The sequence below is a fragment of the Nonomuraea maritima genome, assembly GCF_900100395.1.
Taxonomy (GTDB): domain Bacteria; phylum Actinomycetota; class Actinomycetes; order Streptosporangiales; family Streptosporangiaceae; genus Nonomuraea; species Nonomuraea maritima.
This window is the reverse complement of the sequence record NZ_FNFB01000035.1, coordinates 1-57,671: the sequence shown is the minus strand read 5'-3', so window position 1 is coordinate 57,671 and position 57,671 is coordinate 1. Positions and strand designations below refer to the sequence as shown.

The following is a 57,671-nucleotide window of genomic DNA, read 5'->3' as shown; positions in this document are numbered from 1 at the left end:
AGGCCGTCCGCGCCGGAGCCGTCGCCGTGCTGGCCACCCGGCAGGTCGACGCCCCCTCGGTGATCGTGCCCGACGCCGCCGCCGCGCTCGCCGCGCTCGCCACCGCCCAGCTGCGGACGATGCCCCAGGCCACCGTGATCGGCGTGACCGGCTCGGCCGGCAAGACCAGTACCAAAGACCTCCTGGCCCGGCTCACCGCCCGCATCGGCGCCACCGTCGCGCCCGCCGGCAGCTTCAACAACGAGCTCGGCCATCCGCTGACCGTGCTGCGGTCCGACGCCGACACCCGGTTCCTGGTGCTGGAGCTCGCCGCCCGCACCATCGGCCACATCAGAGACCTCACCCACATCGCGCCGCCGCAGATCGGCGTGGTCCTCAACGTCGGCACGGCCCACCTCGGCGTGTTCGGCGGCAAGGAGGCCATCGCCCAGGCCAAGGGCGAGCTGGTCGAGGCACTGCCGGCCACCGGTGTGGCGGTGCTCAACGCCGACGATCCGCTGGTGGCGGCCATGGCCGACCGTACCGAAGCGCGGGTCACGTGGTACGGGCGCGGCGAGTCCGCCGTCATCCGGGCGGACGACGTCGTGATGGACGAGCGCGGGCGCGCCTCCTTCACGCTGCGCACGCCGTCCGGCGACGCCCCGGTCTCGCTGCAGCTGTACGGCGCCCACGCGGTCGAGAACGCCCTGGCGGCCGCCGCGGCGGGCTACGAGCTCGGCCTGCCGGTGACCATCATCGCCGAGGAGCTGTCGCAGGCCACGCCGCGCAGCCGGTGGCGGATGGAGGTCACCGACCGGCCCGACCAGGTGACGATCGTCAATGACGCGTACAACGCCAACCCCGACTCCATGCGGGCCGCGTTCGAGATGTTCGGCGTGCTCGGCGAGGGGCGGCGGCGCTTCGCGGTCATCGCGGCGCTGCGGGAACTCGGCGACGACGGTCCGGCGCTCAACACCGAGCTCGGCCGGATGGCCGGCGCGGCCGGGCTCGCGGGCCTGATCGTGGCAGGGCCGGACGCCGAACCCGTCCTGCGCGGCGCCCACGCCACCGCCCAGGCCTCCACCCATGTCCCGTTCCCGGCGTCCCACCCCTGGACACCGGCCGCGTACGACGCCGGGCGTGAGATGGCCGCGGTGGGCGGAGCGCCACCAGGACCCGGCGCGGGTCCCGGCGGCACAGCGCCGAGCGCGGCCCCCGCCGAGCCGGTGACGGGCCCCGTGGGCGCGGTGCCGCCGCAGGCCCAGGGGACGTGGATCGTGCACGTGCCCGACGCCGAGGCGGCCGCGGCCCAGCTGGCCGGCCGGCTGCGTCCCGGTGACGCGGTGCTGATCAAGGGACCGAGGGCCATGGGCCTGGAGCGGACGGCCGAGCTGCTGCTCGGAGGTGCCGCACAGTGACCAACATCATCATCGCCGGCGCGGTGGGCCTGATCCTCTCCATGCTGGGCACCCCGCTGGCGATCCGGCTGTTCTCGCGGCGCGGCTACGGCCAGGAGATCCGCGAAGAAGGTCCCTCCGGCCACCAGGGCAAGCGGGGCACCCCCACCATGGGCGGTACGGTCATCGTGCTGGCCGCCCTGTTCGCCTACGGCGCCTCCCACCTGGCGCTGCTCGACCCGCCGACGGTCTCGGGCCTGCTCGTGCTGTTCCTCATGACGGGGCTCGGCGCGGTCGGCTTCCTCGACGACTTCATCAAGATCTACAAGCAGCGCAGCCTCGGCCTGCGCAGCGGTGCCAAGGCCCTCGGCCAGCTCGTCGTCGGCGCGGTCTTCGCCTTCATGGTGGTGCGCGAGCCCAACGTGTACGGCATCACCCCCGCCGAGACCCGCGTGTCGTTCCTGCGCGACATCGGCCCGTCGATCGGCATCGTCGGCTTCACCATCTGGGTCCTCATCATGATCGTCGGGTTCTCCAACGCGGTGAACCTCACCGACGGCCTCGACGGCCTGGCCAGCGGCGCCACCGGCGCGGTGCTCGCCGCGTACGTGCTGATCGGCAACTGGCAGCTGCGCAACAACTGCATCGACCAGCTCGGCCCCAACTGCTACTGGGTACGAGATCCGCTCGACCTCGCCGTGGTCGCCGCCGCGGTGCTGGGGGCGCTCATCGGCTTCCTGTGGTGGAACGCCCCGCCGGCGCGCATCTTCATGGGCGACACCGGCTCCCTCGCCCTCGGCGGCGTGCTGGCCGGCCTGGCCATCGCCACCCGCACCCAGCTCCTGCTGATCATCCTCGCCGGCCTGTGCGTGATCATCACCCTGTCGGTCATCATCCAGGTCGGGTTCTTCAAGATGACCGGGAAACGCGTGTTCCGGATGGCGCCGCTGCAGCACCACTTCGAGCTGAAGGGCTGGGCGGAGACCACGATCGTGGTCCGCTTCTGGCTGATCGCGATGTTGTGCGCGGCGCTCGGGCTCGGGCTGTTCTACGTCGAATGGATGCCGAGGGCATGAGTCTCACCTGCGTCGCCGGACTCGGGGTGTCGGGTGTCGCCGTGGCCAGGGTGCTGGCCGCGCGCGGCGAGCGCGTCGTGGTCGTGGAGTCGGTGGAGGGCGAGCGCCAGCTCGCCGCCGCCGCCGAGCTGGCGCGGGCCGGCGTGCAGACCCGGTTCGGGGAGCTGACGCTGCCCGAGGGCACGACGCGGCTCGTCACCACCGGATGGGCGCCGCACCACCCGCTCGTCGCCGCCGCGCTGCGGGCCGGCGTCGAGGTCGTGGGGGAGGTGGAGCTGGCCTGGCGGCTGCGTCCCGCGCAGGCCGCCCCGTGGCTGGCGCTGACCGGCACCAACGGCAAGACCACCGCCGTACGCATGCTCACCTCGATCCTGCTGGCCGCCGGGCGCAAGGCCCTGGCCGTGGGCAACGTGGGCGTGCCGGTGGTGCAGGCCGTCGGCGAGCCGTACGACGCGCTGGCCGTCGAGCTGTCCAGCTTCCAGCTGCACTGGTCGGGCACACTGGCCCCGCACGCCGCCGCCGTACTCAACGTGGCCCCCGACCACCTCGACTGGCACGGCTCCCTGGAGGAGTACGCCGCCGCCAAGGGCCGCATCTTCGAGCGCGCCGGCACCGTGATCTACAACGCCGACGACCCCGAGTGCACCCGGCTGGCCGCGTCCTACCCGGGCGCGGTGGGGTTCACCCTGCGGGCGCCGCGCAGCGGTCAGCTCGGCCTGGTGGAGGACCTTCTGGTCGACCGCGCGTTCGTGGCCGACCCGGTCGAGGCGGCCGAGGAGCTCGCCACGTTCGACGACATCCGCCCGTTCGCGCCGCACAACGTGGCCAACGCGCTGGCCGCCGCCGCCCTGGCCCGCTCGCTCGGCGTGCCGGCGGAGGCAGTGCGGCAGGGGCTGCGCGACTTCGTGCCCGACCCTCACCGCCTGTCGCACGTCGACCGGGTCGACGAGGTCGACTACGTCGACGACTCCAAGGCGACCAACCCGCACGCGGCGGCCGCGGCCCTCGCGTCGTACCGGTCGGTGGTGTGGGTGGCGGGCGGACTGCTCAAGGGCGCCGACGTCGACGACCTCGTCCGCGGGGCCGCCCCGAGGCTGCGCGGCGCGGTGCTGCTGGGCGCCGACCGCGCGCGGATCGCCGAAGCCATCGCGCGACACGCGCCGAATGTCCCCGTCGTGGACATTGCGGATCGCGAGACTGGTGCGATGGAAAGAGTCGTCACCGAAGCCGCCCGGCTGGCCTCGCCCGGGGACACCGTGCTGCTCTCCCCGGCGGGGGCCTCCCTGGACATGTTCGCCAACTACCCGGCCAGGGGGGAGGCCTTCGCGCGTGCCGTACGCGGGCTGAGGGCGCGGCGTGAGCACGAGCGCTGAGGAGCGGACGCGGCCGGCCCCGCGCGCGCAGGAAGGGCCGGGCAGCTGGGCCCGCGAGCAGCTGGGCGCGCTGAAGGAGCTGCTCGACAAGCCGCTGACCACGTACTACCTGATCATCATGTGCAGCGCGCTGCTGCTCGCGCTCGGGCTGATGATGGTGCTGTCGGCCTCCAGCATCGAGGCGCTGCAGCTGACCGGCAGCCCGTTCTCGTGGTTCATCAAGCAGTCGCTGTCTGCCGCGCTCGGCGTGCCCCTGATGTACGTCTGCTCGCGCCTGCCGGTCAAGTTCTTCCGCTGGGCCGGCTACCCGCTGATGGCGCTGTCGTTCCTCGCCCTGATCATGGTGCTGTTCATCGGCTCGTCCGAGCTGGGCGCGCAGCGGTGGATCTACATCGGCGATTTCACCATCCAGCCGTCCGAGCCGGCCAAGCTCGGGCTCGTGCTGTGGGGGGCCGACCTGCTGGCCAGGCGGGCGAGGCAGGGGCGCATCGAGTGGCGGCAGCTGCTGATCCCGCTGATGCCCGGCACCGCGATCCTGGCCGTCATGGTGATGCTCGGCCGTGACCTCGGCACCACGCTCGTGCTCTTCATGATCTTCCTGGCGCTGCTGTGGGTGGTGGGGGCGCCGGTCAAGCTGTTCGGCGGCATCCTGGCGCTGGCGGTGCTGGCCGCGGTCATCATGATCAGAGTGGAGCCGTACCGGATGGACCGGATCGGCGCCTTCCTCGACCCGTGGGCCGACGCGCAGGGCGCGGGCTACCAGGCCGTCCAGGGACAGATCGCGATGGGCTCCGGCGGCTGGTTCGGGCTCGGGCTGGGCAGCAGCCGGCAGAAGTGGAGCTGGCTGCCGCACGGCGAGAGCGACTTCATCTTCGCCATCCTCGGCGAGGAGCTCGGGCTCGCGGGCACCCTGATGGTGGTGGCGCTGTTCGGGCTGCTCGGCTACGCGGGCCTGCGCGTGGCCGTACGCGTCAACGACCCCTTCATCCGGCTCTCGGCAGCCGCCATGGTCGCCTGGATCGTCGGGCAGGCCACCGTCAACATGGGTGCCGTTCTGGGTGTCCTGCCGATCACCGGCATCCCGCTGCCCCTGGTCTCCTACGGCGGGTCGGCGCTTCTCCCCACATTGGCGGCGCTCGGCATGCTGCTGTCGTTCGCCAAACGAGAACCAGGAGCGCGCGAGGCCCTGGCCGCTCGTGGCCCCGGGGCGGTCGCCCGGGGCCTAAGCTGGCTGGGCCTGGGGGGTATGACCAGAGGTCGAATGACACGTTAGGGAGTGACCTGGATGAGGGTGGTCCTCGCCGGTGGTGGGACGGCCGGGCACATCGAGCCCGCGCTCGCCCTTGCGGACGCGCTGCGCCGCCTTGACCCCAGCATCGGCATCACGTGCGTCGGCACCGAGCGCGGCCTCGAGACGCGCCTGGTGCCCGCCAGGGGCTACGAACTTGAGCTGGTGCCCGCGGTGCCGCTGCCGCGGGCGATGACCCCCAGCCTGCTGACCATGCCCGGGAGGCTGGCCGGAGCGATCAACGCCGTGTCGGCCGTTCTCGACCGGACCAAGGCCGACATCCTGGTCGGCTTCGGGGGCTACGTCGCCACGCCCGCCTACCTGGCGGCCCGGCGGCGCGGCATGCCGATCATCGTCCACGAGGCCAACCCGCGTCCTGGGCTGGCCAACCGGCTGGGCGCGCGGCTGACCGACCACGTGTTCACCGGGTTCCCCGACGGCGCGCTGCCGAAGGCCGAGTACATCGGCACCCCGCTGCGCCAGGACATCGTCACGCTCGACCGGCTGTCCACGGGCGACAAGGCGCGCTCGTGGTTCGGGCTGGAGAACGACCGGCCGACGCTGCTGGTGTTCGGCGGCTCGCTGGGCGCCCAGTCGATCAACCAGGCCGCGCTGGCCGCTGCGCCGGCGCTGCGCGCGGCCGGCATGCAGGTGCTCCACGTGCTCGGGCCGAAGAACACCGTAGAGGCCGAGCCCCCGCCGGGCGACCCGCAGTACGTGCTGCTGCCGTACGTCGACCGCATGGACCTCGCCTACGCCGCCGCCGACCTCGCGCTGTGCCGCAGCGGGGCGCTGACCTGCGCCGAGCTGACGGCGGTCGGGCTGCCCGCGGCGTACGTCCCGCTGCCCCACGGCAACGGGGAGCAGCGTCTCAACGCCGAGCGCGTCGTGCAGGGAGGCGGCGGCCTGATGGTCGACGACGCCGAGCTGTCACCTGATTGGATCATCCAGAACGTCCTGCCCATCCTCCGTGACCCCGAGCGGGTCGCCGTCATGTCGGAGGCGGCGTCCCGGCTGGGGCGCAAGGACGCCGATATCAGTCTTGCCAGGAAAGTGTTGGAGATAGCCCGATGAGTCTCGTCAAGCTGGTCGATCCCGTCACCGTAGAAGAACTGGGACGTGTGCACTTCATCGGCATAGGCGGCGCCGGCATGTCGGGCATCGCCCGCATCCTTCTCAAGCGGGGCGTCCGGGTGACGGGCAGTGACGCGCGCAGCTCCGAAATGATCACCGAGCTGCGCGAGCTGGGCGCGACCGTCCACATCGGGCATGCCGCCTCCCACATCCGCGACGTCGACACCGTGGTCGTCTCGACCGCCATCCGCGACTCCAACCCCGAGCTCGGCGAGGCGCTCAAGCAGGGCCTGCGGATCATTCCGCGGGCCGCCGCCCTGGCCTCGGTCATGGCCGGTCGCACCGCGGTCGCCATCGCCGGCACCCACGGCAAGACCACCACCACCTCGATGCTCACCGTGGCGCTGCAGAAGTGCGGCGCCGACCCGTCCTACTGCGTGGGCGGGCAGCTCGTCACCACCGGCCTCGGCGCCGACGACGGCCAGGGCCGCACGTTCGTGGCCGAGGCCGACGAGAGCGACGGCTCGTTCCTCATGCTCGCCCCCGACATCGCCGTGATCACCAACGTCGAGGCCGACCACCTCGACAACTACGGCGACCCGCGGGCGGTGCACGACAGCTTCGCCAGGTTCGCCGACCGGGTCGGCTCGCTGCTCGTCGTGTGCGCCGACGACCCGGGGGCGGCCGAGCTGGTCCGGCGGGCCGCCGAGCGTGGCCTGCGGGTCAAGACGTACGGCGTCCAGGGCGAGGACTACCGCCTCAGCGACGTCCGTCCCGACGGGTTCGGCACGGTGTTCCGCATCGAGGGCAGGGGCGAGGTACGTCTGGCCGTTCCCGGGGCGCACAACGCCCTCAACGCCGCCGCGGCCATCGCCGTGGCTGACGAGCTCGGGCTGCCCTTCGAGGAGATCAGGGACGGCCTGGGCGCCTTCACGGGGGCCAAGCGCCGCTTCGAGGCCAAGGGCGAGGCCGGCGGCATCGCGGTCTTCGACAGCTACGCCCACCACCCGACCGAGCTCACCGCCGACCTGCGGGCCGCCCGCGACGTGGTGGCCTCCTACTCCGGGTCGGGCCGGGTGATCGCCGTCTTCCAGCCGCACCTCTACTCGCGTACGCGCTTCTTCGCCGACGAGTTCGGCCAGGCGCTCGGCCTGGCCGACGAGGCCATCGTGCTCGACGTCTACGGCGCCCGCGAGGACCCTGAGCCGGGCGTCTCCGGCGCGATGGTGGCCGAGCGCATCCCCCTGCCGCCCGAACGGGTGGCGTACGCGCCCGACCGGGCCACGGTGCCCGCGCTGATCGCCGCGCGGGCGCGGCCGGGCGACATCGTGCTCACCATGGGCGCGGGCGACGTGACGGAGCTCGGCCCCCAGATCGTCGCGCGCCTGTCCTGAGCCCTCCCTGCCGGGCGTGGCGCGGGAAGCCCGTGCCACGCCGCCACGTAGGGTCGGTGCGTCCCGTTCAGAGCCGATCTTCACAAGGGAGGGCGATGAAGGCGCGCAAGGCGTTCCTGGTGCTGCTGACAGCCGGGGTGGTGGGCACGGCCGCGTGGCTCGTGTTCCTTTCGCCCGTGTTGGGGGTGCGTTCGGTGGAGATCGTGGGAAATCTCACAGTGCCGAGCGACCGCATCAAGCAGCAGGCCGGCGTGCCCGACCTGCATCCCCTGGCCACCGTCGACCTCGCCGAGGTCGAGAGCCGGGTCCTCGCCATCAGGCAGATCGCCGCGGCCAAGGTCGACCGGGTCTGGCCCGGCACCGTGCGCATCGAGGTGACCGAGCGCGAGCCGGTGGCCGCGGTCCAGGCGGGCGACAAGTTCGCGATCGTCGACAGGCACGGTGTGGTGATCGAGGTCGCGACGGCCCGGCCGCCCGTGCTGCCGCTGCTCAAGGTCGACGAGCCGGCCGAGGGCGACCCCGCGACGATGGCCGCGCTGCAGGTCGTCGCCTCGGTCCCGGCCGAGGTGGCGGGCAAGATCCGTCAGGTGCGCGCCGGCACGGCGGAGGGAGTCACCCTGGAGCTGTCCGACGGTCGTACCGTCGTCTGGGGCGGCACCGACCGGCCGAAGGAAAAGGGCCGCATCCTGACCTCGCTGCTCCGGCGCGAGCGCTCGGCCACCCTGTACGACGTCAGCTCGCCCGACGTGGTGACCCTGAAGTGATCGTGATCGTCAGGGTCTGGCAACCCGGGGGCAAGAGGATCGCCGAGCCTGTACGGGACGCGGCCCGAGGCGTGAGAGCCTGTAGGCCGGGCTTTCGGCAGTGGAGGGCCACGATCAGGTGTTCGCGCGGAGCGAATAGGACAGCCCGCGACACGCCGGACGTGCTTGCGGCGCGGTTAGTTGACCCGCCTGGAGCGTAACTCCTACTGTCCGTATCAATCCTCAGGTTGACATAAATCTAAATCTCAACTTGAGGTTGAGAGTTACCGGAACTGATGAAAGCGGAGACGATCCGCACCGAAATGGCAAGTCAACGAGCGGAAAGGCCCCTCGTCGTGGCAGCACCGCAGAACTACCTCGCGGTCATCAAGGTCGTCGGCATCGGCGGCGGCGGAGTGAACGCCGTCAACCGGATGATCGAAGAGGGACTCAAGGGCGTCGAGTTCATCGCCATAAACACCGACGCCCAGGCGCTGCTGATGAGTGACGCCGACGTGAAACTCGACGTGGGCAGAGAGCTCACGCGCGGACTGGGCGCGGGAGCCAATCCCGACGTGGGCCGCAAGGCCGCGGAAGACCACCGTGAGGAGATCGAGGAGGTCCTCAAGGGGGCCGACATGGTCTTCGTCACGGCGGGCGAGGGCGGCGGCACGGGCACGGGCGGCGCTCCCGTCGTGGCCAACATCGCCCGGTCGCTCGGCGCGCTGACGATAGGAGTCGTGACCCGCCCCTTCAGCTTCGAGGGAAGGCGCCGCGCGATGCAGGCCGAGGCCGGCATCGAGACGCTGCGCGACGAGGTCGACACGCTGATCGTGATTCCCAACGACCGGCTGCTGTCGATCTCCGACCGGCAGGTGAGCGTGCTCGACGCGTTCAAGGCGGCCGACCAGGTGCTGCTGTCGGGTGTGCAGGGCATCACCGACCTGATCACCACGCCCGGCCTGATCAACCTCGACTTCGCCGACGTCAAGTCGGTCATGTCGGGTGCGGGCTCGGCCCTCATGGGCATCGGCCACGCCCGCGGCGACGACCGTTCGGTCGCCGCCGCCGAGATGGCGGTCTCCAGCCCGCTGCTCGAGGCCAGCATCGACGGCGCCCACGGCGTGCTGCTGTCGATCGCGGGCGGCTCCGACCTCGGTCTCTTCGAGATCAACGAGGCGGCCCAGCTCGTGTCGATGGCCGCGGCGCCCGACGCCAACATCATCTTCGGTACGGTCATCGACGACGCCCTCGGCGACGAGGTGCGCGTGACCGTGATCGCCGCGGGCTTCGACGACGTGCCGGGCCCGGCCGAGAAGCAGGTGCCCCGGCCCGCCGCGCGCCCCGCGGCCGCCCCGGCCGCGCCGCCCGTACGGCCCAGCCTGGCCTCGCCCAGCGTGAAGTCGGAGCCGTCCCCGCTGCGCCCTGAGCCGCGCGCTGAGGTGCGTCCTGAGCCCAGGCCGGACTTCCGGTCCGACCCGCGTCCCGAGGCCCGTCCTGAGCCGCGTCCTGAGCCCAGGCCCGAGGTACGCCAGGAGCCCCGGCCCGAGCCGCGTCCTGAGCCGGTGCGTCCGGTGGAGCCCGTGCAGATCGTCGAGCAGGACACCGGCGAGAGCGACGAGCCCTCCGGCCCCGTCTCGATCCCCCGGCCCGCTCCCGAGCCCGCCAACCCGCCCACGCCCATCACCTCCCGCATGTCGGAGCCCGCCAAACGTCCCCGCGTGGTCTTCGAGGAGCAGGAAGAGGAACTCGACGTCCCCGACTTCCTCAAGTAGTCGTCCGCTTTGACGCCGCTCCCCGCAGGATCCGGGAGCGGCGCCGTCGCGCGTATGAGGGAGAACATGTGAGAAGGGACGAGATCGCGGCCGGGCTCGCCGAGGTCGACGAGCGCATCGCGGCGGCCTGTCGCGCGGTGGGGCGCGGCCGCGACGAGGTCACGCTGATCGCCGTCACCAAGACGCGGCCGGCCGAGGACGTCCGCATCCTGGCGGAGCTCGGCGTGCGCGACGTCGGCGAGAACCGCGACCAGGAGGCCGCCCCCAAGGCGCGTGAGCTGGCCGGACTGCCGCTGACCTGGCATTTCGTCGGCCAGTTGCAGACCAACAAGGTGCGCTCCGTCGTCGAGTACGCCGACGTGATCCACTCCGTCGACCGGATCCGGCTGGTCGAGGCGATCAGCAAGGAGGCGGTCCGCCAGGGCCGCACCGTAGGCTGCCTGTTGCAGGTGGCCCTCGACGACGACCCTGGACGGGGCGGCTGCCTGCCTGCCGACCTGCTCCCGCTCGCCGACGAGGTGGCCCTCGCCGAGGGCGTGTGGCTCGGCGGGGTCATGGCCGTCGCGCCGCTGGGTGAAGAGCCGGCCAAGGCCTTCGCAAGGCTTCGTGAGCTGGCCACGCGCCTGCAGGAGCAGCACCCCAGGGCCACGATGGTCTCGGCGGGCATGAGCGGCGATCTGGCCGAGGCCATCGCCTACGGCGCGACACACGTACGCGTCGGTACGGCGTTGCTCGGTCGACGCAAGCCCTTCGTCAGGTAATGTCCCCTCAAGTGGGTCTTCAGGCCCACGATCAAGTAGAGGTCGATCAGCGGTGAGCTTCAGGGGGTACGCCCAACCGCCTCGGACGCGGCGACGGGCCCGAGCCAGTGCGACCATGAGCAGGAGGACGACGTAGCGATGGCCGGCGCGATGCGCAAGATGGCGGTCTACCTCGGTCTCGTGGAGGACGACCGCTACGAGAGGTACGAGACGTACCCGGACGACTACGCCTATGACGACGACGGGCCACGGCCCGGCGACGAGCGGCCCGTCGCCGTCCAGGACCGCGACGACGAGGCGGAGGCCGGGGGAGCGGCGCCCAGGCCGACGACGACCATCCTGGAGCGCCGTACGACCGATCTGGCGCGCATCACGACGCTGCACCCGCGCACGTACAACGAGGCGCGCACCATCGGCGAGCACTTCCGCGACGGCACCCCGGTCATCATGAATCTGACCGAGATGGTTGACAGCGACGCCAAGCGGCTGGTCGATTTCGCGGCAGGTCTGGTTTTTGGCCTACACGGCAGCATTGAACGTGTTACCAACAAGGTGTTCCTGTTGTCCCCTGCCAATGTCGAGGTGACCGCTGAGGACAAGGCGCGAATCGCGGAGCGCGGGTTCTTCAACCAGAGTTAGAGTCTCTGTATGCCAACCGAACCCAACCAGGTCTCGCCGAGGCCGGGAGGGCACACCAGAACTGGAGGCGCGGCCGGGCCGTGGAGATCGTGAGTCAGATCTTGGTCGTTGTCCTGTCCCTCTACCTGGTGCTGCTCATCGGCAGGATGATCTTCGAGACGGTGCAGGCTTTTGCTCGTCAGTGGCGTCCCACAGGCGTCGTCCTGGTGGTCGCAGAGGCCACATACACCGCTACCGACCCACCCCTCAAGTTCCTCCGCCGTTTCATTCCCCCGCTCCGGTTGGGTACGGTGGCCTTTGACCTAAGCTTCACTGTCCTGTTCATCGTGGTCCTGATCTTGATCCAGATCGCCGGACTGCTGCGATGAGCCGGCCGGTGCCGTGCCGGTCAAGTTCCAACTCGTGTCCGCGCTGAAGTGATTCGGTTACCGTCCTCCGGACAGACTCCAAGCGCGCCAAGGAGACCAAAAGATGCCGCTGACGCCCGCTGATGTGCGGAACAAGCAGTTCAGTACCACCCGGTTGCGACCGGGCTACGACGAGGAAGAGGTCGACGCCTTCCTCGACGAGGTGGAAGCTGAGCTCGACCGCCTGATCCAAGAGAACGAGGAGCTCCGCGCCAAGCTGGCCGAGTGCCTGCGTGGGAAGGTGCCGGGCGGCATGAACATGCCCATGGCCTCCGCCCCGGTCCAGGAGCAGCCCAAGCCCGAGATGATGGCCCCGCCGCAGCCGGAGCCGATGCGCGCCCCCGAGCCGGTGCAGCAGCCTGCCCCCGTGGCGATGAGCATGCCGCCGGCCGAGGACAACATGGACACCGCGGCCCGCGTCCTCGCGCTCGCCCAGCAGACCGCCGACCAGGCGATCGCCGACGCCCGCCGGGAGGCGGACGAGACGGTGACGCGGGCCCGGCGCGAGGCCGACGAGATCCTCACCAAGGCGCGCCGCCAGGCCGAGCAGGTCATCGGCGACGCCCGCGCCCGCGCCGAGACGCTCGAGCGCGACGCGCAGGAGCGCCACCGCCAGGCGATGGGCTCGCTCGTGCAGACCCGCGACGAGCTCGAGCGCAAGGTCGAGGAGCTGCGCAGCTTCGAACGCGAGTACCGCAGCAGGCTGAAGCTCTACCTGGAGAACCAGCTCGCCGAGCTCAACGTCGCGGCCGAGGGCAGCGGCGCGTTCCCGGTGATGCCGAGCGGTCCGCAGGGCCAGCCCGCTATGTCGCACGCTGTGCCGCAGGGTGGTCAGCCGCCTCTCCCCGGCCCCAACCCGTTCGTCGGTGAGGCTCCGCAGGGTGCTTTCCCCGGTGGTGACGGTCCCCACAACGACCGCCGGTAAAGTAGCGGGTCGCTAGGACCTGTCACTCGAAAGAGCCCCCCTGTGATCCTTATCAGTGCTGGTTTGGTGCTCGCGGCAGTGGTGCTGCTGATCGCGGGTTTCGTACTGGCGTTGCCGTTCCTGATCATGTGGTCCATCGTGGTGAGCGTGCTCTCCGCGCTGTTCCTGGTGATCGGGGCATTCCTGCGGCGGAACGAGCTTTTTCCCGGAGGTGGGCAGGCCGCTGCGCCGGCCACCCCCTCGAAAGGGCTCATGCCACCGGCTCAGCCGTACAACCAGACCGGCCTCGTGGTCCAGCAGCAGCCACGTCCACCGGCGCCGCAGCGGACGGCGGCCCCCCAGACGCAGGCCCCGCGCCGTCCGGTGGCGAGCGGCATCGCGCCGGACGCGATCGTGCTGGTCATTCCGGGGCGCAAGCGTTACCACGTCCCCGGTTGCAGGCAGCTGATCGGCCGGGATCACGAGGAGCTCACCCACGAGGAGGCACGCGAAGAGGGCTTCACGCCCTGCACGACGTGCCTTCCCGACGCAGTGCTCGGCGGGCGGCAGTCGTCTGCCGCCGACCCCGAGTCCGCCGTCTCTCCCGGTTTCACCGCAGCGAACCGGGCCGAGACCTCCGCGGAGACCCGCGGCCCACGGCCGTCGGTCACCCCGCCGAAGCCCGGTACGAAGGCTTCCACCCCCGACCCGGAGTCCGCCTCTCCTGAGGAAGGCGCCACCGGATGGTTCGGCCGCTCCCCGGCCGCCTCCGCGAGCAAGGCTCCCGGGTCCCCGTCCGCCGATACGTCCGAGCCTTCGGACGACGAGCAGGACGAAACCGAGACTTCCTATTTCCGGCCGCCGCACGAGTCGCCGCGCACGACCTCCCCGTCGTCCGCGTCCGGCGAGCGGCCGTCCTCCGGGTCAGCTTCTGGTGAGCGCCCGTCCTCCGCCGGATCCGAGTCAGGCAAGGGCACCGCGGGCGGATCGAGCGCGGGCAAGGCAGGTACGCCCGGCAAGCCCGGCCGCCCGACTGCGGCCTCCGGCGCCACGTCCGCTTCCGCGGGCAAGCCCAAGCCTGCTACGACCGAGGACAAGCCCGAAGCGGCCGAGGAGAAGCGCGCGGCGGCCAAGGGCAAGCTTGAGGCGGCCAAGACCGTTGGCGGGCAGCCCGGATCGCAGAGCGGTGAGCGGGGCGCGGCTGCCGAGGCGCAGGCCGGGGCTCGACCTGGCGCCAAGCCCGGGCGACCAGGTGCCGATCAACCGCGGCGTCCCGATGACGAGCCCGCGCAGTCGGGCGGCGGCAAGCCCGGCGCGACGACCGCTGGTGCTCGACCTGGCGCGAAGACCACCCGTCCGGGCACGGATCAGCCCGGCTCCGCGCAGGGCGACAGCAAGCAGGGCTCCGGTCAGCAGGGCTCCGGTCAGCAGGGCTCCGCGCAGGGCGACAGTGAGCGGGGTGCCGGTCAGCCCGGCTCGCCTGCGGCCACGCGTGACCGGTCCACTGAGGCTGGTTCGGCTGCGGCCGCGCGTGATCGGGCGGCTCGGTCCGGCTCGGCCGCGGCTGAGCCGGACCGAGCTGACAAGTCCGGCACGGCCAAGAGCGACCGGGTGAGTGCTGAACGGTCCGGCGGGTCGGCGGGCAAGAGCGGTGCGGCTGGTGGGGCGTCCTCCTCCTCGGGCTCCGGGGCCGGCGCGCGTCCGGGCGGCGGGGTTGCCGGCAAGGAAAGTAGGCCCGCCCGCGAGCAGGGGCGCACATCGGTCGTTGACGACGATGACGACCTCGGGGCCATCACGGCTCCTCAGCCTCGCGTGCCGGCTTCTGTGACGCCTGCTCGTCCGGGGTCCGGGCGTCCTGCGGAGTCGTCGAAGCGCCCGTCCTCTGGGGCGTCTTCTGGCGAGACGGTGATCTTCAATGAACGGCCCGCGTCGTCGGCCGAATCGGCGGCGAAGCCGAAGGGGCCGCTGCCGTCTGGGCCGCCCGCCGCCAAGGCCGCGGCCGCCGGACGCCCGTCCACCTCTGCCTCGGGGCGGGGGTCGGGTGACTCGGCGGGTGCCGGTGGCACAGGCGGCGCCGCCAAGCCGGGCGCGGCCAAGGCCGGTGACCCCAAGGGGGGTGCCGCCAAGGGTGACGGACCTGCCTCCAAGAACGGCAGTGCCTCCCGTACGGGTGGAGCCGCGTCCGACTCAGGCGCAGAGGCCGAAGCCGAGGACACCACCGGTCGTGACAAGCGCGGCGGCATCGTGAAGGTGATCGTCGGCACCCGGCGTTACCACAGCACCGTGTGCCCGCTGATCCGCGCGGCGGGCGACGCCGACGTGGAGACCATGGCCCTCTCCGCAGCGGAGACCGCCGGCCTCACCAGCTGCTCCATCTGCCAGAACGAGCACGAAACGGCCGGCTGACCGCAGCCCCTCGCGAAATGCGCGGGGCGTCCCCGGGCTGATACGAGGGCGCTCACGCTACGTCCGGGTCACCCGGCCTGGTTGCCCCGGCTGATGCGGTTGCCCGTGGGCATGTCCGGGTGACGGCGGGCCGCCCGCGGTATGTGCGGGTGAGCCCTGCCGATGCGGAGTGCTTGCCGCGCGTGCGGGTGACCGGTGGCCAACGCTGTCGTTACTGGGCTGGCCGGAGCTTGCATGTGGTCGGGTGGCGGTTGATTCGGGCTGTCTGCGGTATGTGCGGGTGAGCCTTTTGCCTAGGTCGGTGTGGGGGTGCCGGCCCACCCGGTGACAGGGTGGGCCGGTTCCCTGTTGGGTCAGGCGCGGCGGAGGTGGAAGGTCAGGGCGAGGTCCTCGTCCGTGTGGGGCGGGAGGGTGGGCTGGGTGCCTTCCTCGAACCTGGTGGCCAGAACCTCCTCGGCGACCACGTTGCCCTCCGTGCGGAGGGCGGCGGCGAGATCGGGGGACGTCGTCGTCCACCACAGCTCGATGCGGTCGGTGATCGACAGGCCGGTCGACTTGCGGGCGTCCTGGACCAGGCGGATGACCTCGCGGAGCAGGCCGGCGCGGCGCAGCTCGTCGGTCAGCTCCAGGTCGAGGGCCACTGTCTCGCCCGTGCCCGTGCCGATGGCGCCCGTCTCGACCGCCCAGCCCGAGCGGGGCTGCTCGGTGACGATCACGTCGTCGGGGCCGAGCGTGACCTCGCCCAGCTCGCCGGCCGTCACCGTGACGGTCGAGCCCGAGCGGAGGGTGCGCGCCACGTGGGTGGCGTCCGCGGCGGTCACCGCGCCGGCCACGAGCTTGGTCTGCGAGCCGAAGCGCTTGCCCAGGGCCCGGAAGTTCGGCTTCACCGAGTACGACACGAGATCGGCGCTGAAGTCGGACATGTCCTCAAGAGCCTGGACGTTCAGCTCCTCGGCCACCTGGGCACGCAGCTCGCCGGGCAGGGACTGCCAGCCGTGCGCCCCCACGAGGGCGCGGCGCAGCGGCTGCCGGGTCTTGACGCCCGACGAGGCGCGGGCCGAACGGCCCAGCTCCACCAGACGGCGGACGAGCGCCATCTGGTCGGACAGCTCCGGGTCGAGCAGGTCCTCGCGCACCTCCGGCCAGGAGGCCAGGTGCACGGACGGGGCCGAGTCGGCCGGGCGCAGGACGTCCCACAGGTAGTCGGTGAGGAACGGGGTGATCGGCGCGAGCAGCCGCAGCACCGTCTCCAGGCACTCGTACAGGGTCGCGAAGGCGTCCGGTGAGCCCTGCCAGAAGCGGCGGCGCGAGCGGCGGACGTACCAGTTGGACAGGTCGTCGAGGAAGTCGGCCAGGCGGCGGCCGGCGCGCTGGGTGTCGTACTCGTCCAGCGCGGCGGTGACCTCGCCCACCGTACGGTGCAGCTCGGCCAGCACCCAGCGGTCGATCAGCGGACGCTCGCCGGCCGGGGCGGCCTCGGCCAGCTTGGCCGGCGACCACGACTCGGCGTTGGCGTAGAGCGTGAAGAACGACGAGGTGTTCCAGAGCGTCAGCAGGACCTTGCGGACGATCTCCTCGAGGGTGTTGTGGCCCACGCGGCGCGAGGCCCACGGCGAGCCCGAGCAGGCCATGAACCACCGCAGCGCGTCGGCGCCGTGCTGGTCCATCAGCGGGATCGGCTCGAGGATGTTGCCCAGGTGCTTGCTCATCTTGCGGCCGTCCTCGGCCAGGATGAGGCCGAGGCAGAGCACGTTCTCATACGAGGACTGGCCGAAGACGAGCGTGCCGACGGCCATCAGCGAGTAGAACCAGCCGCGCGTCTGGTCGGTGGCCTCGGCGATGAACTGCGCCGGGTAGACGCCCTCGGGCTTGCCGCGCTCACCCCACTGGGCGAACGGCATGGAGCCGGAGTCGTACCAGGCGTCGATGACGTCGGGCACGCGGCGGGCCAGGGCGCCGCACTGCGGGCAGTCGAACGTGACGTCGTCGACGAAGGGACGGTGCGGGTCGAGGGCGGAGACGTCGCGGCCGGCGAGTTCGCCGAGCTCTTCCAGCGAGCCGACGCAGGTCAGGTGGGAGTCGTCCTCGGTGCACACCCACAGGGGCAGCGGCGTGCCCCAGTAGCGCGAGCGCGACAGCGACCAGTCGACGTTGTTGCGCAGCCACTCGCCGAAGCGGCCCCACTTGATGGTGTCGGGGTACCAGTTGGTCTCGGCGTTCGCGGCCAGCATCTGGTCCTTGACCGCGGTGGTGCGGATGTACCAGGACGGGAGCGCGTAGTAGAGCAGCGCGGTGTGGCAGCGCCAGCAGTGGGGGTAGCTGTGCTCGAAGTGGCCGCCGCGGAACAGCAGCCCGCGGGCCCGCAGGTCGTCGGTCAGCTGCTCGTCGGCGTCCTTGAAGAACGTGCCGCCGACCATGGGGACGTCGTCGAGGAAGCGGCCGTCGGGGCCGACCGGGTTGACCACGGGCATGTCGTAGCGCCTGATGACGGCGAGGTCGTCGGCGCCGAAGGCGGGAGCCTGGTGCACCAGGCCGGTGCCGTCCTCGACGGTGACGTAGTCGCCGAGCACGACGTAGTGGGCGCCGGGGATGTCGACCAGGTCGAACGGGCGGCTGTAGGTGGTGCGCTCGAGGTCGCGCCCGGTGTAGCGGGCCACCTCGGTCACGCCCTCGCCGAGCACCGACAGCAGCGGCTCGGCCACGACGAGGACCTCGCCGTCGGTCGTGCGGGCCGCGACGTAGGTGACGTCGGGGTGGACGGCGACCGCGGTGTTGGAGACCAGCGTCCACGGCGTGGTCGTCCAGATGAGCAGCGAGGCGCCGAGTTCCGCGAGCGGACCGGACGTCACGGGCATCCGGACGTAGACCGACGGGCTGGAGACGGTCTCGTAGCCGCCGGGCTGGCCGAGCTCGTGGTCGGACAGGCCGGTGCCGCAGCGCGGGCAGTACGGGGTGATCCGGAAGTCGCGGAACAGCAGCCCCTTGTCGAAGATGACCTTCAGCGACCACCACACGGACTCGATGTAGGACGGGTCCATCGTGCGGTAGGCCTGCGACAGGTCGATCCAGTAGCCCATGCGCTCGGTGAGCTGCTCGAAGGCGTCGACGTGGCGCAGCACCGACTCGCGGCACTTGGCGTTGAACTCGGCGATGCCGTACGTCTCGATGTCCTTCTTGCCGGACAGGCCGAGCTCGCGCTCGACGCCGACCTCGACCGGCAGGCCGTGGCAGTCCCAGCCGGCCTTGCGGGGCACGCTAAAGCCGCGCATCGACTTGTAGCGCGGGAACAGGTCCTTGAACACGCGAGCCTCGACGTGGTGGACGCCGGGCAGGCCGTTGGCGGTCGGAGGACCTTCGTAGAACACCCATGCGGGGTTGCCGGCGTTCTGTTCCACGGAACGCTCGAAGATCTTCCCGTCCCGCCAGCGTTCGAGGACCTCGCGTTCGAGCGCGGGCAGGTCGACCTGCGCGGGAAGGGAGCGGAACGTTGGGGAAGACATCTCGGGCGGGACCTCCACGCTTGAGCGGCCGTCAGGGCTGTGCGTGAAGGGACGAAGCCTGGCGGCTCCGCGGTACCACCCTTCTTGGCCTCGCGCGGGCGAGGCCCTCTTCATTGCGCTGCTGCCGGTTCTAATGAGCTCGAAAGCCGTTCTTCCGGCGGCTCAGGGGTGATATCCCTCACAAGTCAGGGCCCCATCATCGCCTTGCAGACCTTAACAATAACGCAGAGCCGCCCCTGAGGCTTCCGCGTTTCGCGCCCCTGCTCGTACGCCGCTTAGGGGGACGTCCCCCAATGGGTCGGTACGTACGTCGTAAAGGGGGCAAAGTTGTGGGAATGGACGCCGCAAGGGAGGAGTTGAAAGCGCGGGGCGGGATAGTACGGGAGAGGTAAACCGTCCGGCGGGTCGTTTGCCGTTCCGTTATACGGATCCTAGGCTGCCCGCACCATTACGGCCTTGATCAGCATGGAGGCACCCATGGCGGCAGTCACGCCGACCACCACACCGTCGACGTGGTCCGACGAAGAGCTGGCCGAGGTACGCGGCAGGCTCCAGGAGGAGATCGACGCCCTCGAGGCGGACATCCACCGGCACGAGACGGAGATAGCCTCGGGTGACGTCACCCAGGGCGCGGGCGACGACCAGGCGGACGCCGGCGCGAAGACGTACGAGCGCGAACGCGAGATCGCCCTTACCCTGAATGCGCGCGATCTGGTCGCGCAGAACGAGCGTGCGATCGCCAGGATCGACGCCGGGACCTATGGAGTGTGCGAATCGTGCCACAAGCCGATCGGCAAGGAACGCCTGCAGGCGTTCCCGAGGGCGACGCTGTGCGTGGCCTGCAAGCAGAAGGAGGAGCGCCGATAGGATCAGCGCCGCCGGCCCCTGCCCCCCGCCGGCGCCTCCTCGCTGTGCTCACCGTGCTGGCGGCCGTGATCTACGCGGCCGACCTCGTCACCAAGACGGTGGTGCTCCGCGCGCTGGAGGGCAAGGCACCGCTCGTCGTCATCCCGGACGTCCTGCAGTTCCGCGTGATCTTCAATTCCGGTGCCGCGTTCAGCATCGGCACCGGGATGACCATCATCTTCACCCTCATCGCGGTGGGCGTCGTGGTCGCGATCGTGCGCACCGCCCGCAAGCTCGGCAGCCGGGGCTGGGCGATCACGCTCGGGCTGCTCCTCGGCGGCGCGATCGGCAACCTCACCGACCGGCTGCTGCGTTACCCGTCCGGGTTCGGGCGGCCCACCCAGCTGCAGGGGCACGTCGTCGACTTCATCGAGGTGCTCCCCGGCCACTTCCCCGTGATCGACTATTTCCCTGTGTTCAACATCGCCGACTCGGCGATCGTCTGCGGCGGCATCCTGGCCGTGATCCTCGCCTGGCGCAACGTGCAGATCGACGGCTCCAAGGAGGTGTCGAAGGGTGAGTGAGCAACGCAGCCTGCCCGTACCCGACGGCCTCGAGGGCGAGCGGCTCGACGCCGCCCTGTCGCGGCTGTTCGGTTTCTCCCGTACGCGTGCGGCCGAGCTGATCGTCGCAGGAGAGGTGCTGGTCGACGGCCGGCCGCCGGCCAAGTCGGACCGGGTGCGCGCCGGCGCGTGGCTCGACGTCACGCTGCCGCCGCCGGTCACCACGCCCATGCCGGTCGCCGAGCCCGTGCCCGGCATGACCATCGTGTACGAGGACGACGACATCGTCGTGGTCAACAAGCCCATCGGGGTCGCCGCCCACCCGACCGTCGGCTGGACGGGCCCCACGGTGATCGGCGGGCTGCTCGGCGCCGGCCACACCATCGCCACCAGCGGCGCGGCCGAGCGGCAGGGCATCGTGCACCGGCTCGACGCCAACACCACGGGCGCGATGGCGGTCGCCAAGAGCGAGCACGCCTACTCGTGGCTGAAGCGCGCCTTCAAGGAGCGTACGGTCGACAAGCGCTACCACGCGCTCGTCCAGGGGCACCCCGACCCGTTCAGGGGGACCGTCGACGCGCCCATCGACCGGCACCCGTCGGGCGACGGCCGCTTCGCGGTGGTGGCGGGCGGCAAGCCGTCGGTCACCCACTACGACACGATCGAGGCGTTCCGGGCGGCGTCCCTGCTGGACATCAAGCTGGAGACAGGGCGTACGCACCAGATCAGGGTGCACATGTCGGCGCTGCGCCACCCCTGCGTCGGCGACCTGTTCTACGGCGCCGACCCCACGCTGTCGGCCCGGCTCGGCATCACGCGGCAGTGGCTGCACGCGGTGGCGCTCGGGTTCGAGCACCCCTCGACGGGGGAGTGGATGTCGTTCAGCACCGACTACCCGGAAGACCTGCAGAAGGCCCTGGACGTCGTCCGCGACGAGTCCTGAGGCCGGTCTCAGCCCCTGCCCCTGCCCTTCCCTCTGCCCTTGCCCCTGCCCTTCTCGCTCTCGTGGCCGGAACCCGGTGAGCCCTCGACGTGGCCGGGGCCGGAGCCCGCGTCGTCGTTCTCCTCGGGCTCGGACGGTTTCGGCGACCTCGTCCGTTTCTCGCCGCCCTGATCACGTTGGCGGTCCTTCGGCGGCGGGGGCGCGTGCGTACGCCGGACCGGTCTGTCGGGGGTACGCGTGGCCGGGCCGTCGCGGACGGGCGGCGGCCCGCCGGACGGCGGCTTGCTGGACGGTGGCTTGTTGGACGGTGGCTTGTTGGACGGCGGGTCGGACGGCGGGTCGGACGGCTGCGTGGACGGCTGCGTGGACGATGTCCCGGGTGTGGTGGCCACCGCGGGGACGGGATCGCCGGACGGGGCCGCCAGCCGGTGCGTCAGCCACGACGCGCCTCCCGTGACGAGCCCGACCGTGAGGACGGCCGCGGCGACCGCCGCCACCGGTGTCCGGTGCCCACGCCGCCCTGCCGCCCACCGGAAGCGGCCCGGGGCGACCGTCTGCCCGGAGCCGCCTGTGGCGGCCATCTGCGCCGAGCCGCCCGCCGCGATCACGGTGAGCCGCCGTGCGGCCTCCTCCAGCGTCATCCGGTCGGCCGGGTCCTTGCGCAGCAGGCCGTCCAGCACGGGGGCCAGCACGCCCGCGCGGGCCGGCCGCTCAGGCTCCTGGTGCATGACCGCGCCCAGCGTCACGAGGGCGTTGTCGCGCTGGAACGGCGAACGGCCCTCCACCGCCATGTACAGCGTCACGCCGAGCGACCACAGGTCGGAGGCCGGTCTGGCGCGGCCGCCCCCCGCCCGCTCGGGGGCCATGAAGGCCGGGGTGCCGATCAGGATGCCCGTCCGGGTGACGGGCGCGTCGTCCTCCAGCGTCGCGATGCCGAAGTCGGTGAGCACGGCCCGGCCGTCGGCGGTCAGCAGCACGTTGTCCGGCTTGACGTCGCGGTGCAGTACTCCGGCCGCGTGCGCGGCGCGCAGCGCCTCCAGGAGTTGCCGCCCGATGTCCGCGGCCGCGCGCGGCGACATCGGCCCCTCGTCCCGGATCAGGTCGCCCAGGGTGTGCGAGCGTACGAGCTCCATGACGATCCACGGGTGACCGTTCTCCTCCAGGACGTCGTACACGGTGGCCACTCCGGGATGCGGCACCCGGCCGGCCGCCCGTGCCTCGCGGAGGGTGCGTAAGGAGAACACCTCGCGCTCGGGGCCCGTCAGGTCGGGCGGAGGCAGGATCTCCTTGACCGCCACGTCGCGGCCGAGCACCTCGTCGTGCGCGTGCCAGACCCGACCCATGCCGCCCCTGCCGATCGTTTCGAGCAGCCGGTAGCGCCCACCGACCATCGCCGCTGCCTCGGACATGCACCGCCGACTACCCGAGAACTCCTCGGACAAGCGCGGTGACGGCGGCCGCCGCGATCAGCACGACGAGGAACGGCGCCCGCAGCAGCAGCGCCACGACCGCGGCCAGGAGACCCGCCGTACGGGCCGGGTCGAAGGCCGGACGGCCCTGCTCCGTGAACACCTGCACGGCGATCAGCGCGGCGAGCAACGCCACCGGCACCAGCTCCGCGAACCGGCGCACCCGCGGGTGGTCCAGCAACCGCCGGGGCGCGGCCAGCCCTGCCAGCTTCAGCGCGTAGCAGCCTGCGCAGACCGCCACGACCGCCCACCACAACGTCACCGGACCAGCACCACCAGCACCGTCGTGGCCGACAGCAGCACGGGCACGCCCGGCGGGAGGAACGGGGAGGCGCACAGCGCCACCGCCGCGGCGCCCGCCGCCAGGCCGCGCAGCTCGGCGCTGCCCGCGAGGCGCGGCCACAGGATGGCGAGGAACGCCGCAGGGCCCACGGCGTCCAGGCCGAGCACGCCGGGGTCGCCCAGGGACGAGGTGCCGAGCGCCCCTCCCAGCGTCGTGAGGTTCCAGGTGAGGTAGAGCGCGGCGAACGTGGTCACGAAGCCCGTACGCGCCGCTTCCTGGGTGGGCTGGGCGAGCGCGACCGCCGTGGTCTCGTCGATGACGCCGTGGGCGGCGAGCAGGCGGCGCGGGCCGCGTACGCGAAGGAGGTCGGCCAGCCGCAGCCCGTACAGGGTGTTGCGGCCGCCGAGGAGCAGCGCGCCGAGGCTCGCGGCCACCAGGTCGCCGCCGGCGCCCGCCGCGCCCGTCAGCGCGAACTGGGAGGCTCCCGTGAACGCCAGCAGGCTCAGCACGCAGGCCTGCGGCACGCTCAGGCCCGCGGTGACGGCCGAGGCGCCGAAGGCGAGTCCTGACAGTCCCACGGCCAGGCCCACGCCGAGTCCGTCCCGTACGGCGGCGGAACGGTGAGTTGTCCGGTCCATGGGGACAGAGGTTAGGAAGGGCGGATACCGCCGGTCTTGTACGTTCCTGCGGCGGCCAGGAAGCGCGGGGACTCCCTGCGGAGGCTAGGAGGCGCGGGGGCCGCCGTTCTTGTATGTTCCCGCGGCGCGCTGGTAGGCGGCGGGTGGAACGCCCATGATGCGCTTGAAGTGACGGTTCAGGTGGGCCTGGTCGGTGAACCCCACCTCGGCGGCCACCCGCGCCGGCGGCAGGCCCGACAGCAGCAGGCGGCGCGCCCGGCCCACCCGTAGCGAGGTCAGGTACGCGTGCGGCGGCAGTCCCGTCGCCTCCTTGAACGCCCGCAGCAGCGCGAACGGCCGCGCGCCCACCGCGTCGGCCAGGGCGTCCAGCGTGGGCGGGTCGAGCAGGCTGTCGTGCAGCAGGCCGATCGCCTCGCGTACGGCCCTTCCGCCTCCCGAGGGCGGCGAGGATCGCGGCCTGGGGGTCGCGTGCCGGGTGAGCAGCCGCGCGAACAGCGTACGGCTCAGCGTCGAGGCCGACAGCGCGTCCTCGCGCTCGGCCGCCCGATGGGCGCGGGCCAGCAGCGCCGCCACGTGGTCGTCGCGGACCACCTGGCGGGGGAAATGCGGGGTGCCGGGCGGCCCGCCCAGCTCGGCGGCGATCCCGGCCAGCAGCGCGACAGACGGGTAGAGCATGCGGTAGGCCCACCCGCCGGGGACGCCCGCCTGGCCGGTGTGGGCGGTGTCGGCATCGACCAGCACCAGCTCACCGGTGCCCGCCCGGTGCAGGGAGCCGCGGTGGTCGAACTCCTCCACGCCCTCGACGATGAGGCCGATCGCGTAGCCGTCGTGGGCGTGCCGGGTGAAGCGGTGGGTCACGTAGCGGGCCTTCAGCAGGTCGGTCTCCGGCACCGCAGGATGCCGCCAGAAGCGCGCCCGCTCCTCCGTCACGCGCGCCTCATCACAGCGCCTCATCACAGCGGCTCCTCGCAGCGGCTCACGGCGCCTCCTCACAGCGGCCGGAAGGTCTTCAGGAACGTGTCGACGTAGTGGCGGTCCTGCTTCCAGCGCGCGTCCGTGGTCTCCCAGTAGACGGCGTACGGACGGCCGTCGGCGGTGTGGAAGCCGCGGTTGACCACATGGATCAGCACGCCGTTCCTTACCCGGGTGAACTCCCAGTCGGCGGCCGGGACGCCGAGGTAGTCGGTGGGGGTGATGCCGATCCGGGTGTACTGCTGGAACTGGCCCTTCGCCTGGATCTCCTTCTCCAGGGCGACCCAGTGGCTCTCCGGGTCGTCCCAGGGGAGGTCGGGGACGGTCCACTCCACGATCAGCGTCCCCGGGGTGCCGGGCCCGCTCACGTTGACGCTGTCGCGCGACGGGTTCTTCTTGGCCTGCCAGCCGTCGGGCAGGGCCAGCCTGAAGCGGCCCGCGGTGTTCGTGTACGTCCGCCAGCCGTCGGGCACGCCGCTCACCGTGGCGCCGGGCGTGGCCCCAGGGGTGGTGTCGGGGGAGGGGCCGGGGGTGGACGCCGGCGGTTTCGTCGGCCGGGTGACGGTGGGCTGCGTGGCTGTGGGGTGGCCGGCCGTGGGATGGGTGGCGTGGTGTGTGGGGTGATGGATGGGGGTGGTCGTGCCGGTGGCCGTCGGGCCGCCGCCCGCCGACGTCCGGTTGCCGGACAGCAGGACGCCCGCCGCGGCCGCCGCCGCCACGACGGCCAGCACCGCCGTTAAGGCGACCCACAGCGGCTTCGCGCGCCGCCGCCCGGCCGTCGCGGACGTGTTCCCGCCGGCAGGCGGGTATCCGGTCGCGGGCGTCCTGCCGGTTCTGGAAGGGCCGCCCGTGGCGTTCGGCTCAGGAAAGGGGAGTGGATCCGCGGAGGGCCTGTCACCCCTGGCGGGGTGGCGCAGCGTGGGCGCTTCGGCGGAGTCGAGCTCGGAGAAGGGCCGCTCGCCGACCGGCGTGGGGCGGGAGGAGGGCCTGCCGGCGAGCGGTGCGGGTCGGGAGGAGGCTTCGTCGGCGAGCGGCCCTGGCTGGGAGGAAGGCGCGTCGCCGAGCGGCGCAGGCCCGGACGAGGGCGCGTCGGCAGGCGGTGCGGGCCGAGGGACGGGGCCGTTGGCGCGTGGTGAGGGGCCGGGGCGCCAGGAGCTGGTGGTGATGTCGCGGAGCAGGTGGGCGGCTTCCTCGGCGGGCATACGGTCGTCCGGGTTGCGGTGCAGGAGGCCCATGATGACCGGTGTGAGCGCCCCGGACCGTGACGGTGGGCGCGGATCGTCGCGCAGCACCGCCGCCACCGTCGCCGCCCACGACTCGCCACGGAACGGCGGCGTCCCCTCGACCGCCGTGTACAGCGTGGCCCCCAGCGCCCACAGGTCGGACTCGGGCCGGGCAGGATCGCCGTTCAGCCGCTCGGGCGGCATGTACGCGGGCGTGCCCACCAGCCCGCCGGTCGCCGTCAGCCCCGCCTCGCTGTCCATCGAGGCGATGCCGAAGTCGGTCAGCACCACCCGGCCGTCGTCGGCCAGCAGGATGTTCTCTGGCTTGACGTCACGGTGCAGCACCCCGGTCGCGTGCGCGGCCCGCAGCGCGTCGAGCACCCGGTCGCCGATCACCGCGACCTGGCCGATCGCCAGCGGCCCGTTCGCGCGGACCACCTGCGCGAGCGAGCGGGACCGTACGAGCTGCATCACGATCCACGGGCGGCCGTCCTCCTCGACGACGTCGTGGACGACCACCACCGAGGGGTGGTCGAGGCGGCCGGCGGCCCGGGCCTCCCTGATGGTCCGGCGGTTGAGCTCGGCCCGCCGCGCGTCGTCGACGCCGGTGTAGCGGACCTCCTTGATCGCCACCGTACGGTCGAGCAGCTCGTCGTAGGCACGCCAGACGACGCCCATGCCGCCCTCGCCGATCGGTTCGATCAGCCGGTAGCGGTCGCCTACCTGCCTGTTCACCCGAGGAAGCCTACTTCGCGGGCACGAAGGTGTCGCAGAAGCCCTCGAAGAAGTGGTAATCGGCCTTCCAGTGGCTCTTGAGCGTGTGCCAGTAGATGGCGTACGCCCGCCCGTTGTCCGTGATGAACCCCCGGTTGCGGACCCGCGTCGGACCCGTGTTGGTGTTCCAGGTGAAGTCCCAGTCGGCTGCGGCCTTCTGGAACTCGACGCGCTTGATGTCGAGCTTCTTGTAGCCGCCGAAGTTGTTCTTCAGGTACGGCTCCTGCCGCTTCCAGTCCTTGTACGGGTCGGTGCCCGGCTTGGCGGCCTCCTCGATCATGAGGTACGCGTTGACGGCGGCGCCCGGGCCCTTGAACTTGACCTGCCGGCCGCTGCGCGTCCACACCTCCCACCCCTTGGGCAGGCCGATGGAGAAGCCCATCTTCTTGTCCTTGTACATCTTCCACCCCGCTGGCAGCGGGTTCTTCGTCTCCTTGGGGGTGGGCTTGCTGGTGGGGGTCTCGCTCTCGGACGGGCTCGGCGACGGGGACGGGCTCGGGGGCGTGCTCGCCGGCGTACTGGTCGCGGCGGACGCGGACGGCTGCGGCGCCGACGTGGCGGGCGTGGCGCTGGGGTCGGTGACGGCGGTGGCCGTCCCGCCCTCGCCGTCCGACACCGATCTCAGGCCGAGGTAGCCGCCGACGCCGGCGACGAGCACGACCGCCAGCGCCGCGGCGACGACCATGCCGGGCCGCCGCGGCTCGGACTTCCTGGCGTCCATCGTGGACTCGGCCGCGGGAGTCGGCTCCACGGTCACCGAGGGGATGCGCGCGCCGGTCTCGGGCAGGGCCGACGAGGCGGCCGGGGCCGGGCCAGGGTCGGTCGGGGTGTCGTCCACCACGGGCGCGTACGGACGCTTGGCCTTCGCGGGACGCTTCGGCTTGGTCGCGGGGGCGGGGACGTGCAGCTCCTGCGCGGCAGGGAACTGCGCGGTCGGCGGCGGGCTCGCCTGCGCGAGCGCCATGCGCAGCAGCCGCTGCGCCTCCTCGTACGTCAGCCGCTGCACCGGCTCCTTGACCAGCAGCCCGCTGATCACCTCGGTGAGCGGGCCGGCGTGCGGCATGGGGTCGGGCTCGTCGGTGAGCACGGCGTGCATGGTGGCCAGCGCCATGCCGCGCTCGTGCGGGGAGCGGCCCTCGACGGCCGTGTAGAGGGTGGCGCCGAGCGACCACAGGTCGGACTCGCGCCGCGCGGGGAGTCCCTTGAGCCGCTCGGGGGCGATGAACGCGGGCGTGCCCGCGAGTCCCGTCACGGTGAGCTGGGTCTCGGTCTCCAGCGTGGCGATGCCGAAGTCGGTGAGCACGACGCGGCCGTCGTCGGCGAGGAGGACGTTCTCGGGTTTGACGTCACGGTGCAGCACGCCCGCCTCGTGCGCGCGGTGCAGCGCGTCGAGCATGGCCAGGCCGATCTCGGCCACCCGCTTGGGCGGCAGGGGCCCGTCCTGTTTGATCACGGCGCCCAGCGATCGCGACTGGACCAGCTGCATGACGATCCAGGGCCGGTCGTCCTCCTCGATCACGTCGTGGACGACGATCACGTTGGGATGCTCGAACCGGGCCGCGGCCCTGGCCTCGCGCATCGTGCGCCGGTTGAGCAGCTGCACTTCCTCGCCCAGGGCGGCGGCGTACCTGACCTCCTTGACCGCGACGGTGCGGTCGAGGAGCTCGTCGTAGGCACGCCACACGATGCCCATGCCGCCCCTGCCGATGGGCTCCTGCAGTTGGTAGCGGCCGGCGATGCGGCGACCCTCCTGCTTGCGATCCGACGTCAACGGCCTCAAACCCTCCTCTAGGCCAAGAAATACTCCCATAGCGAGGGATCAACGGCGACTTGCCCGGAGGCGAGTCACCCATGTGGGGGCAGGTCCGGCAGGTCGGCGCTGGGTGTAGTCTGCGGACATGACTTGCTGTCGCTACGCGTTTACCGAGCCGGCTCCAGGAGAGCCGGTCGTCAGCTAGCGACCACCTGGAGTCGGCACGAGGCAGAGACACCCGTCTCTGCCTTTTTCGTTTTCGCCGCCGGCTCCGGGACAGCCGGCCGAATAGGGGAGTGACGGATGTCGTCGACCTTGGAACGGCACGCGGTCGCGCAGGGGCCTGCGGTTCCACAGAGGCACGCGGTCGGGCTCGGCGAGCTGCGGGTGGGCGAGGGGCCCGCCGTGGTGATCCGCGGCCGGGTGAGCCTGCGCGGGCGAGGGCACGCGGACGCCTCAGCGGTGCTGCGCGAACGGCACGTGCCTGTCGTGGTGGTGGAGCCGGCGACGGCAGCCGACCTGCCGGCCGTCGCCGAGCTGGCCGACGGGGTGGTGGTGGGCGCGTCATGGACGCGCGACATCCCGCTGGTGCGGGCGGCCGCCGCGCTGGGGCTGCCCGTCGTGGTGGAGCGGCGGCCGGGGGCGTCCCTGGAGGAGTGGCTGGGGCTGGCCGGCTACTGCGCCGCCGAGGGGGACGGGCGGGTGATCCTCTGCGAGACCGGGCGTCCTGACCTGGGTCTCGTGCGGGCGGCCAGGTCGGCCTCCGGCAGGCCCGTGCTGGTGGACGTCTCCTGCGACCCTGGCCTGTCGCCTGCGGCCGTCGCGGCCGGCGCCGACGGGCTGATCCTGTCCGTGCCGGAGCCCGTGACGTCCACGCCGTCCCGCCCGCGCGCCGTCGTCCCTGAGGAAGCGCCGTACGGCGTACCGGATGGCGCTGCTCGGGGCTCAGGCGACGGTGGGCAGGCCGGGGCGGACTGGCGGGTGGCCGAGGAGGCCGTGACCCTCGTCGGCGCGCTGCTGCGCGACGAGGCGCCCACGACGCTGCCCGCCTGCCGGCAGGCGATCGACCGGGTGGACGCCGCGCTCGCCACGCTGCTCGAACGCCGGGCCGCGCTGGCGGGCCGGGTGCAGCAGATCAAGCCGGTGGGCGGCTTCGCGGGCCGCGACGCCGACCGCGAGCGGGCCGTCGTCGAGCGGATGGCCGTGCGCGCACCCCGGCTCGGTCAGGCGCGCCTCGCGCCCATCATGAACGCCGTCATCGAGGCGGGCCTGCACCTCGCGGAGGAGCGCGCCGCTCACTGACCGCCCGGGTCGGTCAGGCGGTAGTTGTTCATGGGACGGCCGGGGCCCTGCGCGACCTGGGCGGTGACGAGCTCGGCGAAGCGGTGGTAGCCCTCGCCCGTCGGGTGGTAGCTGCGGGCGTCGACGGTCATCTGCTCCATGTCCATGTGCAACCCGTTGAGGTACGGCTGCGCGGTGCCGATCTCGTGGCCGGTGAACGCCTCGTAGGCGTCGACGTACTCGGCGCTGCCCGGGGCGCCGAACCCGGCGATCGTCCGGTCGAACTCGGACACCACCGACTTCACGGTGTCGTCGAGGCGGCGCGTCATGCCGTTCAGCCACTGCTGGTCGGCCACGCTCAGGTTGTCGTACGTGCCGGTGGGCCGCTCGGGGAACGGCCGCGGATAGCCGAGGACGATGACGCGGGCGTCGGGGGCGCGTACGCGCAGCTCGTGGAGCACGGTCCGCAGGTTGGTGGCGAGCTCGTCGATGCGCCGGCCGACGGCGGCGTCCTGGTCGACGCAGGCCGACGACCAGGGGAGCTTGACGATGCACGTGGTCAGCACCTGGGTGAACCCCGCGTCGTTGCCGCCGATGCTCAGCGTGATCAGCCCGGCGGCGGCGTCGACGCGGGTGATCTGGGGCGGGTGACCCCACTGGCCGGTCAGCAGCTGGCGGGTCGTGGCTCCGCTGCAGGCGTAGAAGACGGTGCCGCCGGGGAACCGGTACGACTGCGCGACCTGCGGCGCGTACGAGCCCGTGGAGCGGTGGCAGCGGTCGGCGCCGTCGTTGACCGGCGGCTGGCCGGAGCTCCAGACGCCCTCGCCGGAGGAGAAGGAGTCGCCGAGGGCGACGTACGTGCCGCTCAGCGCCACCTGCACGGGCGTGAGCCTGGTGATCTGCGGCAACCGGCCACGCGCCTCGGGCACGGTGGGGCAGCCCGCGTCGAGGACGGCGCAGGCCAGCCTGGGCAGGATCCGGAGGGGCAGGAACGCCAGCGCGAGCGCGACACCCAGCGCGGCCGCCACCGAGATCCGGACGATCTTCCGCCGAGTCTCGTCCAGCATGACCTCCCCGAGTGACCTCCGCGTTGCGGCATCGAGACTACCGAGCCTCGGACGGGCGCGGGGCTGTCGCGGCGGCTAGGGTTCGGCGGGCGGGTCGGCGGGCCCGGCGGTGGAACCCGCCGGAGAGGCGGGCGCCGAGGCGGACTCGGTCAGGGCGGCGGCCGAGTGGCGGCGGTTGACCAGTTTCCAGCCCACCGCGATCCCGACCACCAGGGCGGGGATGAGGAAGAAGGCCACCCGCTGGTCGTCGTCGGCGAACGGCATCAGCAGCACCACCAGGGCAAGGAACGCGAGGGTGAACCAGTTGGTGTAGGGGGTGCCGGGCATCGGGAACGTCGAGACGTGACCCGACCTGCGCAGCCGCAGCTGGCAGTAGACCAGCACTCCCCAGGTGGTGACCACGCCGAGCGAGGCGCACGCCGTGGCGATGTTGAAGGCCCGCGCGGGCAGGAAGTAGAACAGCGCCACCCCGCCCAGCAGCATGGTGGCGGTGAACATGATGCCGCCGATCGGCACGTGACGGGAGCTCAGCGTCCCGGTGAAACCGGGCGCCTCCCGCTTCATCGCCATGGAACGCAGGATGCGGCCGGTGGCGTACAGGCCGGAGTTGCACGACGACGCGGCCGCGGTGATCACCACGAGGTTCATCGCGTCGGCGGCCCATGGCACGCCGAGACCGGAGAAGAACGTCACGAACGGCGACTCGGCCGCGCTGTAGAGCGTCCACGGCAGCACCATGCCGAGCAGCAGCACCGAACCGACGTAGAAGATCGCGATGCGCCACACCACGCCGTTGACGGCCCGCGGCATGACCTCGTGCGGGCGCGCCGTCTCGCCGGAGGCGATGCCGACCAGCTCGATCGAGGCGTACGCGAACACCACCGACTGCAGGCTCATGAGCACCAGCGGGAAGCCCGTGGGGAAGAAGCCGCCGTGGGACACGAGGTTGGCCGGGGTCGCCTGGCCGACGGCGAACACCACCAGCACCAGGCCCACGACCAGGAAGATCGAGATGGCCACCACCTTGAGGAGCGCGAACCAGAACTCCAGCTCGCCGAAGAGCCGTACCGACAGCAGGTTGACCGTCAGCACGAACGACAGCGCGATGAGCGCGGTGAGCCACTGGGGGAAGGCCGGCGCCCAGTAGTGGATGTACATGGCGATCGCGGTCAGCTCGGCGATGCCGGTGAAGGCCCAGTTGCACCAGTACATCCAGCCGCTGGCGAACGCCGCCCACGGGCCGATGAACTCGTTGGAGTACTCGACGAACGAGCCGGACACCGGGCGGTAGAGCACCAGCTCGCCGAGGGCGCGCATGACGAAGAACGCCGCCACGCCGGCGACGGCGTAGGACAGCACGAGCGCCGGCCCCGTGGCGGCCAGCCGGCCCCCTGCGCCGAGGAACAGGCCCACGCCGATCGCCCCGCCGATGGCGATCATCTGGACCTGACGGTTGCCTAGCGCGTGCGTGTATCCTTCGCTGGTCGTGTGCACCGCGTGCCCCTTCGAATACGGACAGTGACATCGAGGATATCCGGGCGGCCGCACGAGCGGTCGCCGGGGTCGCGTTACGGCCGGTCGCGCGCAGGAGTGTCGGCCGGGAGCACTAGAGTCGGTGCGCATCATTCTTCGAGACCGGGAGGCGCCGCTCCATGTCGTCCAGTGACTCGTTCGTCCATCTGCACGTGCACACCGAGTACTCGATGCTCGACGGGGCCGCGCGCCTGAAGCAGATGTTCAAACAGGTCGGCGACCTGGGCATGCCCGCGATCGCGATCACCGACCACGGCAACATGCACGGCGCCTACGACTTCTACCGGCAGGCGACCGGCGCGGGCATCAAGCCGATCATCGGCATCGAGGCGTACGTCGCGCCCGAGCTGCGGCACAACAAGAAGCCCGTGCTGTGGGGCGAGCCGCACCAGAAGAAGGACGACGTCTCGGCGGGTGGTTACTACACCCACATGACGATCTGGGCGCGCAACAAGACCGGCCTGCACAACCTGATGAAGCTCAGCTCGCGTGCCTACACCGAGGGCTTCGTGCGCAAGTGGGCGCGCATGGACGCCGAGATACTCGCCGAGCACGCCGACGGCCTCATGGCGACCACGGGCTGCCCGTCGGGCGAGGTGCAGACGCGGCTGCGGCTCGGGCAGTACGACGAGGCGATCAAGGCGGCGGCGAAATATCAGGAGATCTTCGGCAAGGACAACTTCTTCCTGGAGATCATGGACCACGGGCTCGACATCGAGCGCCGCGTCCGCGACGGGCTGACCAGGATCAGCCGCGAGCTCGACATCCCGCCGCTGGTGACCAACGACTCCCACTACACCTACGAGTCCGACGCCGCCTCCCACGACGCCCTGCTGTGCATCCAGACCGGCAAGCAGCTGTCCGACCCCGACCGGTTCCGCTTCGACGGCAGCGGCTACTACATCAAGAGCGCCGACGAGATGCGCGCCGTCGACTCCTCCGACCTGTGGGCCGAGGGCTGCCGCAACACGCTGCTGGTCGCCGAGAAGGTCGACCCGGCCGGGTTCTTCGAGTTCAAGAACCTCATGCCGACGTTCCCCATCCCCGACGGCATGACGGAGACCGAGTTCTTCCGCAGGACCGTCTGGGAGGGCATGGCCAGGCGCTGGCCGGAGGGCTACGACGACCAGCACCGCAAGCAGGCCGAGTACGAGATCGGCATCATCGAGCAGATGGGCTTCCCGAGCTACTTCCTCGTGGTCGCCGACTTCATCATGTGGGCCAAGCAGAACGGCATCCCGGTCGGCCCCGGCCGTGGCTCCGCCGCCGGGTCGCTGGTGGCGTACGCGATGGGCATCACCGACCTCGACCCCATCGCGCACGGCCTGATCTTCGAGCGGTTCCTCAACCCCGAGCGCGTCTCCATGCCCGACGTCGACATCGACTTCGACGAGCGTCGGCGCGGCGACGTGATCCGGTACGTGACCGAGCGGTGGGGCGCCGACAAGGTCGCCATGATCGCCACGTTCGGCACCATCAAGGCGAAGGCCGCCATCAAGGACGCCGGCCGCGTCCTCGGCTACCCGTACGCGCTGGGCGACCGGGTCTCCAAGGCGTTCCCGCCCGCCGTCATGGGCAAGGACATCCCACTGTCGGGCATCTTCGACAATGACCACCCGCGCTACGCCGAGGCGGGTGAGCTGCGCCGCCTCTACGACGAGGACGTCGACGTCAAGGCGACGATCGACCTCGGCAAGGGCCTGGAGGGCCTGATCAGGCAGACCGGCGTGCACGCCGCCGGCGTCATCATGTCGGCCGAGGTGCTGACCGACCACGTCCCGGTGATGCGGCGCGACTCCGACGGCGCGATCATCACGCAGTTCGACTACCCGACCTGCGAGACGCTCGGCCTGCTGAAGATGGACTTCCTGGGCCTGCGCAACCTCACCATCATGGACGACTGCCTCAAGATGATCGAGGCGACCACAGGTGAGAAGATCGACCTGCTCGCGCTCCCGCTCGACGACCGCAAGAGCTACGACCTGCTGGCCAGGGGCGACACGCTGGGCGTGTTCCAGCTCGACGGCGGCGGCATGCGCTCGCTGCTGCGGCTCATGCGTCCCGACAACTTCGAGGACATCTCCGCCGCCCTCGCGCTCTACCGGCCGGGCCCGATGGGCGCCAACTCCCACACCAACTACGCGCTGCGCAAGAACGGCCAGCAGGAGATCACGCCGATCCACCCGGCGCTCGAGGAGCCGCTGAAGGACATCCTCGACACGACGTACGGCCTGATCATCTACCAGGAGCAGGTCATGGCCATCGCCCAGCGCGTGGCCGGTTACTCCCTCGGCGCCGCCGACCTGCTGCGCCGCGCCATGGGCAAGAAGAAGAAGGCCGAGCTCGACAAGCAGTACGCCTCCTTCGAGCAGGGCATGAAGGACAACGGCTTCCCCGACGCCGCCATCAAGGCGCTGTGGGACATCCTGCTGCCGTTCTCCGACTACGCCTTCAACAAGGCCCACACCGCCGCCTACGGCCTCATCGCCTACTGGACCGCGTACCTCAAGGCCAACTACCCGGCCGCGTACATGGCCGCGCTGCTGTCCTCGGTGAAGGACGACAAGGACAAGTCGGCCCTCTACCTCAACGAGTGCCGGCGCATGGGCATCAAGGTGTTCCCGCCCGACGTCAACGACTCCGACTTCGACTTCACGCCGCGCGGCACCGACATCCGGTTCGGGCTGTCGGCCGTCCGCAACGTCGGCGGCAACGTCGTCGACGGCGTCATCGCCGCGCGCAAGGAGAAGGGCCGCTTCGCCGACTTCAAGGACTTCCTGCGCAAGGTGCCGGCCATCGTCTGCAACAAGCGCGTCATCGAGTCGCTGATCAAGGCGGGCGCGTTCGACTCGCTCGGCCACGTGCGCAAGGGCCTGGTCATGGTGCACGAGCAGGCCGTCGACGCGATCATCGACATCAAGAAGAACGAGGCCATCGGCCAGGACTCCCTCTTCGGCGGCATGGACGGCGGCGAGGACCAGACGTTCGACATCCAGATCCCCGTGGGCGAGTGGGACAAGACCACGCTGCTGCAGCTCGAACGCGAGATGCTGGGCCTGTACGTGTCCGACCATCCGCTGTTCGGCGTCGAGCACATCCTCGCGGCAGGGGCCGACTGCTCGATCGCGGCCGTCCAGGACGAGAGCCGGGCCGACGGGCAGGTGGTGACGCTGGGCGGCATCCTCAGCGGGGTGCAGCGCAAGGTCACCAAGAAGGGCGACACCTGGGTGCTGACCCAGCTGGAGGACCTCGAAGGCTCGATCGAGGTGATGATCTTCCCGTCGGCGTACCAGCTGTGCTCGACGATCCTCGCCGAGGACGCGATCGTGTTCGTCAAGGGGCGGATCGACAAGCGCGAGGACGTCGCGAAGATCATCGCGATGGAGGTCACGGCGCCCGACCTGTCCCAGGAGGCCGGTGGGCCGCTGCTGGTGAGCCTGCCGCTCAACCGGTGTACGCCGCCGGTGGTCGGGCGGCTACGAGAGGTGCTCAGCACCCACCCGGGCACGTCCGAGGTGCACCTGCAGGTCCACAACGGCCCGAAGACCACGGTGATGCGCGTGGGCGACCGCTACCGCGTGACCCCCTCGCCGGCCCTCATGGGCGACCTCAAAGAACTTCTCGGCCCCGCCTGCCTCGGCGCCTGACCCACCCCGGGGAAAGGCCCACTCCCGGCGGGTGGAAGGAGGGCTGTGATCCGGGGCGGGGGTGGGGGAGGATCGCGGGGTGAGCGAACTGCATGATCTGACCGCCACCGAACTGGCCCGTCTCATCAGGACCCGGCAGCTGAGCGCCGTCGAGGTGCTGCAGGCGCACCTCGACCGCATCGAGCAGGTCAACCCGCGCGTCAACGCGGTCGTCACCCTCGCCGCCGAGCGGGCGCTCGACGCGGCGAAGGCGGCCGACGCGGCCCGCCCCGAGGAGGCGGACCGGCCGCTGCACGGCCTGCCCGTCGCGCACAAGGACCTCGTCGACACGGCGGGCATCCGCACCACGTACGGCTCCCCGCTGTTCGCCGGCCACGTGCCCGACCAGGACGACCTCATCGTGCGGCGGCTGAGGGCCGCCGGGGCGATCACGGTGGGCAAGACCAACACGCCCGAGTTCGGCACCGGCTCCCACACCGTCAACGAGGTGTTCGGGGCCACGAGGAACCCCTACGACCTGACGAAGTCCGCCGGCGGCAGCAGCGGGGGAGCGGCGGCCGCGCTGGCGACCGGCATGGTCCCGCTGGCCGACGGCAGCGACATGGGCGGTTCCCTGCGCAACCCCGCCTCCTTCTGCAACGTGGTCGGCCTGCGGCCCACCCCTGGCCGGGTGCCCGACCTCTCCGACACGGCCGCCTGGTTCACGCTGGCGGTGTCGGGGCCGATGGCCAGGACGGTCGAGGACGTGACGCTCATGCTCGGCGTCGTGGCGGGATTCGACCGACGCTCACCGTACGCGATCAAGGAGGTTTTCGCGCCGGAGCCCGAGGAGGGCGTGGCGGGGCTGCGGGTGGCCTGGAGCCCCGACCTGGGCGGTCTGCCGGTGGACGCGCGCACGGCGGCGGTCACCGCGACGGCGCCGGCCGTGTTCGAGCGTCTCGGCGCGCACGTGGAGCTCGCCGACCCTGACCTGACCGGCGCGGAGGAGGCGTTCCGCACCTACCGGGCCTGGTACTACCTGCTCGCCCACGGCGACAAGACGGAGCTCGGCCCCAACACGGCCTGGAACGTCGAGCAGGGCCGCGGGGTCACGGGGGCCGACCTCGTCCGCGCGGAGGTGGCGCGCAGCGCCCTCTACCAGCGCATGGCCGCGTTCTGGGACACCTACGACATCCTGATCGCGCCGGTCAGCCAGGTGCCGCCGTTCCCGGTCGAGCAGCCGTACGTCACCGAGATCAACGGCGAGCCCCTGCCCGACTACCTCACGTGGATGCGTTCGGCGTACTGGGTGAGCGCGCTGCACGCCCCCGCCGCGTCCGTCCCGGCCGGTTTCACCCCGGACGGCTTGCCGGTCGGCGTGCAGATCGTCGGCCCGCCGTTCGAGGACGCCAGGGTGCTGCGCGTGGCGCGGGCGTTCGAACAGGCCACCGGCCACGGCCTGCGGCGGCCACCGCTCGGCGACGGGCTCTAGAGCTGCCCGCCGTACGGTTGGCGCAGGGATGACTCGCGGTAGCCGTGCATGCCCTCGAGGAGGGCGAAGAAGCCGACGGCGAGCAGGGGCCAGGACACCAGGACGCCGCGGGCGGTGAGCTGCAGGGCTCCAGGGACGATCGCGGCCCCGGGTGCCGCGGCGGCGGCCTCGACGGTGACCGATCCGATGGTGAACGCCGACCCGGCCCACTGCGTCAGGAACGAGGCGGCCGTCCCTCCCACGCAGAGCCCGAGCAGGACGCCGAGCATCCAGCGCCGGCCGGCCAGCCACGCGCAGCCGCCGCACACCAGGCCGAGCCCGCCGGTGATCACGGCGAACCAGCCGTCGGCCGCGATGAGCGCCTGCGTGGTGGGGTCGGCCAGCAGCGTGCCCTGGTCGGTGACCTGGAGCGGGACCCGCGGCGCGATGCCGGACCAGAGCAGCCCGGCGGCGGCCCCGAGGGCGGCGAGTGTGAGGACAGTTACCGCAAATGCGCGTACTTCCCTCGCCACGCCACTCCCCTTCGCATGTGTGTCCGAATCAGCTCGATGTTATCCCCGGCTAGGCTCGCTTCGTGATTGCAGAAGAAGTCTGGAAGATCGAACCCTCCGGCCCGCTCCGGGGGGACGTCGAAGTTCGCGGTTCCAAGAACGGCGTCTCCAAGCACATGGTCGCGGCCATGCTCGGCGACGGCGAGAGCAGCATCCACAACGCCCCCGAGGTGGGCGAGGTCGGCATCACGGCCGACATGCTGCGGGCGCTCGGCATCGGGGTCGAGATCTCCGGCTCGGAGATCAGGATCGAGAAGGGCCCTCGGATCGAGCCCCGGGTGCCCGACGCGTTCACCGGCTTGAACCGCATTCCCATCCTCATGCTCGGCCCGCTGCTGCACCTGGCGGGTGAGGCGTTCGTGCCGCTCGTCGGCGGCGACCCGATCGGGCGCCGTCCGGTGAACTTCCACGTGGAGGCGCTGCGGGCGATGGGCGCCGAGGTCGAGGTGGGCGAGACCGGCATCTTCGCCAAGGCGGCGCGCCTGCGCGGCACCCGGATCGAGCTGCCGTACCCCAGCGTGGGCGCCACCGAGACGGTGCTCATGTCAGCCGTGCTGGCCGAGGGCAAGACGGTGCTGAAGAACGCCGCGACCGAGCCGGAGGTGGTGGAGCTCGCGCTGTTCCTGCAGCGGATGGGCGCGATGATCGAGCTGTCGCCCGACCGCAGGATCGTCATCGAGGGCGTCGAGCGCCTGCACGGCGCCTCCACCTGGCTGGCCGGCGACCGCATCGAGGCATTCTCGTACCTGGCGGCGGGCCTGATCACCCAGGGCGAGGTACGCGTGCACGGCTGCCCGCAGGACCGCCTGGTCACCGCGATCACCACGCTGGCCAGGATGGGCGCCAAGTTCGACATCAACGACGAGTACCTGTGCGCCACCGCGCCGCCGGAGGGCCTGCGCGCGGCGGCGGTGCAGACCGACACCCACCCCGGGTTCATGACCGACTGGCAGACCCCGCTGATGGTGCTGTTCACCCAGAGCCAGGGCATGTCGGTGCTGCACGAGACGGTCTTCGAGAACCGCCTGGTGTACGTGCCCGCGCTGCAGAAGATGGGCTGCGAGATCGAGGTGTTCGACCAGTGCCTCGGCGGCCCGGCCTGCCGCTACCACGACACCAACGCCCGGCACTCGGCCGTGGTGCGGGGGGTGTCGCGGCTGCGCGGCGCCGACGTGACGCTGCCCGACATCAGGGCGGGCTTCTCGGCCGTGCTGGCGGCGGCGGTCGCCGACGGGACGTCCACGCTGCGCGGCGTGCACCACATCGAGCGCGGCTACCACCACCCCTTCGAGCAGTTCGCCTCGCTGGGGCTCGCTATCAGGCGGGACTCCGTGGAGCCCAGTGACGCGAGCAAGTAGCAGTAAACAACTGTAAAGACGCTGGAAGCGGGCGTTTGCCGCCGATCGGGACGTCGTACATCAAGTTACGTGACCGTACTCAGATCCGTCGCGGGACTCGGGTTGGTGGGGGCGCTCGGCGGAGTGCTGGTGGCCGCACTGGCCGTGCCCGTGGTGGGCGGGGGCGGCATCGCCACGCGCAACGCCGCGAACGTCCTGCTGGACCTGCCGCCCGCCCCGCGCGAGGAGCCCCTCGCGCAGGTGACCAGGCTGCTGGACAAGGACGGCCGGACGTTCGCGCAGTTCTACGAGGCCAACCGGACGACGGTCCCGCTCGCGAAGGTCGCTCCCGTGATGCGCCGGGCCATCGTGGCCATCGAGGACGCCCGCTTCTACGAGCACGGCGGGCTCGACGTCAGGGGCACCCTGCGGGCCCTGCTGACCAACACCCAGGCGGGGGCCGTCCGCCAGGGCGGATCGTCGCTGACCCAGCAGCTCGTCAAGAACATCCTGGTGGAGAGCGCCCGTACGGACGCCGAGCGCGACCGTGCCCGCGCGCCGAGCCTCGGACGCAAGATCACCGAGCTGCGGCTGGCGATGGCGCTGGAGAAGAAGTACCGCAAGGACGAGATCCTCGAGCGCTACCTCAACATCGCCTACTTCGGCGCCGGGGCCTACGGGGTGGAGGCGGCGGCCCGGCGCTTCTTCTCCACCTCGGCCTCGCGGCTGACGCTGACACAGGCGGCCACGCTGGCGGGGGCGGTGCGGATGCCGTTCTCGACCGACCCCTCGCTCGGGCGGGACCACCGGGCGAGGCTGCTCCAGCGGCGCGACCTCGTGCTCGACCGCATGGCCGGGCTCAACTGGATCAGCAAGCAACAGGCGGCCACCGCCAAGTCGGCGCCGCTCAGCATCAAGCTGCGCTCCGAGCCGGGCGGCTGCGAGCAGAGCGAGTTCCCCTTCTACTGCCTGTACGTCCACCGCGAGCTGCTGTCGAACCCGGTCTTCGGCAACACCGAGGCGGAACGGCGCAACCGGATGTCGAGAGGCGGCCTGACGATCAGGACCAGCCTCGACCCGATCGCGCAGCGCGCCGCCGACCGGGCCATCAGGGAGTACGTCCACCGCGACGACACCGAGGTGGCCGCCGAGGCCATGGTGGAGCCACGGACCGGACGCATCAAGGCGATGGCGGCCAGCAAGGGGTTCGGCCGCAACCCCGGCAACCGCAAGAACGGCCCGAAGACCACCTTCAACCTGGTCGCGGACGTCGCGCACGGGGGCGGGCAGGGCTTCCAGGCCGGCTCGACGTTCAAGGTCTACACCCTGGCCACGGCGCTCAAGCAGGGCTGGCGCTTCGGCGACGGCTTCATGACGCCCGGCTCGCTGGTGCCCTCGCAGGGTTACCGCAACTGCGACGGCCGGGCGGTCAACGACCCGAACGCCCGCATACTCAACGCCGGCGGCGAGGGGGAGGGCGGCCCGCACAGCCTGGAGACCGGCACGTGGAAGTCGGTGAACATCTTCTACATGATGCTGGAGCGCAAGGTCGGGCTCTGCAACGTCGTGCGTACGGCCAAGGCGCTCGGCGTGAAGCGGGCGGACGGCAAGCCGCTGCAGGAGGTGCCGACGTTCACGCTGGGGATCAACGAGATGGACCCGGTGACGGTGGCGGCGTCGTTCGCGACCTTCGCGGCCCGGGGGATGTACTGCCGTCCGCTGGCCATCGTCGAGATCATCGGCAGGGACGGGCGGCGTACGCGGGTGCCGCCCGCGTGCGAGCGGGTCATCGAGCGGCCGGTCGCCGACGCGGTCAACCGGGTGCTGGAGGGCGTGTTCGACAAGGGCACCATGACGGGCCAGGGGATCGGCCGGCCCGCCGCCGGCAAGACGGGCACGAACAACGGCTACACCTCGGCCTGGTTCGCCGGGTACACGCCGACGCTGGCGGCCGCCGTGAGCGTGGGCGACATCCGGGGCTCGTACCGGTTCCCGCTGCGCGGGGTGACGATCGGCGGCCGTTACTACGGCTCGGTGCAGGGAGCCTCGCTGCCGGGGCCGATCTGGGTGCGGTCGATGCGCAACGCGCTGCGCGGCACGGAGGCGCGCGGGTTCCCCGGGCCGAACCTCGCCCGCTTCGAGGGCGGCCACACGCCGGGCCTGGAGGAGGCGCTCGCCCGCGAGGAAGCCAGGAACGGCGAGCGCGGGGGCCGGCGGCGGCACGGCGACCGCGCCTTCGGCCGCCGCTACCGCGGGCTCATCCAGTGGCTGACGAGCGAGGGCCTGCTGCCACCGTCGTACGGCCCGCCCGACCGCGAACTCCGCCGTGAACCTTCCCGCGAACCCTACGGCGAGGCCCACCGCGTCGACTGGGACGGTGGGTGGTAGCTCAGCCCTGCCGGCCGATCGGGGCGGTGACGGCCCGGGTGAGGGTGATGAGGTTGTCGGGCTCGGTCTCGATCTGCAGGCCGCGCTTGCCCGCCGAGAAGTAGATCGTCTCGAAGTCGAGGGCTGAGGAGTCGACCACGGTCGGGAGCTGCTTGCGCTGGCCCAGCGGGCTGATGCCGCCGACGACGTAGCCGGTGACCCGCTCGACCCTGGCGGCGTCGGCCATCGCGGCCCGCTTGCTGTTGAGCGCGCCGGCGAGCGCCTTGAGGTCGAGCTTGCCCGCCACGGGCACGACCGCGACCGCGAGCCCGCTCTCGACCTCGGCCACGAGCGTCTTGAAGATCCGTTCGTACGGCACCCCGAGCGCGTCGGCGGCCTCCTCGCCGTAGGCCTGCGCGGAGGCGTCGTGCTCGTAGGGATGGAGGGTGAACTCGGCCTTGGCCTTGATCAGCGCCATGGTGGCCGGCGTGCCGCCCTTGCCTTTCGATGTGCTCACGACATCCGATTGTAACGAATCTACGTTGTAAAGGCGCGGCCGGGGGTGTACCCGAAGGACCTGCGGAACACCTCGATGAACGCGCTCGCCGACGCCCAGCCGCACCGGTGCGCGACCGTGGTCACCGCGACGCCCTCGGCCAGGAGCAGCAGCGCGTGGTGCAGGCGGAGCTGGGTGCGCCACTGGGGAAAGGTCATCCCCAGCTCGGCGCGGAACAGCCGGGACAGCGTGCGGTCGCTGCTGCCCGCGCCGGCGGCGAGCCGGTCGAGCGTACGTCCGTCGGACGGGTCGCGGCGCAGCGCGTCGCAGACGGCCGCGAGCCGCGGGTCGCGCGGCGTGGGCAGGTGCAGCGGCTGCTCGGGCGCCGCCCTGAGCTGGTCGAGCAGCACCGCGAGCAACCGCTCCCGCTCGCCGCCGTGATGGGCGTGAGCGTCGTCGGTGGTGTACGCGACGAGCAGTTCGCGCAGGAGGGGGCCGACGGCGAGGACGGCCGGGCGGTCGAGGCCCAGCGGGTTGCGCGTCAGTCCCACCAGGCGCAGGTCGGTGTCACCGTGCGCGCGATGCTCGTGGACCGTCCCCGCCGGGATCCAGATCGCCCGGTTGGCGGGTGCCACCCACGCCCCGGTGCCGGTGGTGACCGACACGACGCCGCGGCAGGCGTACGCGATCTGGTGGGTGTCGTGGCGGTGGGCGTCGATGCCGGCGCCTGGCGCGAGGGGACGCTGCCCGGTGGGTGCCAGCGGCAGGTGGCGGATTTGCGACATCATCTGGCACCTTATCGGAAGCGGGCCACCGGCGGCCGGCGACATGATCGAGGGGTGAACAGGGTCCCCACGCTCGCCGCCGGCCACGCCGCCGTCGACTTCTACCAGGGCGCGGTGCCCGCGCTCGTGCCGTTCCTGGTCACCGGGCGCGGGTACGGCTACGTCGCCGTGTCCGGCATCGTGCTGGCCGCGACGCTGCTGTCGTCCGTCGTGCAGCCGCTGTTCGGCGCGCTGGCCGACCGGCGGCGGCTGCCGTGGCTGATCCCGGTGAGCACAGTCCTGGCCGGGGCGGGGGTGGCGGCCGGGGGAGTGGCCGACTCGTACGCGCTGACGTGGTTCGCGGTGGCCCTGTCGGGGCTGGGGGTGGCTGCGTACCACCCGGAGTCTGCGCGCCTTGCGCGCGTCGCGAGCGAGGGCAGCCACGTGCGGATGAGCTGGTTCTCGCTGGGCGGCACGCTGGGGTTCGCCTCCGCTCCCGTGCTGGTGACACCGCTGCTCGCGATCTGGGGGCTGGGCGCCTCGCCGTGGCTGGCGCTGCCCGCGGTGCTGGGCGCGGCGCTCACGCTGCCCGCGGTCAGGGCGCTGTCCGGCGGCGGCGGGGCCGCGCGGGCCGCCGCGCCGGTCACGGGCCGCGACGACTGGCCGTCGTTCACCCGGCTGACGGTGGTGATCGTGTTCCGTTCGGTGGTGTACGTCGGCCTGAGCGCGTTCGTGGCCCTGCACCTGGGCGGCGGGACGGCAGGAGCGGTGGCGCTGTTCGTGCTGTTCGCGGGTGGGGCGCTGGGCACGGTGCTGGGCGGGCGGCTGGCGGCCCGCTGGGGCAGGGTGGCGACGATGCGGCTGGCGTACGGTCTGGCCGTGCCGGCGGTGGCCGGGGTGGTGTTCGTGCCGGGCCCGGCGGCGTACCTGTTCGTCGCCGCCTCCTCGATCGCCCTGTACGTCCCGTTCTCCCTGCACGTGACGCTCGGCCAGGACTTCCTGCCGACCAGGATGGGCACGGCGAGCGGGGTGACGCTGGGTCTCGCGGTGAGCGTGGGTGGCCTGGTGAGCCCGCTGGTGGGGGCGGTGGCGGAGGCGTCCTCGCTGCGGACGGCGCTGGCCTGTCTGGTCGTCTTCCCCGCGCTGGCCTGGTTGCTGGCGCGGACGCTGCGGGAGCCCGCGCAGGCGGTGAGCTGACCCGGCGCGTCAGCGGCGGACGGGCAGGCGCACCGTGCTGGTGTTGTCGCGCTGCGCCGGGTCGAGGAACGACGAGGTGACGCGCGCCTCGACGGGCCCTCCGCGCCCGGGGCCGGCCTTCACCCGCGCGGTGAGTCGTACGGGTGTGCCCGGATGGACGGCCCCGATCGTGCAGTCGGCCCTCCGGCCGGCGAGGTGGCAGCGGGCGCCGTCGACGCCGGACAGGCTCGTGCCGGGCGGCGCGATGAGGGTGACGGGCACCCGGTTGCTGGACGCGAGGCCGCGCGCGGCGACGGTGGCCGTCACCGCGGCGGAGCGGCCGGGGCGGACGGGCTGGTCCGGGCCGGACATCTTGACCGACAGCGCGTCGTACACGCCGTCGGGGTCGGCCTGCCGCACCAGCGCGCCGTAGCTCTCGGGGCTGAGCGTGGTGGCGACGGAGTTGCCCTCGGGCTCGCCGTCGTCCTTGCCCGCCGACAGCACGCCGATCAGGTCGCCGGTGCCGCGCACGAGCCACGGCCCGCCGCTGTGCCCCTTGTGCAGGTGGCAGTTGTCGGTCTCGAGCCGGCCCGGTTGCGGCGCCTGGGCCGCGGCGGTGACGATGGGGGCGAGGGTGACGCTGTGCGCCTGGTGGGTGCGGCCGACGCACCACAGCTGGTCGCGGCCGTCGTACGGGGTCATGCCGAGCAGGCCGGGATAGCCGGTCGTGGTGATGATGTGCCGGCCGCCGCGGTTGAGCATCGGGGTGAAGGCGCCGACCGCGTCCTGAAGGGTGCGCTTGTGCCGGCCGACCTCGATGAGGGCGAGGTCGTAGACGGAGTTCCAGTCGCCGCCGCTGATGCCGGTGTAGCCGTCGGGCTTCCACGCCTGCCGCCCGCCCCACCTGCCGTACGGTTCGCGCCGCCGCGCGTCGTCGGCGCGGCCGTCGTAGGCGGGCACGAACGCGAAGTTGGTGTGCCAGCGTCCGGCCGCCGAGCCCGGGGGGACGCTGTAGACGCAGTGGGCGGCGGTGACGACGAGGAGCCCGGAGGCCGAGCGGACGACGGAGGCGCTGCAGGAGTCGCCCTGCCCGAGGGAGTTGACGAAGAACAGCCGGCCGGTGACGCGGCTCTGGTCACGTCCCGTGTACGGGCGCTCGACGCGGGCGTAGCCGTTGTCGTCGGCGCCGGGCGTGAGCCGTTTGGCCGTGGGGACGCTGAGCGGCCGGGCGATGCGCGCGCTGGCGACGGGCGAGAACTGGGGGACGGCCCGTGGCAGGTGGGCAGGGCCTGCCGCGTCCTGCCGGTCGGGGGTCCAGTAACGCACCGCGCGCTTCGGCCGCATGATCGGGGACGAGTCGGCGTCCAGGGGGCGCGCCGCGGAGTGCCCTGGCGCCGCGCCTGGCTGGACGGGTGGCCGGCCGGCGGCGGGTGCGGGTGGCGCGAGGGTGGCGCCGGCCAGCGCGGCCAGGGTGGTGACGAGAGTTCTGCGCACTGTGTCCCCCGAGCGGTTCGACATTCTCTCAATTACTCTAAGTCACACTATGAGTGCGAAGCGTAGTTCGAGGTGTCGTGTCGCGTTCAGCCCGTGGCGGTGCCGCCCTGCTGCCCGGACCTGCCGGGCGGCGCGATCTCTTCCGTGCGGGCCTCCGACGGCTCGCGGTCGGGCCGCAGCCCCCGCCAGGAGGGGTGGCGCAGCCGCCCGTCGCTCGTGACCTCGGCGTACTGCACCTCGCCGACCAGCCGGGGCTCCACCCAGCGCGCGTCCCTGGCGTGCTCGCGCGGCACCGGCTCGTCGAAGGGCGGCTCCCGGCGCTCCAGCGGCGCGACAAGCTCGCCGAGGTCGCGCAGCATCGCCTGCGTGAACCCGGTGCCGACGTGGCCGACGTAGCGCAGTCGTCCGGCCGGGTCGTACGCGCCGAGCAGGAGTGAGCCGATCAGGCCCGAGCGCCGTCCGCCGCCCGGTTTCCAGCCCCCGATCACCACCTCGACGGCGCTGACGTTCTTGACCTTGGTCCAATCCGGGCTGCGCCGGCCGGGCCGGTAGGGGGAGTTCATCCGCTTGCAGACCACCCCTTCGAGCCCGAGCTGCCGGGAGGCGTCGAACGCCTGCTCGGCGTGGCCGGAGAACCACACCGGCACCTGCCAGCGATAGCCCGGGGTGAGCGTGCTCTCCAGCAGCCCCCGCCGCTCGGTGTACGGCAGCGCGATCGTGCTCTCGTTGTCGAGGTGCAGGATGTCGAACGCCATGAACGTCACCGGCACCGTCCTGACCAGGTGGGCCACGGCCGCCTGGTGGCGCTGGTGCATCCGGGGCTGCAGCGCCTCGAAGCTGGGCCGTCCGGCCTCGTCGAAGGCGACGACCTCGCCGTCGAGGACGGCCGCCCGCCTGTTCGTGGCGGAGGCCATGAGCTGCAGCTCGGGGTAGGCGGGGGTGACGTCCCTGCCGTTGCGCGACAGCAGCCGTACGGCGCCGTCCTCGACGTAGACGAGGGCGCGGACGCCGTCCCACTTCATCTCCACGGCCCACTCGGGACCCCGGACGGAGCTCAGGGTGCCGAGCTGGGCGAGCATCGGCGCGTAGACCGGGAGCCGCACCATGGTGCAGGCCGTACCCCGTCGCGTCGTCGGGCAGTGGCCGGCCGCGGTCTGAAGATGGTCAAGCGGGCTCTTCCTCGACCAGGTCGGCCAGATCGATGCCGTGCTCGAGCAGCTCGGCCACGGTGGCGCAGTAGCCGTGCAGGTAGGTGCGGCCGCCGACGCGGTGGCAGACGCGCAGCATCGGGTGGTCATCGAGCATGATGACCTCCACCACCAGGCCGTCCGGCCCGTGCCACCGTCCCATTCGTGCAGGGTACGAAACCTCTCCGGCTGGTCGTCGCGGGTGTCCCGCCGTCGCGACACGCAAGAGCGGTGAAAGCTGCGTATGGTTAGCTTTTCGCTACTGAACGTTTCTCTTGGTGTATCGCGTTAGTTCACCGACATCACGGGCAGAAGTGGCGGCCCAGGCTTTTCCCGGTCGTGGCCGTACCCCGTGGCGGCCACGGCAGCGCCCCGGCAGGCCCGGTCCGGGGCGACGGCGGCCGTCGGGCGCGTGTTGGCGAGCGCCACCCGGCGGCCGCCCTCTCTTGGTAGAGGGGCGCGGTCCGCATGCTGGACGGAACGCGACTCAGGGCGTGGACTCCGTAGACTGTGAGGGTGATTTCCCGTATTGACATGCGCGGTCCGCTGCCTGCGGATCTGCGTGACGTGCTGCCCCGCGCCGAGCTCGACGTCGAGGCCGCCCTGGAGAAGGTGCGGCCGATCTGTGACGACGTACGCCATCGCGGTGTGGCGGCCGTACGGGAGCTGACCGCCAGGTTCGACGGCGTCGAGATCGCCTCCACCCGGGTCCCGGCCGAGGCCCTGCGGCGGGCCCTGGCCGAGCTCGACCCCGCGGTGCGGGCCGCGCTGGAAGAGTCGATCAGGCGGGCCCGGCTGGTCCACCGCGACCAGCGCCGCACCGACGTCACCACGCAGGTCGTGCCCGGCGGCACGGTCACCGAGCGGTGGGTGCCGGTCGACCGCGTGGGCCTGTACGTGCCGGGCGGGCGCGCGGTCTACCCGTCCAGCGTCGTGATGAACGTCGTCCCGGCCCAGGAGGCCGGCGTCGGATCGCTGGCCGTGACCAGCCCGGCGCAGAAAGAGTTCGGCGGCCTGCCGCACCCCACGATCCTCGCCGCGTGCGCGCTGCTCGGCGTCGACGAGGTCTACTCGGTGGGCGGGGCGCAGGCCGTGGCGATGTTCGCCTACGGCACCGAGGAGTGCCCGCCGGCCACCATGGTGACCGGCCCCGGCAACATCTGGGTGGCGGCGGCCAAGCGGCTGCTCAAGGGCGTCATCGGCATCGACTCCGAGGCGGGCCCGACCGAGATCGCGATCCTGGCCGACGAGACGGCCGACCCGGTCCACGTCGCCGCCGACCTGATCAGCCAGGCCGAGCACGACACGATCGCGGCGGCCGTGCTGGTCACCACGAGCACAGAGCTCGCCGACGCGGTCGAGAAGGAGCTGCCGGGGCAGATCTCCGCGACCCGCCACTCCGAGCGCATCAACGAGGCGCTGAGCGGCAAGCAGTCGGGCATCGTGCTGGTCGACTCGCTCGACGACGGTCTCGCGGTCGTCGACGCCTACGCCGCCGAGCACCTCGAGATCCAGACGGCCGACGCGGCCGCGGTCGCGGCGCGGGTGCGCAACGCCGGCGCGATCTTCGTGGGGCCCTGGTCACCGGTCTCGCTCGGCGACTACCTCGCCGGGTCCAACCACGTGCTGCCCACCGGCGGCTGCGCCTGTCACTCCAGCGGTCTGTCGGTTCAGTCTTTCCTGCGCGGCATCCACGTGGTCGACTATTCGCGTACGGCGCTCGCTCAGGCGGCGGCCCACGTGTCGGTCCTGGCCGACGCCGAAGACCTGCCCGCCCACGGTGCCGCCATCCGCGCCCGTTTCGACTGGCGAGTGCCCACGGAGACGACGTGAACCTGGAAGACCTGCCGATCCGAGCCGATCTGAGGGGCAAGACTCCCTACGGCGCGCCCCAGATCGACGTCCCGGTACGGCTCAACACCAACGAGAACCCCTACCCGCCCTCGCCCGCGCTGGTCGCCGACCTGGCGGCCGAGGTCGCGGCGCAGGCCGGAGAGCTCAACCGCTATCCCGACCGCGACGCGCTCGCGCTGCGCGCCGACCTGGCCGCCTACCTCGGCCACGGCCTCACGACCGAGCGGGTGTGGGCGGCCAACGGCTCCAACGAGGTGCTCCAGCAGATCCTCCAGGCCTTCGGCGGGCACGGCCGTACCGCCGTCGGGTTCGAGCCGTCCTACTCGATGCACCCGATCATCACGACCGGCACGAGCACCGAGTGGATCGGCGCGAGCCGTGAGGACGACTTCTCGCTCGACGCGGGCAAGGCCGTCGCGGCGATCGAGGAGCACCGGCCCGACATCGTCTTCCTCACCTCGCCCAACAACCCGACCGGCACGGCGCTGCCCCTGGCGACGATCGAGGCGGTCCTTTCCGCCGCGCCTGGCATGGTCGTCGTCGACGAGGCCTACGCCGAGTTCGCCCGCACCGGCACGCCGTCGGCGCTGGCGCTGCTGCCCGACCATCCGCGGCTCATCGTCACCCGCACGATGTCCAAGGCGTTCGCCATGGCCGGCACGCGGCTGGGCTACCTGGCCGCCCACCCGGCGGTGGTGGAGGCGCTGCTGCTGGTGCGGCTGCCGTACCACCTGTCCACGATCACGCAGACGGCGGCGCGCGTGGCGCTGCGGCACCGCGCCGAACTGCTCGGCACGGTCGACACCCTGCGGCGCGAGCGCGACGACACGGTCGCCTGGCTGCGCGGCAAGGGCCTGGTGGTGGCCGACTCCGACGCCAACTTCGTGCTGTTCGGGCGCTTCCCCGACCGGCGCGCGGTGTGGGAGGCGTTGCTGGAGCGCGGCGTGCTCATCCGCGAGGTGGGCCCGCCGGAATGGCTGAGGGTGTCGATCGGCACCGGTGACGAGATGGCGGCGTTCCGTGCCGCCCTGGAAGGAGTCCTGTGAGCCGCGTAGGCCGCGTCGAGCGTGTCACGAAGGAGACCTCGGTCCTGGTGGAGGTCGGCCTCGACGGCACCGGCCGGGTCGAGGTGTCCACCGGTGTCGGTTTCTACGACCACATGCTGGCCCAGCTCGGCAAGCACGGGTTGTTCGACCTGACCGTGAAGACCGAGGGCGACCTGCACATCGACTCCCACCACACGATCGAGGACACCGCGCTCGCCCTGGGGGCGGCGTTCCGCGAGGCATTGGGCGACAAGTCGGGCATCCGGCGGTTCGGGAGCGCGTCCTGCCCGCTGGACGAATCGCTGGCCCAGGTCACCGTCGACCTGTCCGGCCGTCCGTACCTCGTGCACCACGAGCCCGAGGGCATGGCGCCGATGATCGGCCCCGACTACGACACGACGATGACCCGCCACATCCTGGAGTCGTTCGTCGCGCAGGCGGCGATCTGCCTGCACGTGCACGTCCCGTACGGGCGCAACGCCCACCACATCGTGGAGGCGCAGTTCAAGGCGCTGGCGCGGGCGCTGCGCGAGGCGTCCGAGCTCGACCCGCGCGCCACCGGCGTGCCGAGCACCAAGGGCGTGCTGTGACCGACAACCTGCTCGCGGGTGTGATGGTGTTCGTCGGGCTGTTCCTGATCGGCGGCGTGATCTCGCTGATCAGGCAGGGCACCAAGGTCGGCGCCGTGGTCTGCGCGGTGGGCGCGGCGATGGCGATCACGGCGGGGGTGCTGTGGTGGTGAGCAAGAAGAAGATCGTGGTGCTCGATTACGGCTCGGGCAACCTGCGCTCGGCCGAGCGCGCGCTGGCCCGCACCGGCGCCGACGTGAGCGTGACGTCCGACTACGAGACGGCTCTGGAGTGCGACGGGCTGGTCGTGCCGGGTGTGGGCGCGTTCGAGGCGTGCATGAAGGGTCTCAAGGCCGTCCGCGGCGAGCAGATCATCGGCCGCCGCCTGTCCGGCGGCCGGCCGGTGCTCGGCGTCTGCGTCGGCATGCAGATCCTGTTCGCGAAGGGCGTCGAGCACGGCGTCGAGACCGAGGGCTGCGGCGAGTGGCCGGGCACGGTCGAACGGCTCGACGCGCCCATCCTGCCCCACATGGGGTGGAACACCGTGAAGGTGCCCGAGGGCAGCGTGCTGTTCGCGGGCCTCGACGCGGCCACCCGCTTCTACTTCGTGCACTCCTACGGTGTGCGCGAGTGGGAGCTGCGCACCGGCGACGGCTTCGCCGAGCCGATCGTCACCTGGGCCGAGCACGGCGTGCCGTTCGTGGCGGCCGTGGAGAACGGCCCCTTGTCGGCCACGCAGTTCCACCCCGAGAAGTCTGGTGACGCGGGGGCGGCGCTGCTGAAAAACTGGGTGGCCACGCTGTGAGCGGACGGGCGCGTGACCGCACGCGCCCGCCGGGGCGGCCTGAAGGGGTCGGTGAGCGTCCGGTGAGCGTCCGGTGAGTAAGGAGCGTGCGCGCAGGCGCGCCGTACGCGAGGCCGAGCGGGCGCACGCCGTCCGGGCCAACGAGGAACGTCAGGCCCGGCGGGCCCGCCGCCGGGCGCTGGTGACCCGCCTGACCCCGCGCCCGGTGCGCTACGCCCGGCAGCGCGGCCTGGTCGCCCGCCGGCACCGCGCCCAGAACGCGGTGGTGGCGCTCGGTTTCGTGCTGCTGCAGGCGGTCGTCTGGCTGGTCTGGGGCTCGCTGACGGTGAGCCTGGCCGTGCTGGTCTTCTCCCTGCTGCTCGCACCCGTTGTGGTGACCCTCGCTTTCGACCGGAGGACCTGAATGTCGCTCGTGTTGTTGCCGGCCGTCGATGTGGTCGACGGCCAGGCCGTACGCCTGGTGCAAGGAGAGGCCGGCACCGAGACCGGCTACGGTGATCCGCTGGCCGCCGCGCTCGCCTGGCAGCAGGCCGGGGCCGAGTGGGTGCACCTGGTCGACCTCGACGCCGCCTTCGGCCGGGGGAGCAACCGCGACCTGCTCGCCGAGGTGGTCGGCAAGCTCGACGTGAACGTCGAGCTGTCCGGCGGCATCCGCGATGACGAGTCGCTGGCCGCCGCGCTCGCCACCGGCTGCCGGCGGGTCAACATCGGCACCGCGGCGCTGAAGAAGCCCGAGTGGTGCCGCAGGATCATCGCCGAGCACGGTGACAGGATCGCGGTCGGGCTCGACGTGCGCGGCACCACGCTGGCCGCGCGCGGCTGGACCGAGGACGCCGGCGACCTGTGGGAGGTCCTCGACCGCCTGGAGGCCGACGGGTGTCCCCGTTACGTCGTGACCGACGTGACGAGGGACGGCATGATGCAGGGTCCCAACCTCGACCTCTACCGCGAGCTCTGTGCCCGTACGGACAGGCCCGTGGTGGCGAGCGGCGGCGTCTCCAGCATCGATGACCTGGTCGCGCTCGCGTCGCTCGTGCCGGACGGAGTGGAGGGGGCCATTGTGGGCAGAGCCCTCTACGCTCACGCGTTCACGTTGGAGGACGCGCTTGTCGCGGTACGCGCGTAGTTCTTGCCGGGAGGGGGCGAGATGAACCTGGGCGGCGTCGGCATGGAGAGCACCGGTTACCGTGTGTTCTCCGGCGGCATCTGGGAGGAAAAGTACGGTTACGCCCGAGCGGTTGTCGCGGGCGGACGAGTGATCGTGTCCGGCTGCACGGCCACGGTCGACGGAGAGGTGCGCCACATCGGCGACGCCTACCAGCAGAGCCTGACCGCGATGGACATCGCACTGGAGGCCGTGACGTTGGGCGGCCTCACGCGCGAGGACGTCGTCATGGTGCGCTACTACGTGGTGGAGCACCGCGACTTCGACGCGGCCGGCCGCGCCATCCACGACGTCTTCCACAAGGTACGCCCGGCCTGCACCGGCGTGCGGGTGGCCGGGCTGGTCGACCCGCGGATGCTGGTCGAGATCGAGATCGAGGCACTACGAGCATGACCGTGTCGGTGAGAGTCATTCCCTGTCTCGACGTGGACGCGGGCCGGGTGGTCAAGGGCGTCAACTTCGAGAACCTGCGCGACGCCGGCGACCCGGTCGAACTGGCCAGGCGCTACGACGAGGAGGGCGCCGACGAGCTCACCTTCCTCGACATCACGGCGTCGTCCGGCGAGCGCGAGACCATGCTCGACGTCGTGCGCAGGACGGCCGAGCAGGTGTTCATCCCGCTCACGGTGGGCGGTGGCGTCCGCTCGGTCGAGGACGTCGACCGGCTGCTGCGCGCGGGCGCCGACAAGGTGTCGCTGAACACGGCCGCCATCGCCCGGCCCGAGTTGCTCACCGAGGCGTCCAGGCGGTTCGGCGCGCAGTGCGTCGTGCTGTCGGTCGACGCCCGTCGCGCGCCCGGCACCCCGAGCGGGTTCGAGGTGACCACCCACGGCGGACGGCGCGGCACCGGCATCGACGCGGTGGAGTGGGCGGCTCGCGGCGAGGAGCTCGGCGTGGGCGAGATCCTGCTCAACTCCATGGACGGCGACGGCACGCTCGACGGCTACGACCTCGAGATGCTGGGCGCGGTCCGCGCGGCCGTGCGGGTGCCGGTGATCGCGAGCGGTGGCGCGGGACGGCTGGAGGACTTCCCTCCGGCGGTGGCCGCGGGCGCCGACGCGGTTCTCGCGGCCAGCGTGTTCCACTTCGGCACGCTGAAGATCACCGAGGTGAAGGAGACGCTGCGGCGGGCGGGCCACCCGGTCCGTTGAGCGCCGAGAAGGGGGTCGCGGCTGGCCCGGCCCCCTTCGTCTCAGAAGACCCGCAGGTGGTGGGCGAGCTCGAAGCCGACGTCGCGGGCGGCGAAGGCGGTCGCCTCCGACCGTTTGACGGCCAGGTACGCCCGGCGCCGCAGCGGCCCCAGCGCCTCCATGAGCACCTCGTCGGCCTCCAGCGCGTCCAGCGCCTCGTCGAGGGACGACGGCAGCCGGGGGTAGCGGCCCGGCCGTGTGTCGGGGTCGACGTCGACCGGCTCGCCCGGGTCGAGCCCGCGCCGGATGCCGTCGAGGCCCGCGTGGATGACGGCGCCGAGCGACAGGTACGGGTTGGCCGAGGAGTCGGACGGCTTCAGCTCCAGGTTGGGCTCGCCGCTCTCACCGAGCGGGGAGCACACGCGCAGGGCGGCCTCCCGGTTGTCGGGGCCGTAGACGGCGTAGGCGCCGGCCCACGACCGGGGCGCGAGGCGGCGGAAGCTGTTGACCGACCCGCACGTCAGGGCGGTGAGCGCGGGCAGGTGGGCCATCAGGCCGCCGATGAAGCCCGCGCGCGCCGCGCCGTCCTCGGCCAGGACGTTGCGCTGGTCGCGCCAGAGTGACAGGTGCAGGTGGGCGCCGTTCCCGGCCTGGTCGGCCAGTGGTTTGGGGGCCAGCGAGGCCCACATCTGCATGCGCAGCGCCACGCCGCGCACGGTCTCGCGGTAGAGGACGTGGTTGTCGGCGGCGCGCAGCGCGGGCGCGTGGCGTACCGACAGCTCCTGCTGGCCGTGCCCGAGTTCGGGGTGGTAGTGCTCCACCCGCAGGCCCTGGTCCTCCAGGGCGCGGACGAGCTTCATCGTGTAGTCGTGGGCGGTGTCGAACCCGGTGGCGGAGTAGCACAGCGAGTCGTCGAGCGGCACCAGCCGGTCGAGGCCGCCGGCCGGGTCGGGCAGGCGCCGGCCGAGCGTGAACTCCGGCTCGAACGCGGCGACCAGCGAGTAGCCCTCGTCCGCGAGCGCCGCGACGGCGTCCTTGAGGAACGTGCGCGGGCACGCGTCCCAGGGCGAGCCGTCCGGCAGGCGCAGGTCGGACAGCATCGCCGCCCCGCCCGGGGCGTACGGCAACGGGACGTACGTGGTGGGATCGGGGACGATGCGCACCTCGCCCACCGGACCCATCTGCTCGACCTCCTGGAGCTGGTCGAGCATGTTCATCGCCATCATGGCCACCGTGTGCCCGATGCCCGTGCCGAGCCGTTCGGCGAGCCGCGAGCGGGACGCGGCCTTGCCGCGGATCACCCCGCCGTGGTCGGCGTACAGGAAACGGATCAGCTCGACGCCTTCGAGTTCGGCGCGTTCGAGGATGCGCCGTACGTGTGGGTCGAGCTGATGGGTGGTTGCGCCGGGGCGATCTCTCATCCTGTCTGCGTAACACGTTCCGGCACCGCGGGGAAGCACCGCACGCGGACAGGGCCGACTGTCAGTTCAGAACGCCTGTGAAGAACACCGCCAACTGGTTGGCTCCGGCGACGATTCCGTCGAAAACAGAGTTGACCGCGGTGGCGGCTTCGGCCGGCCGGGACAACAGGTAGAAGACCACGAACGCGACAGCCACGTAGGTGATCACCTTCTTGACCTGCATGGGGGGCCTCCTGCAGTTCGTTCCCAGCCGTATATACCCGGATCTGGGTGATCCGTAGGCATCTTCTATGAAGATGTTCTTGATCTTAACCGGGGGGCTTCTTCCTCTGCCATGGTATGGGGTCGATCCCCGCCGCGGAGGGCTTACCTGGAGGTATTTCCGTACGGGCATGGCCCGGCGGTGACGCGGGTCTGACCGCGCGTCACCGCCGTCCAGGTCGCCGTGTCACCGCGCGGTGAGATCTTGCTTCTGGCGCAGCGCGGCGGCGACGCCGCCGAGGGTGGCGACGGCGAGTGCGCCGAGGGCGGCGAGCGTCAGGGCGTCGGGAGCGATCAGCGGCAGCCCGCGCAGTGCCTGCCACAGCACCAGCAGGAACAGGCCGCCGTAGGCGAGCCCCGCGACGATCACGAGGCGGGCCCTGACGTCCTCGTCGCGCAGCGCCGTCCACCGCGCCGACAGCGCGGCGAGCAGCATCGCGAGCAGCGGGAGCAGCTGCAGCGCGTGCATGCCGACGAAGTGCGCCACCCGCAGGTCGCCACCGACGGTGCTCCAGCCGAGCAGCGGCAGGCCGGGGCCGCCGTCGGGGAGCCCCACGGTGTGGGCGCCGGCGAGGTTCTCGGCCCAGTTCTGGCCGGGCACCCCGGTGACCATGAGCGATCCGGACGCCAGGCCGAGCGAGGAGACGACCAGCCCGAGCCGTACGGCCCAGGTGCCGACCCGGTCGGCCTGGCGTTCGACGATCACGAGGATCGCGGCGACCAGGTTGGCGACCAGGAGCAGCCCGATGGTCACGCCCATGGCGATGAAGACGGCCCGGTCGAACGGGGTCGCCACGTTGAAGTGGCTGTGGCGGCCGCGGGCGGCCTGGAAGGTGATCAGGACGACCTCGATCGTCCCGGTCACGACCAGGAGTGTGCCCATCCACCGGCTCACCCGCCCGGCGCGGTGGCGCAGCGACAGCAGCCAGGCCCAGGTGAAGGAGTAGAGGGCGAAGGAGACGGCGAACTTCAGCGGCTTGACCCAGATCGGGAGGCCGTCGAGCGTACGCGGGTCGAGGACGACGAGCGGGAGGAAGATCACGCTCAGTGCGGCCATGACCGCGCAGAAGAGCATGAGCGGACGGTGCCAGGACCACATGGGGGGTTGCCTTCCGGATAGTGGATAGTGCTACTTCTTACTATCTATAGCTAAGCTATCCAAGAACGGCAAGAGGGATGTGAAGAACGTGCGCATGGCGGAGCTGAGTGAGACGACCGGGATCCCGGTTCCCACGATCAAGTACTACATACGGGAAGGGCTGGTCAGCCCCGGGCGGCCGACCGGCCGCAACCAGGCCGAGTACGGCGAGGAACACGCGCGCAGGCTGCGCCTCGTACGGGCCCTGACCGAGTACGGAAACCTGTCCATCGCGGTCATCCGCGACCTCATGGAGCAGATCGACAATCCGGGGCTACAGGAGTTCATGCTGCTCGGCGCCGCGCAGAAGACCGTGACCCGCCGCCAGGAGGCCCGGCCTGGGCCCAGCAAGGAGGAGGCGCAGCGGAGACTGGACGACCTGCTGGAACGGCGCGGCTGGAAGGGCCTGACCGAGGAACCCGCCTACCGCACGGCCGTGGGCGTGCTCGCCACGCTCGACGAGGTGGGTTACCACGACATGATCGACGAACTCGACGGCTACGCCGACGCGGCCCAGCGGGCCGCCGAGACCGACCTGCGCGTGCTCGGTCCCGACGTGAGCGACCGCGAGCGCGCGGTGGAGATCGTGGTCGTCGGCACCTCGATGGGCGACACGCTCATCGCCTCGCTGCGCCGGCTCGCGCAGGTCGCCATCGCCGAGCGGATGTACGCCGGCCAGGGCGGGTCAGACGCCGAGTGAGGCGGCGCGCAGCCGGGCGATGTCATCAGGGTCTCCGGTGAGCTCGACTTCTGCGTGCTCCTGACGGCCGAAGCAGAACATCAGCAGCTCGCTCGCCCGGCCGGTGACCTCGACCCGGGCGCCGTGGCGCGGACCGCCGAGCGCCACGCCCCCGCCCAGCCGGTGCAGCACGACGCCGACGGGCGCCTTGCGCAGCATCAGGCGGGCGCCGCCCGCGACCCGCTTCCAGATGAGCCGGTCGAGGTCGGCGGGCAGCTCGCGCGGCTCCCACGACGGCTGGGCCCGGCGGACGTCCTCGTGGTGGACGAAGAACTCGAGCGTGTTGACGGCCTCGTCGAGGGCGGGCAGCAGCGCGTACGCGCCGCCGGGCTCGCGGACGAGGCGGACGAGCTCGGGGTAGGGGTGCCGCTCCTTGACGCCGCGCTGCACCGAGGCGGTGTAGCCGGAGAGGGGCTTGACGGCGATCCCGGGCATGGCGTCGGGCCTGCGCTCACGCACGACGAGGTGAGCGGCGAGGTCGGCCGTGGTCCATCCTTCGCACAAGGTGGGCGCGTCAGGGCCGAGGCGGTCGAGCAGATCGCAGAGCGCGGTGCGTTCGCCACGAGCGTGAGTCACGTAGGCAACCCTACCTGCGGGGAATAACAGCTTGATCAGTCGTGATAGGGACATACGGAGAAAATGTCCTATTGAAAGACATCCCAGGAGCGTAGATGTCAAGCCGCAACGAACTCTGCGTGATGCGACCAGGCGGTCGTCTCGTCGTAGAGGGTGCCGGTTTTGAGGCATCCGTGCAGGATGCCGACGAGCCGGTTGGCGACCTGACGCAGGGCGGCGTTGTGACTGGAGCCGCGGGCTCGTTGCCGGTCGTAGTAGGCCCGCGCGCCGGGCGAGAGCCTCAGTGCGCTGAAGGCCTGGGTAAGCAGGGCGTCGATGAGCCGGTCGTTGTGGATGAACCGGGCCAGGGCGACCTTCTTCTTGCCCGACGCGCGAGTGATCGGGGAGGTCCCGGCGTAGTTCTTACGGGCTTTGGC

The 57,671-nt window shown here is 71.8% G+C and carries 52 protein-coding genes (1 of these 52 running past the window's edge); 32 read left to right on the top strand and 20 right to left on the bottom strand.

Going from position 1 to position 57,671, the window contains the following annotated elements:
- From BLR04_RS34575 to BLR04_RS41045, 13 genes are all read left to right on the top strand, one after another.
- Positions 1–1,397, top strand: partial view of a UDP-N-acetylmuramoyl-tripeptide--D-alanyl-D-alanine ligase gene (locus tag BLR04_RS34575; RefSeq protein WP_245740854.1) — the 3' portion only. 178 nt of this gene lie to the left of the window's left edge; the window shows 1,397 of its 1,575 coding nt (coding positions 179–1,575); its start codon lies beyond the left edge, outside the window; it ends in the stop codon at positions 1,395–1,397.
- Positions 1,394–2,452, top strand: coding sequence for a phospho-N-acetylmuramoyl-pentapeptide-transferase (mraY, locus tag BLR04_RS34570; RefSeq protein ID WP_090773308.1), 1,059 nt, complete (start codon positions 1,394–1,396; stop codon positions 2,450–2,452). Before BLR04_RS34575 ends, mraY begins: the two co-directional genes overlap by 4 nt.
- Entirely contained in the window at positions 2,449–3,825 is a 1,377-nt protein-coding gene (murD, locus tag BLR04_RS34565) for a UDP-N-acetylmuramoyl-L-alanine--D-glutamate ligase (RefSeq protein ID WP_245740852.1), read from the top strand. The genes mraY and murD overlap by 4 nt, the downstream gene beginning before the upstream one ends.
- Positions 3,809–5,098 carry a putative lipid II flippase FtsW gene (ftsW, locus tag BLR04_RS34560; protein ID WP_176903430.1) on the top strand — a complete coding sequence of 430 codons (1,290 nt, stop codon included), beginning with the start codon at positions 3,809–3,811 and terminating at the stop codon, positions 5,096–5,098. The genes murD and ftsW overlap by 17 nt, the downstream gene beginning before the upstream one ends.
- Positions 5,099–5,110: 12 nt before the next feature.
- Entirely contained in the window at positions 5,111–6,187 is a 1,077-nt protein-coding gene (gene murG, locus BLR04_RS34555; protein ID WP_090773354.1) for an undecaprenyldiphospho-muramoylpentapeptide beta-N-acetylglucosaminyltransferase, read from the top strand.
- Complete coding sequence (gene murC / locus BLR04_RS34550; RefSeq protein ID WP_090773304.1) at positions 6,184–7,581, top strand: UDP-N-acetylmuramate--L-alanine ligase; 1,398 nt, start codon at positions 6,184–6,186, stop codon at positions 7,579–7,581. Before murG ends, murC begins: the two co-directional genes overlap by 4 nt.
- Positions 7,582–7,676: 95 nt before the next feature.
- Positions 7,677–8,345, top strand: coding sequence for a cell division protein FtsQ/DivIB (locus BLR04_RS34545; protein WP_090773302.1), 669 nt, complete (start codon positions 7,677–7,679; stop codon positions 8,343–8,345).
- 335 nt (positions 8,346–8,680) lie between these two features.
- Positions 8,681–10,099, top strand: coding sequence for a cell division protein FtsZ (gene ftsZ / locus BLR04_RS34540; RefSeq protein WP_176903429.1), 1,419 nt, complete (start codon positions 8,681–8,683; stop codon positions 10,097–10,099).
- Between the two features lie 68 nt (positions 10,100–10,167).
- The gene (locus BLR04_RS34530) at positions 10,168–10,860 is read left to right on the top strand and encodes a YggS family pyridoxal phosphate-dependent enzyme (RefSeq protein ID WP_090773298.1); all 693 of its coding nucleotides are present in this window, start codon (positions 10,168–10,170) and stop codon (positions 10,858–10,860) included.
- Positions 10,861–10,998: 138 nt separating this feature from the next.
- On the top strand, positions 10,999–11,499 hold the full coding sequence (locus BLR04_RS34525) for a cell division protein SepF (protein ID WP_090773297.1): 501 nt from the start codon (positions 10,999–11,001) through the stop codon (positions 11,497–11,499).
- An 80-nt stretch (positions 11,500–11,579) separates the two neighbouring features.
- Positions 11,580–11,867, top strand: a complete 288-nt coding sequence (locus BLR04_RS34520; protein WP_090773295.1) for a YggT family protein — start codon at positions 11,580–11,582, stop codon at positions 11,865–11,867.
- A gap of 103 nt (positions 11,868–11,970) precedes the next feature.
- Positions 11,971–12,831, top strand: a complete 861-nt coding sequence (locus BLR04_RS34515; protein WP_090773293.1) for a DivIVA domain-containing protein — start codon at positions 11,971–11,973, stop codon at positions 12,829–12,831.
- Positions 12,832–12,873: 42 nt separating this feature from the next.
- Positions 12,874–15,216 (top strand): hypothetical protein, encoded by a 2,343-nt coding sequence (locus BLR04_RS41045; RefSeq protein ID WP_176903428.1) that lies wholly within the window; start codon positions 12,874–12,876, stop codon positions 15,214–15,216.
- A 353-nt stretch (positions 15,217–15,569) separates the two neighbouring features.
- On the opposite strand, the gene ileS is transcribed toward BLR04_RS41045, so the two are convergent.
- Entirely contained in the window at positions 15,570–18,716 is a 3,147-nt protein-coding gene (gene ileS / locus BLR04_RS34505) for an isoleucine--tRNA ligase (protein ID WP_090773352.1), read from the bottom strand.
- Between the two features lie 477 nt (positions 18,717–19,193).
- Between ileS and BLR04_RS34500 the strand changes: the two genes are divergently transcribed.
- The 3 genes from BLR04_RS34500 to BLR04_RS34490 are packed head-to-tail and all read left to right on the top strand — an operon-like array spanning position 19,194 to position 21,068.
- A complete protein-coding gene (locus BLR04_RS34500) occupies positions 19,194–19,583 on the top strand; it encodes a TraR/DksA family transcriptional regulator (protein ID WP_090773350.1) in 390 nt (129 codons plus the stop codon).
- Between the two features lie 44 nt (positions 19,584–19,627).
- A complete protein-coding gene (gene lspA / locus BLR04_RS34495) occupies positions 19,628–20,146 on the top strand; it encodes a signal peptidase II (protein ID WP_342672324.1) in 519 nt (172 codons plus the stop codon).
- Complete coding sequence (locus BLR04_RS34490; protein WP_090773287.1) at positions 20,139–21,068, top strand: RluA family pseudouridine synthase; 930 nt, start codon at positions 20,139–20,141, stop codon at positions 21,066–21,068. Before lspA ends, BLR04_RS34490 begins: the two co-directional genes overlap by 8 nt.
- A gap of 8 nt (positions 21,069–21,076) precedes the next feature.
- Here the strand turns inward: BLR04_RS34490 and BLR04_RS34485 are convergent, their stop codons facing one another.
- From BLR04_RS34485 to BLR04_RS34460, 6 genes are all read right to left on the bottom strand, one after another.
- Positions 21,077–22,477 carry a serine/threonine-protein kinase gene (locus BLR04_RS34485; RefSeq protein WP_090773285.1) on the bottom strand — a complete coding sequence of 467 codons (1,401 nt, stop codon included), beginning with the start codon at positions 22,475–22,477 and terminating at the stop codon, positions 21,077–21,079.
- A 10-nt stretch (positions 22,478–22,487) separates the two neighbouring features.
- Entirely contained in the window at positions 22,488–22,799 is a 312-nt protein-coding gene (locus BLR04_RS34480; RefSeq protein WP_090773283.1) for an AzlD domain-containing protein, read from the bottom strand.
- Positions 22,796–23,458, bottom strand: a complete 663-nt coding sequence (locus tag BLR04_RS34475) for an AzlC family ABC transporter permease (protein ID WP_090773281.1) — start codon at positions 23,456–23,458, stop codon at positions 22,796–22,798. Before BLR04_RS34475 ends, BLR04_RS34480 begins: the two co-directional genes overlap by 4 nt.
- 84 nt (positions 23,459–23,542) lie before the next feature.
- On the bottom strand, positions 23,543–24,412 hold the full coding sequence (locus BLR04_RS34470; protein WP_176903427.1) for an AraC family transcriptional regulator: 870 nt from the start codon (positions 24,410–24,412) through the stop codon (positions 23,543–23,545).
- A gap of 35 nt (positions 24,413–24,447) precedes the next feature.
- A complete protein-coding gene (locus BLR04_RS42505) occupies positions 24,448–26,388 on the bottom strand; it encodes a serine/threonine-protein kinase (RefSeq protein WP_090773280.1) in 1,941 nt (646 codons plus the stop codon).
- Positions 26,389–26,398: 10 nt separating this feature from the next.
- Positions 26,399–28,198 (bottom strand): serine/threonine-protein kinase, encoded by a 1,800-nt coding sequence (locus BLR04_RS34460; protein ID WP_176903426.1) that lies wholly within the window; start codon positions 28,196–28,198, stop codon positions 26,399–26,401.
- Positions 28,199–28,483: 285 nt separating this feature from the next.
- Here BLR04_RS34460 and BLR04_RS42635 point away from each other — a divergent pair, with 285 nt between their 5' ends.
- A complete protein-coding gene (locus BLR04_RS42635) occupies positions 28,484–29,482 on the top strand; it encodes a chorismate mutase (RefSeq protein ID WP_090773276.1) in 999 nt (332 codons plus the stop codon).
- Here BLR04_RS42635 and BLR04_RS34450 read toward each other — a convergent pair.
- Together BLR04_RS34450 and BLR04_RS34445 are read right to left on the bottom strand one after the other, a co-directional pair.
- The gene (locus BLR04_RS34450) at positions 29,476–30,528 is read right to left on the bottom strand and encodes an SGNH/GDSL hydrolase family protein (protein WP_090773274.1); all 1,053 of its coding nucleotides are present in this window, start codon (positions 30,526–30,528) and stop codon (positions 29,476–29,478) included. The genes BLR04_RS42635 and BLR04_RS34450 overlap by 7 nt on opposite strands.
- 75 nt (positions 30,529–30,603) lie before the next feature.
- Positions 30,604–32,022 carry an amino acid permease gene (locus BLR04_RS34445; RefSeq protein ID WP_218129281.1) on the bottom strand — a complete coding sequence of 473 codons (1,419 nt, stop codon included), beginning with the start codon at positions 32,020–32,022 and terminating at the stop codon, positions 30,604–30,606.
- 158 nt (positions 32,023–32,180) lie between these two features.
- Here BLR04_RS34445 and dnaE point away from each other — a divergent pair, with 158 nt between their 5' ends.
- Both dnaE and BLR04_RS34435 read left to right on the top strand, forming a co-directional pair.
- Positions 32,181–35,708, top strand: coding sequence for a DNA polymerase III subunit alpha (dnaE, locus tag BLR04_RS34440; protein WP_090773269.1), 3,528 nt, complete (start codon positions 32,181–32,183; stop codon positions 35,706–35,708).
- A 79-nt stretch (positions 35,709–35,787) separates the two neighbouring features.
- Positions 35,788–37,179: an amidase gene (locus tag BLR04_RS34435; protein ID WP_090773266.1), complete on the top strand. Its 1,392-nt coding sequence runs from the start codon at positions 35,788–35,790 to the stop codon at positions 37,177–37,179.
- On the opposite strand, the gene BLR04_RS34430 is transcribed toward BLR04_RS34435, so the two are convergent.
- Positions 37,176–37,691 carry a hypothetical protein gene (locus tag BLR04_RS34430; protein ID WP_090773264.1) on the bottom strand — a complete coding sequence of 172 codons (516 nt, stop codon included), beginning with the start codon at positions 37,689–37,691 and terminating at the stop codon, positions 37,176–37,178. The genes BLR04_RS34435 and BLR04_RS34430 overlap by 4 nt on opposite strands.
- A gap of 62 nt (positions 37,692–37,753) precedes the next feature.
- Between BLR04_RS34430 and murA the strand changes: the two genes are divergently transcribed.
- Positions 37,754–39,088, top strand: coding sequence for a UDP-N-acetylglucosamine 1-carboxyvinyltransferase (gene murA / locus BLR04_RS34425; RefSeq protein ID WP_245740850.1), 1,335 nt, complete (start codon positions 37,754–37,756; stop codon positions 39,086–39,088).
- 69 nt (positions 39,089–39,157) lie between these two features.
- The gene (locus BLR04_RS34420) at positions 39,158–41,455 is read left to right on the top strand and encodes a transglycosylase domain-containing protein (protein WP_090773262.1); all 2,298 of its coding nucleotides are present in this window, start codon (positions 39,158–39,160) and stop codon (positions 41,453–41,455) included.
- Position 41,456: 1 nt separating this feature from the next.
- On the opposite strand, the gene ybaK is transcribed toward BLR04_RS34420, so the two are convergent.
- Together ybaK and BLR04_RS34410 are read right to left on the bottom strand one after the other, a co-directional pair.
- The gene (ybaK, locus tag BLR04_RS34415; protein WP_090773344.1) at positions 41,457–41,912 is read right to left on the bottom strand and encodes a Cys-tRNA(Pro) deacylase; all 456 of its coding nucleotides are present in this window, start codon (positions 41,910–41,912) and stop codon (positions 41,457–41,459) included.
- Positions 41,913–41,971: 59 nt separating this feature from the next.
- Positions 41,972–42,718: an AraC family transcriptional regulator gene (locus BLR04_RS34410; RefSeq protein ID WP_245740848.1), complete on the bottom strand. Its 747-nt coding sequence runs from the start codon at positions 42,716–42,718 to the stop codon at positions 41,972–41,974.
- A 51-nt stretch (positions 42,719–42,769) separates the two neighbouring features.
- Here BLR04_RS34410 and BLR04_RS34405 point away from each other — a divergent pair, with 51 nt between their 5' ends.
- Positions 42,770–43,891, top strand: a complete 1,122-nt coding sequence (locus BLR04_RS34405; protein ID WP_090773260.1) for an MFS transporter — start codon at positions 42,770–42,772, stop codon at positions 43,889–43,891.
- A 9-nt stretch (positions 43,892–43,900) separates the two neighbouring features.
- On the opposite strand, the gene BLR04_RS34400 is transcribed toward BLR04_RS34405, so the two are convergent.
- The 3 genes from BLR04_RS34400 to BLR04_RS34390 all read right to left on the bottom strand — a co-directional run bounded on the left by BLR04_RS34400 (position 43,901) and on the right by BLR04_RS34390 (position 46,714).
- Positions 43,901–45,364 carry a trypsin-like serine peptidase gene (locus BLR04_RS34400; protein WP_176903425.1) on the bottom strand — a complete coding sequence of 488 codons (1,464 nt, stop codon included), beginning with the start codon at positions 45,362–45,364 and terminating at the stop codon, positions 43,901–43,903.
- An 86-nt stretch (positions 45,365–45,450) separates the two neighbouring features.
- A complete protein-coding gene (gene ligD / locus BLR04_RS34395) occupies positions 45,451–46,470 on the bottom strand; it encodes a non-homologous end-joining DNA ligase (RefSeq protein WP_090773256.1) in 1,020 nt (339 codons plus the stop codon).
- Between the two features lie 58 nt (positions 46,471–46,528).
- Positions 46,529–46,714: a hypothetical protein gene (locus tag BLR04_RS34390; RefSeq protein WP_090773254.1), complete on the bottom strand. Its 186-nt coding sequence runs from the start codon at positions 46,712–46,714 to the stop codon at positions 46,529–46,531.
- Between the two features lie 353 nt (positions 46,715–47,067).
- On the opposite strand from BLR04_RS34390, the gene hisD reads away from it, so the two are divergent.
- The 9 genes from hisD to hisF all read left to right on the top strand — a co-directional run bounded on the left by hisD (position 47,068) and on the right by hisF (position 53,141).
- A complete protein-coding gene (gene hisD, locus BLR04_RS34385) occupies positions 47,068–48,384 on the top strand; it encodes a histidinol dehydrogenase (protein WP_090773340.1) in 1,317 nt (438 codons plus the stop codon).
- Positions 48,381–49,451, top strand: a complete 1,071-nt coding sequence (locus BLR04_RS34380; protein WP_090773252.1) for a histidinol-phosphate transaminase — start codon at positions 48,381–48,383, stop codon at positions 49,449–49,451. The genes hisD and BLR04_RS34380 overlap by 4 nt, the downstream gene beginning before the upstream one ends.
- Positions 49,448–50,041: an imidazoleglycerol-phosphate dehydratase HisB gene (gene hisB / locus BLR04_RS34375; protein WP_090773250.1), complete on the top strand. Its 594-nt coding sequence runs from the start codon at positions 49,448–49,450 to the stop codon at positions 50,039–50,041. Before BLR04_RS34380 ends, hisB begins: the two co-directional genes overlap by 4 nt.
- Positions 50,038–50,193 carry a hypothetical protein gene (locus BLR04_RS41040; protein WP_176903422.1) on the top strand — a complete coding sequence of 52 codons (156 nt, stop codon included), beginning with the start codon at positions 50,038–50,040 and terminating at the stop codon, positions 50,191–50,193. Before hisB ends, BLR04_RS41040 begins: the two co-directional genes overlap by 4 nt.
- Positions 50,187–50,825 (top strand): imidazole glycerol phosphate synthase subunit HisH, encoded by a 639-nt coding sequence (gene hisH, locus BLR04_RS34370; RefSeq protein ID WP_218129280.1) that lies wholly within the window; start codon positions 50,187–50,189, stop codon positions 50,823–50,825. The genes BLR04_RS41040 and hisH overlap by 7 nt, the downstream gene beginning before the upstream one ends.
- A gap of 73 nt (positions 50,826–50,898) precedes the next feature.
- On the top strand, positions 50,899–51,228 hold the full coding sequence (locus BLR04_RS34365; RefSeq protein ID WP_090773248.1) for a hypothetical protein: 330 nt from the start codon (positions 50,899–50,901) through the stop codon (positions 51,226–51,228).
- On the top strand, positions 51,229–51,951 hold the full coding sequence (gene priA, locus BLR04_RS34360) for a bifunctional 1-(5-phosphoribosyl)-5-((5-phosphoribosylamino)methylideneamino)imidazole-4-carboxamide isomerase/phosphoribosylanthranilate isomerase PriA (RefSeq protein WP_090773245.1): 723 nt from the start codon (positions 51,229–51,231) through the stop codon (positions 51,949–51,951). It begins immediately after the preceding gene.
- Between the two features lie 21 nt (positions 51,952–51,972).
- Positions 51,973–52,383 carry a Rid family hydrolase gene (locus BLR04_RS34355; RefSeq protein WP_090773243.1) on the top strand — a complete coding sequence of 137 codons (411 nt, stop codon included), beginning with the start codon at positions 51,973–51,975 and terminating at the stop codon, positions 52,381–52,383.
- Entirely contained in the window at positions 52,380–53,141 is a 762-nt protein-coding gene (hisF, locus tag BLR04_RS34350) for an imidazole glycerol phosphate synthase subunit HisF (protein ID WP_090773241.1), read from the top strand. Before BLR04_RS34355 ends, hisF begins: the two co-directional genes overlap by 4 nt.
- A gap of 41 nt (positions 53,142–53,182) precedes the next feature.
- Here hisF and BLR04_RS34345 read toward each other — a convergent pair whose 3' ends face one another.
- The 3 genes from BLR04_RS34345 to BLR04_RS34340 form a co-directional block, all read right to left on the bottom strand.
- Entirely contained in the window at positions 53,183–54,541 is a 1,359-nt protein-coding gene (locus tag BLR04_RS34345) for a glutamine synthetase family protein (RefSeq protein WP_090773239.1), read from the bottom strand.
- A gap of 61 nt (positions 54,542–54,602) precedes the next feature.
- A complete protein-coding gene (locus tag BLR04_RS41035) occupies positions 54,603–54,764 on the bottom strand; it encodes a hypothetical protein (protein WP_176903424.1) in 162 nt (53 codons plus the stop codon).
- Positions 54,765–54,989: 225 nt separating this feature from the next.
- Positions 54,990–55,877, bottom strand: coding sequence for a hypothetical protein (locus BLR04_RS34340; protein ID WP_176903423.1), 888 nt, complete (start codon positions 55,875–55,877; stop codon positions 54,990–54,992).
- Positions 55,878–55,995: 118 nt separating this feature from the next.
- Between BLR04_RS34340 and BLR04_RS34335 the strand changes: the two genes are divergently transcribed.
- Entirely contained in the window at positions 55,996–56,640 is a 645-nt protein-coding gene (locus BLR04_RS34335) for a MerR family transcriptional regulator (RefSeq protein ID WP_090773237.1), read from the top strand.
- On the opposite strand, the gene BLR04_RS34330 is transcribed toward BLR04_RS34335, so the two are convergent.
- The gene (locus tag BLR04_RS34330; RefSeq protein WP_218129279.1) at positions 56,626–57,255 is read right to left on the bottom strand and encodes a TIGR03085 family metal-binding protein; all 630 of its coding nucleotides are present in this window, start codon (positions 57,253–57,255) and stop codon (positions 56,626–56,628) included. The genes BLR04_RS34335 and BLR04_RS34330 overlap by 15 nt on opposite strands.
- Before the next feature lie 98 nt (positions 57,256–57,353).
- Positions 57,354–57,671: transposase (locus tag BLR04_RS34325; RefSeq protein WP_143022345.1), on the bottom strand; the 318-nt coding region annotated here is incomplete at its 5' end.

Coding starts and splice junctions, on each gene's coding strand:
- BLR04_RS34525 (WP_090773297.1), top strand. CDS start 10,999: ATGGCCGGCGCGATGCGCAAGATGGCGGTCTACCTCGGTCTCGTGGAG.
- BLR04_RS34390 (WP_090773254.1), bottom strand. CDS start 46,714: ATGGGACGGTGGCACGGGCCGGACGGCCTGGTGGTGGAGGTCATCATG.
- BLR04_RS34335 (WP_090773237.1), top strand. CDS start 55,996: ATGGCGGAGCTGAGTGAGACGACCGGGATCCCGGTTCCCACGATCAAG.
- BLR04_RS34355 (WP_090773243.1), top strand. CDS start 51,973: ATGAACCTGGGCGGCGTCGGCATGGAGAGCACCGGTTACCGTGTGTTC.
- BLR04_RS34340 (WP_176903423.1), bottom strand. CDS start 55,877: ATGCTCTTCTGCGCGGTCATGGCCGCACTGAGCGTGATCTTCCTCCCG.
- ileS (WP_090773352.1), bottom strand. CDS start 18,716: ATGTCTTCCCCAACGTTCCGCTCCCTTCCCGCGCAGGTCGACCTGCCC.
- BLR04_RS34410 (WP_245740848.1), bottom strand. CDS start 42,718: ATGATGTCGCAAATCCGCCACCTGCCGCTGGCACCCACCGGGCAGCGT.
- BLR04_RS34345 (WP_090773239.1), bottom strand. CDS start 54,541: ATGAGAGATCGCCCCGGCGCAACCACCCATCAGCTCGACCCACACGTA.
- BLR04_RS41035 (WP_176903424.1), bottom strand. CDS start 54,764: ATGCAGGTCAAGAAGGTGATCACCTACGTGGCTGTCGCGTTCGTGGTC.
- BLR04_RS34475 (WP_090773281.1), bottom strand. CDS start 23,458: ATGGACCGGACAACTCACCGTTCCGCCGCCGTACGGGACGGACTCGGC.
- murG (WP_090773354.1), top strand. CDS start 5,111: ATGAGGGTGGTCCTCGCCGGTGGTGGGACGGCCGGGCACATCGAGCCC.
- BLR04_RS34500 (WP_090773350.1), top strand. CDS start 19,194: ATGGCGGCAGTCACGCCGACCACCACACCGTCGACGTGGTCCGACGAA.
- BLR04_RS34485 (WP_090773285.1), bottom strand. CDS start 22,477: ATGTCCGAGGCAGCGGCGATGGTCGGTGGGCGCTACCGGCTGCTCGAA.
- hisF (WP_090773241.1), top strand. CDS start 52,380: ATGACCGTGTCGGTGAGAGTCATTCCCTGTCTCGACGTGGACGCGGGC.
- priA (WP_090773245.1), top strand. CDS start 51,229: ATGTCGCTCGTGTTGTTGCCGGCCGTCGATGTGGTCGACGGCCAGGCC.
- BLR04_RS34470 (WP_176903427.1), bottom strand. CDS start 24,412: ATGAGGCGCTGTGATGAGGCGCGCGTGACGGAGGAGCGGGCGCGCTTC.
- BLR04_RS42635 (WP_090773276.1), top strand. CDS start 28,484: ATGTCGTCGACCTTGGAACGGCACGCGGTCGCGCAGGGGCCTGCGGTT.
- murD (WP_245740852.1), top strand. CDS start 2,449: ATGAGTCTCACCTGCGTCGCCGGACTCGGGGTGTCGGGTGTCGCCGTG.
- ligD (WP_090773256.1), bottom strand. CDS start 46,470: ATGGTGCGGCTCCCGGTCTACGCGCCGATGCTCGCCCAGCTCGGCACC.
- dnaE (WP_090773269.1), top strand. CDS start 32,181: ATGTCGTCCAGTGACTCGTTCGTCCATCTGCACGTGCACACCGAGTAC.
- ybaK (WP_090773344.1), bottom strand. CDS start 41,912: ATGGCGCTGATCAAGGCCAAGGCCGAGTTCACCCTCCATCCCTACGAG.
- BLR04_RS34450 (WP_090773274.1), bottom strand. CDS start 30,528: ATGCTGGACGAGACTCGGCGGAAGATCGTCCGGATCTCGGTGGCGGCC.
- murC (WP_090773304.1), top strand. CDS start 6,184: ATGAGTCTCGTCAAGCTGGTCGATCCCGTCACCGTAGAAGAACTGGGA.
- BLR04_RS34515 (WP_090773293.1), top strand. CDS start 11,971: ATGCCGCTGACGCCCGCTGATGTGCGGAACAAGCAGTTCAGTACCACC.
- BLR04_RS34545 (WP_090773302.1), top strand. CDS start 7,677: ATGAAGGCGCGCAAGGCGTTCCTGGTGCTGCTGACAGCCGGGGTGGTG.